57 protein-coding genes and 3 pseudogenes (1 of these 60 running past the window's edge) are annotated in these 57,671 nt (G+C 46.4%); 27 read left to right on the top strand and 33 right to left on the bottom strand.

Annotated elements, in window-relative coordinates; translation table 11 throughout:
* Positions 1 to 387 (top strand): annotated as a pseudogene (locus MJO46_RS08660) (hypothetical protein); the annotation flags it as partial.
* A 384-nt stretch (positions 388 to 771) separates the two neighbouring features.
* Here the strand turns inward: MJO46_RS08660 and MJO46_RS08665 are convergent.
* Entirely contained in the window at positions 772 to 1,932 is a 1,161-nt protein-coding gene (locus MJO46_RS08665) for a PLP-dependent aspartate aminotransferase family protein (protein ID WP_253988971.1), read from the bottom strand.
* 18 nt (positions 1,933 to 1,950) lie between these two features.
* Positions 1,951 to 2,955, bottom strand: a complete 1,005-nt coding sequence (locus MJO46_RS08670) for an isopenicillin N synthase family oxygenase (protein ID WP_253988972.1) — start codon at positions 2,953 to 2,955, stop codon at positions 1,951 to 1,953.
* 734 nt (positions 2,956 to 3,689) lie between these two features.
* Between MJO46_RS08670 and MJO46_RS08675 the strand changes: the two genes are divergently transcribed.
* Positions 3,690 to 4,010, top strand: coding sequence for a hypothetical protein (locus tag MJO46_RS08675; RefSeq protein WP_089066613.1), 321 nt, complete (start codon positions 3,690 to 3,692; stop codon positions 4,008 to 4,010).
* A gap of 278 nt (positions 4,011 to 4,288) precedes the next feature.
* Here the strand turns inward: MJO46_RS08675 and MJO46_RS08680 are convergent, their stop codons facing one another.
* Positions 4,289 to 5,374 (bottom strand): IS91 family transposase, encoded by a 1,086-nt coding sequence (locus MJO46_RS08680; protein WP_253987747.1) that lies wholly within the window; start codon positions 5,372 to 5,374, stop codon positions 4,289 to 4,291.
* Complete coding sequence (locus tag MJO46_RS08685) at positions 5,371 to 6,261, bottom strand: site-specific integrase (RefSeq protein ID WP_253987748.1); 891 nt, start codon at positions 6,259 to 6,261, stop codon at positions 5,371 to 5,373. Before MJO46_RS08685 ends, MJO46_RS08680 begins: the two co-directional genes overlap by 4 nt.
* Before the next feature lie 193 nt (positions 6,262 to 6,454).
* On the opposite strand from MJO46_RS08685, the gene MJO46_RS08690 reads away from it, so the two are divergent.
* Entirely contained in the window at positions 6,455 to 6,964 is a 510-nt protein-coding gene (locus MJO46_RS08690) for a hypothetical protein (protein ID WP_253988973.1), read from the top strand.
* A 242-nt stretch (positions 6,965 to 7,206) separates the two neighbouring features.
* Here MJO46_RS08690 and murA read toward each other — a convergent pair whose 3' ends face one another.
* Genes murA through mlaF form a run of 7 tightly spaced genes read right to left on the bottom strand, consistent with a single transcriptional unit; the run spans position 7,207 to position 11,837 of the window.
* Entirely contained in the window at positions 7,207 to 8,466 is a 1,260-nt protein-coding gene (gene murA / locus MJO46_RS08695) for a UDP-N-acetylglucosamine 1-carboxyvinyltransferase (protein WP_253988974.1), read from the bottom strand.
* Positions 8,467 to 8,475: 9 nt separating this feature from the next.
* Positions 8,476 to 8,733, bottom strand: coding sequence for a BolA family protein (locus MJO46_RS08700; protein WP_007650477.1), 258 nt, complete (start codon positions 8,731 to 8,733; stop codon positions 8,476 to 8,478).
* 18 nt (positions 8,734 to 8,751) lie between these two features.
* Positions 8,752 to 9,036: a lipid asymmetry maintenance protein MlaB gene (locus MJO46_RS08705; protein ID WP_198781128.1), complete on the bottom strand. Its 285-nt coding sequence runs from the start codon at positions 9,034 to 9,036 to the stop codon at positions 8,752 to 8,754.
* A 5-nt stretch (positions 9,037 to 9,041) separates the two neighbouring features.
* Entirely contained in the window at positions 9,042 to 9,695 is a 654-nt protein-coding gene (locus MJO46_RS08710; RefSeq protein ID WP_253988975.1) for a phospholipid-binding protein MlaC, read from the bottom strand.
* Positions 9,696 to 9,706: 11 nt separating this feature from the next.
* The gene (mlaD, locus tag MJO46_RS08715; protein ID WP_253988976.1) at positions 9,707 to 10,180 is read right to left on the bottom strand and encodes an outer membrane lipid asymmetry maintenance protein MlaD; all 474 of its coding nucleotides are present in this window, start codon (positions 10,178 to 10,180) and stop codon (positions 9,707 to 9,709) included.
* Positions 10,181 to 10,236: 56 nt separating this feature from the next.
* Positions 10,237 to 11,022: a lipid asymmetry maintenance ABC transporter permease subunit MlaE gene (gene mlaE / locus MJO46_RS08720; RefSeq protein WP_253988977.1), complete on the bottom strand. Its 786-nt coding sequence runs from the start codon at positions 11,020 to 11,022 to the stop codon at positions 10,237 to 10,239.
* The gene (gene mlaF, locus MJO46_RS08725) at positions 11,019 to 11,837 is read right to left on the bottom strand and encodes a phospholipid ABC transporter ATP-binding protein MlaF (protein ID WP_253988978.1); all 819 of its coding nucleotides are present in this window, start codon (positions 11,835 to 11,837) and stop codon (positions 11,019 to 11,021) included. Before mlaF ends, mlaE begins: the two co-directional genes overlap by 4 nt.
* 458 nt (positions 11,838 to 12,295) lie before the next feature.
* On the opposite strand from mlaF, the gene MJO46_RS08730 reads away from it, so the two are divergent.
* The 11 genes from MJO46_RS08730 (at position 12,296) to mgtE (ending at position 20,693) form a co-directional block, all read left to right on the top strand.
* On the top strand, positions 12,296 to 13,273 hold the full coding sequence (locus MJO46_RS08730; protein WP_198781133.1) for a KpsF/GutQ family sugar-phosphate isomerase: 978 nt from the start codon (positions 12,296 to 12,298) through the stop codon (positions 13,271 to 13,273).
* Positions 13,273 to 13,824, top strand: coding sequence for a 3-deoxy-manno-octulosonate-8-phosphatase KdsC (gene kdsC / locus MJO46_RS08735; protein ID WP_253988979.1), 552 nt, complete (start codon positions 13,273 to 13,275; stop codon positions 13,822 to 13,824). Before MJO46_RS08730 ends, kdsC begins: the two co-directional genes overlap by 1 nt.
* A complete protein-coding gene (lptC, locus tag MJO46_RS08740) occupies positions 13,821 to 14,381 on the top strand; it encodes an LPS export ABC transporter periplasmic protein LptC (RefSeq protein WP_198781135.1) in 561 nt (186 codons plus the stop codon). The genes kdsC and lptC overlap by 4 nt, the downstream gene beginning before the upstream one ends.
* The gene (gene lptA, locus MJO46_RS08745; protein ID WP_253988980.1) at positions 14,368 to 14,925 is read left to right on the top strand and encodes a lipopolysaccharide transport periplasmic protein LptA; all 558 of its coding nucleotides are present in this window, start codon (positions 14,368 to 14,370) and stop codon (positions 14,923 to 14,925) included. Before lptC ends, lptA begins: the two co-directional genes overlap by 14 nt.
* Positions 14,922 to 15,653, top strand: coding sequence for an LPS export ABC transporter ATP-binding protein (gene lptB, locus MJO46_RS08750; RefSeq protein ID WP_198781137.1), 732 nt, complete (start codon positions 14,922 to 14,924; stop codon positions 15,651 to 15,653). Before lptA ends, lptB begins: the two co-directional genes overlap by 4 nt.
* A gap of 107 nt (positions 15,654 to 15,760) precedes the next feature.
* Positions 15,761 to 17,236: an RNA polymerase factor sigma-54 gene (locus MJO46_RS08755; RefSeq protein ID WP_253988981.1), complete on the top strand. Its 1,476-nt coding sequence runs from the start codon at positions 15,761 to 15,763 to the stop codon at positions 17,234 to 17,236.
* A gap of 28 nt (positions 17,237 to 17,264) precedes the next feature.
* A complete protein-coding gene (gene hpf, locus MJO46_RS08760) occupies positions 17,265 to 17,552 on the top strand; it encodes a ribosome hibernation promoting factor (RefSeq protein ID WP_007650503.1) in 288 nt (95 codons plus the stop codon).
* 2 nt (positions 17,553 to 17,554) lie between these two features.
* Positions 17,555 to 17,998, top strand: a complete 444-nt coding sequence (gene ptsN / locus MJO46_RS08765; protein ID WP_198781139.1) for a PTS IIA-like nitrogen regulatory protein PtsN — start codon at positions 17,555 to 17,557, stop codon at positions 17,996 to 17,998.
* Positions 17,995 to 18,849, top strand: a complete 855-nt coding sequence (rapZ, locus tag MJO46_RS08770) for an RNase adapter RapZ (protein ID WP_253988982.1) — start codon at positions 17,995 to 17,997, stop codon at positions 18,847 to 18,849. The genes ptsN and rapZ overlap by 4 nt, the downstream gene beginning before the upstream one ends.
* Positions 18,836 to 19,111 (top strand): HPr family phosphocarrier protein, encoded by a 276-nt coding sequence (locus MJO46_RS08775; RefSeq protein ID WP_253988983.1) that lies wholly within the window; start codon positions 18,836 to 18,838, stop codon positions 19,109 to 19,111. Before rapZ ends, MJO46_RS08775 begins: the two co-directional genes overlap by 14 nt.
* A 217-nt stretch (positions 19,112 to 19,328) precedes the next feature.
* Complete coding sequence (mgtE, locus tag MJO46_RS08780; RefSeq protein WP_253988984.1) at positions 19,329 to 20,693, top strand: magnesium transporter; 1,365 nt, start codon at positions 19,329 to 19,331, stop codon at positions 20,691 to 20,693.
* A gap of 151 nt (positions 20,694 to 20,844) precedes the next feature.
* On the opposite strand, the gene MJO46_RS08785 is transcribed toward mgtE, so the two are convergent.
* Both MJO46_RS08785 and MJO46_RS08790 read right to left on the bottom strand, forming a co-directional pair.
* A complete protein-coding gene (locus MJO46_RS08785; RefSeq protein WP_253988985.1) occupies positions 20,845 to 21,681 on the bottom strand; it encodes a molybdate ABC transporter substrate-binding protein in 837 nt (278 codons plus the stop codon).
* A gap of 267 nt (positions 21,682 to 21,948) precedes the next feature.
* A complete protein-coding gene (locus MJO46_RS08790; protein WP_198783618.1) occupies positions 21,949 to 22,635 on the bottom strand; it encodes an OmpA family protein in 687 nt (228 codons plus the stop codon).
* A gap of 713 nt (positions 22,636 to 23,348) precedes the next feature.
* Here MJO46_RS08790 and MJO46_RS08795 point away from each other — a divergent pair.
* Positions 23,349 to 23,582: a transposase gene (locus MJO46_RS08795; RefSeq protein WP_198781144.1), complete on the top strand. Its 234-nt coding sequence runs from the start codon at positions 23,349 to 23,351 to the stop codon at positions 23,580 to 23,582.
* 434 nt (positions 23,583 to 24,016) lie between these two features.
* On the opposite strand, the gene MJO46_RS08800 is transcribed toward MJO46_RS08795, so the two are convergent.
* The gene (locus MJO46_RS08800; RefSeq protein ID WP_253988986.1) at positions 24,017 to 24,874 is read right to left on the bottom strand and encodes a PA4780 family RIO1-like protein kinase; all 858 of its coding nucleotides are present in this window, start codon (positions 24,872 to 24,874) and stop codon (positions 24,017 to 24,019) included.
* Positions 24,875 to 25,326: 452 nt separating this feature from the next.
* Between MJO46_RS08800 and MJO46_RS08805 the strand changes: the two genes are divergently transcribed.
* Positions 25,327 to 25,875 carry a DUF2799 domain-containing protein gene (locus tag MJO46_RS08805; RefSeq protein WP_253988987.1) on the top strand — a complete coding sequence of 183 codons (549 nt, stop codon included), beginning with the start codon at positions 25,327 to 25,329 and terminating at the stop codon, positions 25,873 to 25,875.
* A gap of 68 nt (positions 25,876 to 25,943) precedes the next feature.
* Here the strand turns inward: MJO46_RS08805 and MJO46_RS08810 are convergent, their stop codons facing one another.
* Complete coding sequence (locus MJO46_RS08810) at positions 25,944 to 26,696, bottom strand: phosphatase PAP2 family protein (protein ID WP_253989014.1); 753 nt, start codon at positions 26,694 to 26,696, stop codon at positions 25,944 to 25,946.
* 211 nt (positions 26,697 to 26,907) lie between these two features.
* Between MJO46_RS08810 and MJO46_RS08815 the strand changes: the two genes are divergently transcribed.
* A complete protein-coding gene (locus MJO46_RS08815; RefSeq protein WP_253988988.1) occupies positions 26,908 to 28,848 on the top strand; it encodes an EAL domain-containing protein in 1,941 nt (646 codons plus the stop codon).
* 157 nt (positions 28,849 to 29,005) lie between these two features.
* Here the strand turns inward: MJO46_RS08815 and MJO46_RS08820 are convergent, their stop codons facing one another.
* From MJO46_RS08820 to MJO46_RS08840, 5 genes are all read right to left on the bottom strand, one after another.
* Positions 29,006 to 29,569: an arsinothricin resistance N-acetyltransferase ArsN1 family B gene (locus tag MJO46_RS08820; protein WP_367880917.1), complete on the bottom strand. Its 564-nt coding sequence runs from the start codon at positions 29,567 to 29,569 to the stop codon at positions 29,006 to 29,008.
* A gap of 442 nt (positions 29,570 to 30,011) precedes the next feature.
* A complete protein-coding gene (locus MJO46_RS08825) occupies positions 30,012 to 30,842 on the bottom strand; it encodes a hypothetical protein (RefSeq protein WP_253988989.1) in 831 nt (276 codons plus the stop codon).
* A 91-nt stretch (positions 30,843 to 30,933) separates the two neighbouring features.
* Entirely contained in the window at positions 30,934 to 31,644 is a 711-nt protein-coding gene (locus MJO46_RS08830; RefSeq protein WP_253988990.1) for a LysE family translocator, read from the bottom strand.
* Positions 31,645 to 31,781: 137 nt separating this feature from the next.
* Positions 31,782 to 32,624: an AraC family transcriptional regulator gene (locus MJO46_RS08835; protein ID WP_253989016.1), complete on the bottom strand. Its 843-nt coding sequence runs from the start codon at positions 32,622 to 32,624 to the stop codon at positions 31,782 to 31,784.
* Between the two features lie 244 nt (positions 32,625 to 32,868).
* Complete coding sequence (locus tag MJO46_RS08840) at positions 32,869 to 33,684, bottom strand: ABC transporter substrate-binding protein (RefSeq protein WP_253988991.1); 816 nt, start codon at positions 33,682 to 33,684, stop codon at positions 32,869 to 32,871.
* A gap of 440 nt (positions 33,685 to 34,124) precedes the next feature.
* Here MJO46_RS08840 and MJO46_RS08845 point away from each other — a divergent pair, with 440 nt between their 5' ends.
* Positions 34,125 to 36,119, top strand: coding sequence for a sensor domain-containing diguanylate cyclase (locus MJO46_RS08845; protein ID WP_253988992.1), 1,995 nt, complete (start codon positions 34,125 to 34,127; stop codon positions 36,117 to 36,119).
* A gap of 3 nt (positions 36,120 to 36,122) precedes the next feature.
* On the opposite strand, the gene MJO46_RS08850 is transcribed toward MJO46_RS08845, so the two are convergent.
* Both MJO46_RS08850 and MJO46_RS08855 read right to left on the bottom strand, forming a co-directional pair.
* Positions 36,123 to 37,073 carry a hypothetical protein gene (locus tag MJO46_RS08850; RefSeq protein ID WP_253988993.1) on the bottom strand — a complete coding sequence of 317 codons (951 nt, stop codon included), beginning with the start codon at positions 37,071 to 37,073 and terminating at the stop codon, positions 36,123 to 36,125.
* Between the two features lies 1 nt (position 37,074).
* A complete protein-coding gene (locus MJO46_RS08855; protein ID WP_253988994.1) occupies positions 37,075 to 37,461 on the bottom strand; it encodes a PadR family transcriptional regulator in 387 nt (128 codons plus the stop codon).
* A gap of 355 nt (positions 37,462 to 37,816) precedes the next feature.
* On the opposite strand from MJO46_RS08855, the gene MJO46_RS08860 reads away from it, so the two are divergent.
* The 3 genes from MJO46_RS08860 to MJO46_RS08870 all read left to right on the top strand — a co-directional run bounded on the left by MJO46_RS08860 (position 37,817) and on the right by MJO46_RS08870 (position 39,085).
* Complete coding sequence (locus MJO46_RS08860) at positions 37,817 to 38,461, top strand: excalibur calcium-binding domain-containing protein (protein ID WP_253988995.1); 645 nt, start codon at positions 37,817 to 37,819, stop codon at positions 38,459 to 38,461.
* Between the two features lie 68 nt (positions 38,462 to 38,529).
* Positions 38,530 to 38,679, top strand: a complete 150-nt coding sequence (locus MJO46_RS08865; RefSeq protein ID WP_198781157.1) for a hypothetical protein — start codon at positions 38,530 to 38,532, stop codon at positions 38,677 to 38,679.
* 61 nt (positions 38,680 to 38,740) lie between these two features.
* Complete coding sequence (locus tag MJO46_RS08870) at positions 38,741 to 39,085, top strand: co-chaperone YbbN (protein ID WP_253989017.1); 345 nt, start codon at positions 38,741 to 38,743, stop codon at positions 39,083 to 39,085.
* 248 nt (positions 39,086 to 39,333) lie between these two features.
* Here MJO46_RS08870 and MJO46_RS08875 read toward each other — a convergent pair whose 3' ends face one another.
* Positions 39,334 to 40,824 carry an ATP-binding cassette domain-containing protein gene (locus MJO46_RS08875; protein WP_253988996.1) on the bottom strand — a complete coding sequence of 497 codons (1,491 nt, stop codon included), beginning with the start codon at positions 40,822 to 40,824 and terminating at the stop codon, positions 39,334 to 39,336.
* Between the two features lie 245 nt (positions 40,825 to 41,069).
* Positions 41,070 to 41,370: pseudogene (locus tag MJO46_RS19985) on the bottom strand (catalase-peroxidase); the annotation flags it as partial.
* 54 nt (positions 41,371 to 41,424) lie between these two features.
* Between MJO46_RS19985 and MJO46_RS08880 the strand changes: the two are divergent.
* Both MJO46_RS08880 and MJO46_RS08885 read left to right on the top strand, forming a co-directional pair.
* On the top strand, positions 41,425 to 41,676 hold the full coding sequence (locus MJO46_RS08880) for a DUF2999 family protein (protein ID WP_007650566.1): 252 nt from the start codon (positions 41,425 to 41,427) through the stop codon (positions 41,674 to 41,676).
* Between the two features lie 198 nt (positions 41,677 to 41,874).
* Positions 41,875 to 42,417: a hypothetical protein gene (locus MJO46_RS08885; RefSeq protein ID WP_253988997.1), complete on the top strand. Its 543-nt coding sequence runs from the start codon at positions 41,875 to 41,877 to the stop codon at positions 42,415 to 42,417.
* A 50-nt stretch (positions 42,418 to 42,467) separates the two neighbouring features.
* Here MJO46_RS08885 and MJO46_RS08890 read toward each other — a convergent pair whose 3' ends face one another.
* Entirely contained in the window at positions 42,468 to 42,866 is a 399-nt protein-coding gene (locus tag MJO46_RS08890; RefSeq protein ID WP_253988998.1) for a carboxymuconolactone decarboxylase family protein, read from the bottom strand.
* Positions 42,867 to 43,343: 477 nt separating this feature from the next.
* Here MJO46_RS08890 and MJO46_RS08895 point away from each other — a divergent pair.
* Positions 43,344 to 43,736, top strand: a pseudogene (locus MJO46_RS08895) (transposase); the annotation flags it as partial.
* A 95-nt stretch (positions 43,737 to 43,831) separates the two neighbouring features.
* On the opposite strand, the gene MJO46_RS08900 reads toward MJO46_RS08895, so the two are convergent.
* The 7 genes from MJO46_RS08900 to MJO46_RS08930 form a co-directional block, all read right to left on the bottom strand.
* On the bottom strand, positions 43,832 to 44,230 hold the full coding sequence (locus tag MJO46_RS08900) for a HEPN domain-containing protein (protein ID WP_253988999.1): 399 nt from the start codon (positions 44,228 to 44,230) through the stop codon (positions 43,832 to 43,834).
* Between the two features lie 26 nt (positions 44,231 to 44,256).
* Complete coding sequence (locus MJO46_RS08905; protein WP_253989000.1) at positions 44,257 to 45,012, bottom strand: hypothetical protein; 756 nt, start codon at positions 45,010 to 45,012, stop codon at positions 44,257 to 44,259.
* 660 nt (positions 45,013 to 45,672) lie between these two features.
* Complete coding sequence (locus MJO46_RS08910; protein WP_253988375.1) at positions 45,673 to 46,707, bottom strand: IS110 family transposase; 1,035 nt, start codon at positions 46,705 to 46,707, stop codon at positions 45,673 to 45,675.
* Positions 46,708 to 47,966: 1,259 nt separating this feature from the next.
* Positions 47,967 to 49,643, bottom strand: a complete 1,677-nt coding sequence (gene ltrA, locus MJO46_RS08915; protein ID WP_253989001.1) for a group II intron reverse transcriptase/maturase — start codon at positions 49,641 to 49,643, stop codon at positions 47,967 to 47,969.
* A 1,159-nt stretch (positions 49,644 to 50,802) separates the two neighbouring features.
* Positions 50,803 to 52,440 carry a chaperonin GroEL gene (groL, locus tag MJO46_RS08920; protein ID WP_253989002.1) on the bottom strand — a complete coding sequence of 546 codons (1,638 nt, stop codon included), beginning with the start codon at positions 52,438 to 52,440 and terminating at the stop codon, positions 50,803 to 50,805.
* 57 nt (positions 52,441 to 52,497) lie between these two features.
* A complete protein-coding gene (locus MJO46_RS08925; protein WP_006086113.1) occupies positions 52,498 to 52,788 on the bottom strand; it encodes a co-chaperone GroES in 291 nt (96 codons plus the stop codon).
* A 20-nt stretch (positions 52,789 to 52,808) separates the two neighbouring features.
* The gene (locus MJO46_RS08930) at positions 52,809 to 53,030 is read right to left on the bottom strand and encodes a hypothetical protein (protein ID WP_253989003.1); all 222 of its coding nucleotides are present in this window, start codon (positions 53,028 to 53,030) and stop codon (positions 52,809 to 52,811) included.
* Between MJO46_RS08930 and MJO46_RS08935 the strand changes: the two genes are divergently transcribed.
* Positions 53,016 to 54,383, top strand: coding sequence for an MATE family efflux transporter (locus MJO46_RS08935; protein WP_253989004.1), 1,368 nt, complete (start codon positions 53,016 to 53,018; stop codon positions 54,381 to 54,383). The genes MJO46_RS08930 and MJO46_RS08935 overlap by 15 nt on opposite strands.
* A 29-nt stretch (positions 54,384 to 54,412) precedes the next feature.
* Here MJO46_RS08935 and MJO46_RS08940 read toward each other — a convergent pair whose 3' ends face one another.
* Entirely contained in the window at positions 54,413 to 55,390 is a 978-nt protein-coding gene (locus tag MJO46_RS08940; protein WP_253989005.1) for a LysR family transcriptional regulator, read from the bottom strand.
* Between the two features lie 127 nt (positions 55,391 to 55,517).
* Between MJO46_RS08940 and MJO46_RS08945 the strand changes: the two genes are divergently transcribed.
* Positions 55,518 to 56,624, top strand: a complete 1,107-nt coding sequence (locus tag MJO46_RS08945) for an efflux RND transporter periplasmic adaptor subunit (protein WP_253989006.1) — start codon at positions 55,518 to 55,520, stop codon at positions 56,622 to 56,624.
* A 3-nt stretch (positions 56,625 to 56,627) separates the two neighbouring features.
* Positions 56,628 to 57,671, top strand: partial view of an efflux RND transporter permease subunit gene (locus MJO46_RS08950; RefSeq protein WP_253989007.1) — the start only. It continues 2,040 nt past the right edge of the window; 1,044 of the gene's 3,084 nt are visible here — the first part of the coding sequence; the start codon lies at positions 56,628 to 56,630; its stop codon lies off the right edge, out of view.

Here is a 57,671-nt window from a genome sequence, read left to right on the forward strand (position 1 = left end):
GCCCTGCTCACTGAGACGTTAGGGTTGTTCCTTGAAAATGGCAGTTATGATTTGCACATGCGTCAACTCAAGCGACTTTATCACTCTCAAATCGAGACCGTCAGAGCATGCATCGCTGAACACTTTCCCATAGGTACTCGTATCAGTCAGCCTCAATGCGGATTTATTCTATGGATAGAACTTCCCAATGCCTTTGACAGTTTATCCTTCTTCCATCAGGCATTAGACGAAAAATTACTGTGTATGCCCGGACCATTATGCTCTGGTAACAAACAACTGAATCACTGTTTACGTCTTGCGGTCTGTTTTGAGCTTGATGAAAAACGTCTTAATGGAATCGCCAAACTTGGACAACTCATTTGTCGATCATTAGCGCCGTATATTTAGGTACTAACAGATTTATACATTACTAAAATTTGGGCTTCTTAAGACCACTAGTTTCAACAGCCTGGCCCCCACTGACTCATAATGGGGCAATACCTTTTTAGCTGAACGAACAGCGAAAGGGTTAGTGAGGATTGGCATTGTTGCACCAGTGACCGTTGGCGACATGGATGTCGCCGTCGAGCCTATATGGATATATTCACGGCGTGTCACTGGGGAAGCAATGACAATTAATGCGTAATGCGCGTAGCTCAACTGTCCTGCTTTGGGGCATTTTCGATTTAGAAATGGCAGCGTACCGGTGTTATCGCCGCCATTTTAGTATGATACTTTAATACACAGGAAGAGACTTTATTGCTCTCCCACAGCGTATCCTATTGGACACCCTTAAAACACTAAGGCTTGTTCAAGATCGTCAATCAAATCTTGAGGATCTTCGACGCCAATGCTCAATCTAATCAGGTTGTCATTCACCCCTGAAGCTAGCCGGCTTGCAGCATCCATAGCGGCATGGGTGGTACTTGCAGGGTGACAGGCAAGGCTTTCTAAGTCACCTAAACTGACCGCTTGCGTAAATAAATTTAAGCGATCTAAAAACTGTGCGGCTTGATTAAAGCCCCCTTCAAGCTCAATACTCACCATACCGCCAAAGGCGTTGATTGTTTCACTCAGAACTTGATGACCTTGATCCTCTGCTAGCCCTGGGTAATAGACTTTTGCAACGCTCGGATGAATTGAAAGAAAAGTGGCGACCTTAGCCGCACCCGCAAGATGTGCATCCATTCTGAGTGCTAAGGTACGTAAACCGCGCTGTAATAAATAGGCTTCCTGTGGCCCAATCGCGGCGCCGATATGTTTAAGTGCTATAGTACGAATAGGTTGCATTAATGCCTTTGGTCCAGCGACAACTCCCGCGATCAAATCGCCATGGCCACTTAAATACTTAGTGGCACTGTGCATCACGATATCAATGCCATGTTCCAGCGGTTTGAATAAATAAGGGGTTAAAAACGTATTATCACAAATGGTTATAGCTCCCACTTTTTCGGCAGCAAGCTTAACCTTACGGTAGTCACTGACTTTTAAAGTAGGATTGGTAATGGGCTCAAATAAAATAATTTTTGTTTCGGCGGTAATCTCTGCCAATAAATAATCATCGTTTTGATAACGGCGCACGGTAATACCCGCGCGAGTTAATGTTTGGATTAAAAATGCCGCAGTGCCACCATATACGGGGTCGATAAATGCGATTTCATCACCTTGACTGGCTAAGGCATAGAAAATACTGCTTATTGCCGCCATTCCACTCGCAACAACGAGTGCGTCATCTGCCCCTTCTAGTTGTGCTAATTGATATTCAAGCGCCTGCACTGTCGGATTCGCCATGCGACTGTAGATAAAGCCCGGTTGCTCACCTGCAAAACGGGCCCGACCATCCTCAGCACTACCGTAGGCGAAGGTGCTACTTTGATAGATAGGAGTTGTAAGAGCGCCCGTCGAGTTATCAGCGGCATGATGGGAGTGAAGTAATTTAGTTTTAAATTGCATAATAGATCCTAATAACCATTAAATAGCATGAGCGAATGAGGCGTAATGCGCTTGAGCAACGTCGGGATGAGAGCGTAAACGCCCTTTTAATACGTTCTGACCCACTTGGTGGAAGAGCGGATTTAATGGATCGCTTGCTGGTCCTTGAGCTTGGTTCGCCAGATGTTTTGGCAAAGGCAACAAAGGGACTGTCGCATTCAACTGCGCTGCCATAAAAAAAGCGCACGAGTAGCGCTCGATCCCTGCAGGCGGGCTAGTCACCCTATGGTTTGTTGCCTTTAAATATCCATTTGAAGCCAACTCAAGTAATTCACCTATATTCACCACAAAGGCGTCTTCTAATGGCGGTATGCTTAACCAACCGTTGTCAGTCTGAACCTCTAAACCGGATTGCTTATCTTGCAGCACTAAGGTCAAATAGCCAGGATCTTTGTGTGCACCTACCCCTTGGCCTGAAGTCTGTCCATCCGCGCTGGGATAGCGAATAAGCTTCATATGTTGATAAGGACCCGCTTCAATCGTGGCATCAAAGGCGCTTTCAGGTTGCTCTAGCGCAACAGCAAAAGCTTTCAAAAGAGTGACACTGATATCCGCTAAATCCTGTTGCCATGCCAATAAAGTCGATTTCATCTGTGGTAATTGTGACGGCCATTGATTAGGTCCCTGTAGCTGCCACCATATAGGCACATCTGACTGCTGAGGGTTAGCCACTTCTTCTTGCATGATATCAAACTGTTCCCGCAAATCCGGTTTCCCTAAGGTTAATTCACCTTGCAAACGGGTATAACCACGAAAATGCGGTGTATTAGCCATTTTCACCGCAAGTTTATCTTCGACGGGCAGCGCAAAGAAATCAGCCGCTAACTGAAGTACTTGCTGCTGTCTAGCAAGCTCAATACCGTGACCTGTGAGATAGAAAAAACCTATTCTTCTGGCGGCATCGGCAAGCTTAGTAATAAAAGCATTACGACGTTGTCCGCCGGCATGCCAATCACTTAAATTCAATATCGGTAATTGTTCCATCAATGACTCCCATTTACGCATTGTCTGAGCCGGATTCTATGTCTTTATGAGTCGATGGATAACGAATTAATAACTATTTAATATATTAAATGGCAATAATAGACTATTTGGATATATAGACATCTAGGTGTCTATACTTCTACTGCTTTGCATCTTGGTAAAAAAGTACAGCTAAATGCACGATGAATTGATATTTCTATACGAATCGCTACTAGTCAAAAGGACCATTCTTGCAAAGAAGAGGGATGGCTTGTTCAGCGGTTTTGATACGAACTTTAAATATTTGCCTTACAAATATTTATCCGAAACCAATGAATTAGAGTAAAAAATCTAACGAGCTTTTGTCCAAAAAACGAGTCACATATCTACTTTAAAACAAACAGGCTACACCGATGTTAAGCAGGTGGAAGCGATACGACCGTCCGCTCCATGGGCAGCATTCAGGGAGGGGCTTGCTGCGTGTCGGAGAGTGAACACCATGGCAAGCCTGAGTTAGTGGATATCAGCGAAGAATATGCGTGGTCAGTGTAAACTAATCTGGTTGCCATAACTTTGCTAATGCTATTACTCATTTTAAGTACATTAAATCTTAACGTCTTTTTTTCAAGAAGTGAGTTTGAAACCGATCAAACGTTATTTTGCTATTACCCTTACGGGCAAACTTTATTGTCTCATTTTGCTCTTACGGGCAAACACTATTGTCACTACACAAGTCTGTTTGGGAACAATAAAGTTTGAAGAAATATTTAGAAAAATTAAATGAACTAGAAATCGCTTGTCATAACAATTTTAAGCATGACTCAGATGAACATTGGGTTGATGAAGAATACGTCCGTATAAGAGTTGATGCTCTCAAGTTGTTAAGTAGCGCAAGCAAAGAGTTAGAAGTGAATGAACTTACTAGTTTTAGATTGAAAATAGTACAGTTCTTTTGTGCCAATATGGGATGTCATTTAGATATTAAAGTGCTTGAATCTGAAGATGCAAATGTACTGTCGCAAAATGAGATCGAATTTATATTGGGAAATTCTCAGTTAGCGCGGTGGAATACGTAAATTTAAGTTTGTTTTCTGCACATAACAAATAAGGATAGGCCGCGCATAGCCGCGACCTTATCCCAAGTGTTGAACAAGCCCGATGCTGGTTGTTGACACTTTATTATGCAAATAGCGGATTGAGAATTTGTGCTGGCGAAGGTCTTATTTTCAAAGAAACTTTTGTGCAGATATGACCCGCCCTTAGCGAACGAGCTAATATTTTTATCGCTTGTTCATCAAACCGTTATCTAGTCCTCATTCAGAGTGATTGACCCGTTATTCTTATACTTCTCGCTTTAAGCGGTGATGTTAGCGCCTGTCGGTCGATGACGCATATGAACGCTCATAAAATGCATAGCTTGATGGCAACAAGGGCAATAGCGCACGGCTAAGGCACGTTTGACCTCTGGTAATGCGGGGAAAGTGGCTCCTGCGACAGCCAACATCAGTTGGATTTGTTGCCGTAGCTTTTTGGCATTGCCTTGCAGTAAGCCATAGTCTCGTACTCGCCGTAATCCTTTGGGTAACACATGTTGTAATATCAACCACAGAAATTCGACCGCGGGCAAGCTGCGTACTTGTTGGCAGCGGCTCTGACTGTCTTGATAGCTAAAACTCACCTGATTATCGACATGACGACAAATACTGCTGTCGGGTAAAACGCCCCGATAAAGGTAGCGCGATAGATATTGCAGTGCAGGTTCGCCTTTACCTACGAACTGACAATCGACCACCCATTTCGACTGGGATTGATGTGGTAGGGTGAGTTGAAGCGTGTCACTCAGATAAGCCAGTAAACGTGCTCGCCACACCTTGGCAAGATTAAAGGCGTTAAATAAGTAATGGGTTTGACACTTACGCCATTGCCGCTTGCCTGAGTGGTAGCTCCCTGCTGGGATAATGAAGTGCAGATGTGGATGGTAGTCTCTGCGTCGACTGTGAGTATGCAGTACGCCGGTGAAGCCGATGTCACCACTGAGCTTAGGGGAGCGTGCGGCAAAGTCTTTGAGTACACTCGCTGCCACGGTAAACATGGCGTGATAGAACGGCTCGGGTTGCGATTTCGCTATGGCTCTTAATTCAAACGGCAAGGTAAAGGTCACCATAAAATAATTCACCGGTAATAACTTAGCTTGTTGTTTACTCAGCCAGTCACATGTGGTGCCGTGTTGACACTGTGGGCAACTGCGATGACCGCAAGAGAGCGGAAACTCAAGCTGTTGCTCGCAGGTTTGACAACCCCAGCAGCTAACCCTCGCCGTGTTGCAACGACAGCTGAGCATGGCATGGATAGCAGCATGTATTTCTGGGGTGATTTGATGGGCATAACGCCGCCGAAAATCCGCCAGATGTTGGCGTAAAATATTGATAAACTGGCTCATAACCCACACTCCCACCTCAAGGCCAAGTCGTTGGTCAGTTGGTTAATTGCCTCACAGGTATTTTTACGGGTGATATCAGTGAGCCGCGTGTAACGGGCGGTGGTATTCAGGCTGTGATGGCCAAGCAGTGTTTGCACTGAGCGCAAATCGAGTCCTTGCTCCAGTAAATGGGTGGCATAACTGTGGCGTAGACTGTGCGGACTGATGGCTTTATGAATGTTGCACTCGGAAATGACTTGCTTCATGGCTTTTTGGAGCCCGCCTCTGTCCATGAGTGAATCAGGTTGATTATCTTTACCCGGAAATAGCCAACGAGGATGACGGTGGGTGCGCCAATAATAGCGTAAGGCTAACAAGGTGCGTTGAGGTAAAGGCACCAGTCTATCCTTGCCACCTTTAGCATCACGGATATGCACCTGCATGAGTCCTGCATCAATATCCCCGACCTGCAATGAAATCGCTTCACCAAGGCGCAATCCCATGCTGTACAGGGTTAAGAAACAAACCTGATAACGCAGTTGACGCGTGAGGCTGATAACTATCGCGACTTCGCAGGGCGTCAGGATATCGGGCAGGTGTTTCACCTGTGGAGGCTTAACAATATTAAGCCACTGCCAAGATTTATTGAGGACGTGAAAGTAGAAAAACTGCAAGCCGTTGCGGTCGAGTTTGACGGTGCTCCATGAATGTGAGGCAATTAAGTCGGCAAAATAGCGCTTTAAATCATCGGAGGTCAGGGTATCGGGGCAGCAGTCAAAATATGCCGCAATACGGCGTATAGCTCGGCTATAGGCATCAATGGTTGCAGGCCGCTTGCCTTGCAAGGTTAAGTTGGTAAGATGTTGTTCATAAAGTAAATCAAAGCGTTGTTGTTCGTGAATGTCCATGATGATACTCCTAGGTTTGCGACCGAAGCAGGTCGCGTCTAGCAAGTATTTAGGATGAGGGGCAAAAGGATGGTTTTATCTTGTTCCTGCCGCAAAGCGGCTTCGTTCAACAACTGGTTCAAGTAGTTCGCTTCGCTCACTCGGGACCGGCTAAAGCCGGCCCCTTAACCAAACGTTATGTTCATGAGGGTATATGGAAAATATTCTAGTTGCACTACTTAGCTCAATTAGTAGCGTTGGCTTAATAGCACTTCTAACTTATCTATGCCGTAATTGGCTGTTAGAAAGACTTAAAGCTTCCGTTAAGCATGAATATGATTTAAAACTTGAGAGTTACAAATCGCAAATCACAAGACGTGAGAAAGCATACGAAGAAATAATTGTGGCCCTATACGACATGATTAAATACTTCAGAGTGCATAAAGAAGATTATGGGCAAGGCACGGGTTTGTCTGAAGATAGAGAACGGGAATTACTTCAAGAGTATATAAGAGCCTCTTCATCATTAAATAAAGCTACTGACATTGGTGCGTTTTATATATCCACAACTGCAGTTACCCTTCTTCAAAAATTAAGAAACCGAGAGCAACTTGATTATTATAATGAGCCTAAATTCGAGTTTTATGAACAAGAGTATGAAGAGCACAAAGAAGCATTAAAGGAGCTTCTTGAAGAGGCAAGGTATGACCTTAAAAGAACATAACAAAACGCTCATACGGACCCAAAATGCTGTCACCTTTTTTGCAAAAAAACGCAAAAAAACTGCCATCACTTTTGGCCCCATAGCTTGGCGTTATCTCCATAGAAACTTTAATCCGAAACTCAATAATTAGAGTTGGGAATCTAACATGCTTTTGTCCCTTTGCTTTTTAGCTGAACAAATTGCGCGCAATAAAAAACCAGCACTTGGCTGGTTTTTTATTAGGAGCTAGTTCTAAGCAAATGTTATTGCACACGCTCTACATGCGCGCCCAATCCTTGGAATTTCTGCTCAATATGCTCGTAACCGCGATCTAAGTGATAGATACGATCGACGATAGTCTTGCCATCGGCCACAAGGCCCGCAATCACTAGACTTGCCGACGCGCGTAAATCGGTGGCCATCACCTGCGCACCGCTTAAAGACTCAATCCCTTGGATAATACAGGTATTGCCTTCAAGCTCCATGGTAGCACCCATACGGATAAGTTCTGGCACATGCATAAAGCGATTTTCGAAGATGGTTTCGGTAATGGTCGCCGTACCTTGTGCTAACGCATTGAGCACGCAGAACTGCGCCTGCATATCGGTTGGAAAACCGGGATAAGGCGCCGTCTTGATATTCACCGCCTTTGGACGCTTGCCTTCCATATCCAGCTCAATCCAATCTTCACCTGTAGTAATCTTAGCGCCCGCATCTTCAAGTTTTGCGATAACGGATTCTAATGAAGCTGGATCGGCTTTTAGGCAGCGAATACGACCACGAGTGACCGCAGCAGCAACCAGGAATGAACCAGTTTCGATACGATCGGGCATCACGCGATACTCACAGCCGTGCAAACGCTCAACCCCTTGAATACGTAAGGTTGCACTGCCTACACCAGTGATTTTTGCGCCCATGGCAATCAAGCAATTAGCGAGATCGATCACTTCAGGTTCGCGGGCCGCGTTTTCAATCACGGTTTCGCCATCGGCCAATGCCGCCGCCATTAGTAAGTTTTCGGTCGCGCCAACACTCACCATGTCCATGAAAATATGGGCGCCCTTTAAGCGACCATCGACACGGGCCTTGATATAACCTTCTTTCACTTCAATCTTGGCGCCCATCATTTCGAGGCCATGTAAGTGTAGGTTCACTGGGCGCGCGCCAATGGCGCAGCCGCCCGGTAATGAAACGTCAGCGGTACCATAACGAGCCAATAACGGCCCTAAGATCAAGATAGAAGCGCGCATGGTTTTCACTAGATCGTAGGGAGCGCAAAACTCATTCAGATTAGTGGTCGAAATGCGGATCTGTCCGTCACCAAGCTCGGTCACTTCGGCGCCCAAGCAGCGTAATAATTTACAGCTAGTGCTCACATCGCGCAGATTCGGCACATTGGAAACTACGAAGTCGGTTTCGGCCAATACGCCCGCCATCAAAATAGGCAGGGCCGCATTTTTGGCGCCAGAAATGATCACATCACCGGCAAGCGGAGGGCTTGCCTGAATTGTTAGTTTATCCACTTTTCCTCACTAGCTAGGCATGTTGAAAACTTTTTCGCGTTTCCATTGAGTCGGCGTGAAAGTTTTGATCGTTAATGCATGTAATTCACCGCTGGCAATGTGTGCCGTTAGCGGTGCATAAATGGCTTGTTGCTGTTTGACTCGGCTCATGCCATCGAAACATTCGCCCACGGCGATCACTTTATAATGGCTGCCATCGGAGCTAGCGTGAACTTCATCAAGCGCTAACGCATCACGTAAAATCTGTTCTATTAAGCTGCATTCCATAAATCTATTACCTTGTTTTCAAAGTGCTTCTTCGGTAAAAAAGCACTGTAAATCGTATAAATCAATTAGTTTTTTAAGCTGCTCCGAGGCGGAGTCAAGTGCCAGGGGCGAGTGATGGGCACGCACTAAGGCCAGCAAAAAAGCCACTCCAGCGCTATCACTATATTCAAGCTCTGACAAAGACAACACTTGCGTCTGTTTTTCAAGCAAACTTTGCCTCTGCGGCCACAGCGCTATCACTTGCGCCTGTGATAGGCGTCCTTTGAGATGACACACTCTGCCCTGCTGCACAAATTCAACCACGGCGATTACTTCCCTGATTTAGATTGTTTAACCACTTTTTCTTTAGTGCGCTCTTCAAGCATCTTAATCACGGGATCAATTCCCTGTTGGCGAATAAGGTTAGAGATTTCAGATTGCTTAGATGACAGCAAACTCACCCCTTCAGCCACTAAATCAAACGCTTTCCATGAGTCATCCTTCAAACGACGCACTTTAAACAATAACTTTATCGGTGGACGACCCGCTTCGATGATCTGCACGTTGACGTCGACAATTTTCTCGTTGCTAAAATCGACACCGGGTGAGAATTCCACTTTCTGATTAGTGTATTCGGTAAATGCCTGTGCGTAGGTAGTGATTAAATATCCTTCGAAGGCGGTGACGAATCGATTGCGTTGATCTTCGGTAGACTCCTTCAAATACTGACCTAATACTTTGTAAGAGGCATATTTATAGTCGACGTATGGCATTAATTCTTCGCGCACAATCACCTTTAGATGATCCGCGTCGGCATCGATTAGAGCCTTATCTTGATGGAAACGATCGAAGGTTTTATTCGCTGCGGCTTTCACCATGGCATAAGGATCCATAGTGTTAATCGTGGCATCGACCGCCATAGTATTGGTCGCGGTAAAAACCATCACTAACGGCAGTAAAAAGCGAGATAAGCTTTTAAACATAGTGGTAACCCCTATTTATCCTTTGAACCCATACTATATAAAAACTGACCAATCAGGTCTTCTAATACTAAGGCTGAGCGAGTATCGTCAATCTTATCGCCATCCTTAAGCATGCCCACATCGTCATCCATAAACCCAGGGGTTAACCCGAGGAATTGCTCTCCAAGTAAACCCGAAGTCAAAATAGCTAAACTACTGGTTTCTGGGAATTTATCGTAACGTTTGTCCATCACAATCGTCACTACAGCCACCAGTTTGACAGGATCAAGGTCAATATTACTCACCCGTCCAACCACAACCCCGCCCACTTTGACCGGAGAGCGCACTTTAAGGCCGCCAATATTAGTGAAATTGGCCGTTAAGGTGTAGCTACTATCACTGGTTTTCACCTCAATATTGGCGACGTTAAACACCAATACCAAGAAGGCGGCTAAACCTGTTAAGAGAAACATACCCACTAATAATTCAATTTTTCGTGTCAACATGCTCAGTTACCACTCTATTAATCCATTTAACCTGTGTCGAAATCCGCAGTGTTCCGTTAGCGGCCAAACATCAGGGCTGTCAGTAAAAAATCCAATGCCAAAACCGCAAGGCTTGATTGCACTACGGTCGATGTCGTTGCCCGGCTAATTCCTTCAGGATTAGGGATCACTTGATAACCACGATAAAGGGCAATCCAAGTGACCACTACGGCAAAAACACCACTCTTGATCAAGCAGTTAACTATATCTTTTTGCCATTCTACCGATGCCTGTAAAATCGACCAGAAGGCACCGTTATCTATCCCTTTCCATTCCACACCCACTAAATGGCCGCCATAGATACCTACAGCGGTAAACATCAAGGCTAACAGCGGCATACTGATCACCCCTGCCCAAAAGCGTGGCGCAATAATCTGTCTTAATGGGTCGATAGCCATCATTTCTAAACTTGAGAGCTGCTCGGTACTCTTCATTAAACCGATTTCTGCGGTTAATGCCGAACCCGCCCGTCCGGCAAATAACAATGCCGTGACCACGGGCCCAAGTTCACGCAACAAACTCAAAGCCACCATAGGCCCTAAGCTTTCCTCCGTCCCAAAACCGACTAAGATGTTGTAGCCTTGCAGCGCCAGCACCATGCCGATAAAGAGGCCCGAGACCACTATAATGACCATAGATTGCACGCCGACCACATAGATCTGACGCACCAATAATGGAAACCCTTTTCTCACCCTAGGCGAGCGGAAAATGGCTCCCCAAAGCATCATGCCTGCACGGCCAAAACCGAGCACTAGCTCAATCGCACCGCGACCTAAGTCGGCAATACTGTCTAATAACTTCACTTGCCAACTCCTTTTGCCATCAATTCTTGCTGATAATCCTTCGCCGGATAATGGAAAGGCACTGGGCCGTCGGGGGCGCCTTGAATAAACTGTTTGAGCTGCGGGTTATCCGCATATTTCAGCTGCTCAGGTGTCCCATGAGCGATAACCTTCTTATCTGCAACGACATAGACATAATCGGCAATCCCTAGCACTTCGTCCACATCGTGGGAAACCACTATCGAGGTGAGGTTTAGCGCATCGGATAATTCACGGATAAGCTTTACTAACACACCCATAGATATAGGATCTTGCCCTGCGAAAGGTTCATCATACATGACCATTTCCGGCTCAAGGGCGATAGCTCTAGCCAATGCTGCACGGCGCTGCATGCCGCCAGATAATTCACTAGGCATCATTTGCGCCGCCCCACGCAGCCCGACCGCCTCGAGTTTCATCAGCACAATAGTGCGAATAATTTCTTCGGGTAGGCCAGAGTGTTCACGCAGAGCGAAGGCCACGTTATCGAAGACATTGATATCGGTAAATAAAGCGCCACTTTGGAACAACATGCTCATGCGCTTACGTAATTCGAATAACTCGTTACGGCTCACGCCATGCACATCGTGACCATCAAACAATACTTGCCCATGGTCGGGGGTGAGCTGGCCACCGATTAACTTTAATAATGTGGTTTTACCAATACCGCTCGGCCCCATGATGGCGGTCACTTTGCCCCTAGGAATAGACAGGCTAATATCTTCATATATGACACGTTGGCCACGGCTAAACCCCAAATGACGGATCTCAACCAACGGCGTTTGTTCTTGAGTCATGCTTGATTCCGATATTTGAAAAGAGGTGATCTGCGCCTTCCCGATGCAGACCAATCGAAGAGCCGCAAATTGTACGTAATTGCGCTTTAACCTACAACCGAATCGACACTATCGTCCTACGATACTTTCAATTTGCCTCATTTCCAGCGAAAATGCGCGCTAAGTTTCCGATCCCTCGGGGTAAAATGTTACTTAATGTTTTCCAGTGGGTTAGAAAATTGGTCATCGCCGTTTAATTCATCGCTAAATAGCACTTTATCCTGACCGGCGGCAAGGGATGCAAAACCTAACCCTAGCGGTCATATTCGAAGAGGCCACGGCAAGGCGACATGCCCTAAACATGATTTCATAGGCATAAAGGGTAAAGACGATGATACTGCTCAAGACATTGAGGCACTAAACAGGCTATTCTGAGCCATCAATGGGGCGACAAAGACAATGCAAGAAGAGAGATAGACATGGTAGACCAATCACAACTACGCCAGTGGGGCTGCAACGTTATCGACATTGAAAAGTCGGCCCTAGACAATCTATATCAGTACGTAGATTCCGCCGAATTTGCACAGGCGTGCGAACTGATCCTCAACTGTACTGGCAAAGTTATTGTTATGGGCATGGGCAAATCCGGCCATATTGGCAATAAAATTTCCGCCACCCTCGCCAGCACGGGGACGCCAGCCTTTTTTGTACATCCAGGGGAAGCCAGCCACGGCGATTTAGGCGTATTGTCCGACAACGATATTATTTTAGCGATTTCCAATTCAGGCGAATCGAGTGAAATCCTCACCTTAATGCCAGTGATCCAGCGCAAGGCCATCCCCGTCATCGCCATGACAGGTAAACCTGATTCCAATATGGCGCGCTTAGCTAAAATTCATTTATGTATTGAAGTGCCGGAAGAAGCCTGCCCACTCGGGCTTGCCCCAACATCGAGTACCACTGCAACCTTAGTGATGGGTGATGCTATCGCTATAGCCCTGCTTCAGGCCAAAGGCTTTACCCGGGAAGATTTTGCCATGTCCCATCCGGGTGGCGCGCTGGGGCGCAAATTGTTGTTAAAAGTCAGCGATGTGATGCACCGTGGTGACGACTTACCACTGGTTAATCACGATATTTGCATCACCGAAGCCCTATATGAAATCTCCAAAAAAGGCCTAGGAATGACGGCGATTATCGATGAACAACAGAAGTTGGTCGGGATTTTCACCGACGGTGATTTACGCCGAGTGATTGATGCACAAGTCAATCTGCGCACCACACCGATTGCCGATGTCATGACCCGAAACTGTGTCACAATTACCGACAACGTACTCGCGGCACAAGCACTGCAAGTGATGGATTCGAAAAATATCAACGGCCTGATAGTGATAGACAAAGACCACCATCCAATCGGTGCACTCAACATGCTCGACATGGTTAAAGCGGGAGTGATTTAATGCCACAACAAGGATTTTACGGCCCCATCAGCGATGATGTTTGGCAAAGGGCACAAAAGATTAAACTGCTCATCTGTGATGTCGATGGCGTGTTTTCCGATGGACGCATTTATTTAAGTAACTCGGGGGAAGAACTCAAAGCCTTTCATACCCGTGATGGTTACGGCGTGCGCTCACTGTTGACCAGCGGTTTCAACATAGCCGTGATCACGGGGCGTCAATCTAAAATTGTTGAAAACCGTATGACAGCGCTGGGCGTTACTCATATTTATCAAGGAGTTGATAATAAACTAGCCCCCTATGAAGAACTGTTATCACTCTATAATATCTCACCTGAAGAAGTTGCCTATATAGGTGATGATATTGTCGATTTGCCAGTGATGAATCTGGTGGGCCTAGCCGTCAGCGTCGCCGATGGTCATCCCTACGTACGTCAACACGCCCATTTTGTCACCAACCTCAATGGCGGTCACGGCGCACTCAGGGAATTAACCGACTTGCTGTTACTTAGCCAGAATAAGTTCACCACGGCACACGGGATGAGTATATGAGTCGTGTGACCCTCGCCATCATCGCCTTTTTTGGCACCGCACTTATCCTCTATTGGCAAGTGCAACAAAAGCGTGGGGGTGATACGGATGGCAGTTTGAGCAACACTGATAGACCCGATTACATTATCGAAGACCTACACAGTGTTGAATTTAACGATCAGGGCCAAGTGAATAGCCGTGTCACGGCGAAGCACATGGAGCACTATGAGCTAAAAAACCAAACCTTCTTCACGCAACCCGTATACCTTGTCTACCCCGACCAAGGTAAAGCACAATGGCAGGTCAGGGCAGATCAAGGCCGGCTCAATAAAAATACTGGCAAGGTTGTATTAGAAAATAATGTTATTATCGATGCCATTAACTCGCAGGAGCCGATACAGACCCTGTCCACCAGTTTTCTGGAACTCGATCTCAATACTATGATAATGACCTCGGACCGTATCATTTATGTCACAGGGAAAGATTTTCACATTCAAGGGCAAGGCCTTTATGCCGACCTAAACGCGCAGGAAGTGCAATTGACCAGTCAGGTAGTAGGAACCTATGAAGCAAAATAACGTATTACTTGCCAGCCTAATGCTAATAATCAGCATGGGCGCCTTCGCAAAAGTGGATGATCTAAAGCAGGAAGTGAAAATCAAGGCTGTGAGCCAAACCGCGGATATTAAAAACAACCAAATCATCTTCTTTGGCCCGGTAGAGGTCACCCAAGGCTCGATTAAAATCAATGCACAACAGCTGCGCGCATTTTCGGCAGAGGGTGAAAACAGTAAAATTTTGGTGGCTACGGGTAATCCTGCAACTTATACCCAAATTTTAGACGATGGTCGCCCCGCCTCCGCCAGCGCGAAAGAAATTCGCTACGAAATGGCGACTCGCACCCTAACGCTGACGGGTTCTGCTTCCCTAGATCAAGCGGGTAGCCAAGTGACGGGAAATCTCATCCGTTACAACATCACCCAGCAAAAACTGATCGCCGAAAGCACGGGCAGCGGCAATGATCGAGTGATCACTATCATCCAGCCCGAAAGCTATCAAGATGATGCCAAGCCAGAAACCCCGGCGGATAAACCTGTGAAGAAACAGCAGGATTCTAAATGACCCAGATCACCCTAAGAGCACAAAATCTGGCGAAGAGCTATAAGAGCCGCCAAGTCGTTAAGGATGTCAGCCTAACGGTCAAAACGGGTCAGGTCGTTGGCCTACTCGGCCCGAATGGTGCCGGCAAAACAACCACTTTCTACATGGTTGTCGGGCTAGTTAAAAGCGATAAGGGCCATATCTTTATCGACGATGACGATTTAACCGCCGACCCAATGCACCTGCGTGCCCGTAAAGGGATTGGTTACCTGCCACAGGAAGCCAGCATCTTTCGTAAACTCACAGTGCACGACAATATCATGGCGGTACTGCAAACCCGTAAAGAGCTAAAAGCTGAGCAGCGCGAGGAAGAATTGGAACACTTGCTCGAAGAGTTCCATATCACCCATATTCGCGATAGCCAGGGCATGTCCTTATCGGGCGGCGAACGTCGCCGCGTCGAAATTGCCCGCGCATTAGCCGCCAACCCTAAGTTTATTTTGCTCGATGAACCCTTTGCCGGCGTAGACCCTATTTCAGTTATCGATATTAAAAAAATTATCGAGCAACTTAAGAGCCGTGGGCTGGGTGTCTTGATCACCGACCACAATGTGCGCGAAACATTAGATGTATGTGAACATGCCTATATCGTGAGTCACGGAAACCTGATCGCCGAAGGCACACCCGCAGAGATCTTAGACAATCAGCAAGTTAGGGCTGTGTACTTAGGTGAACAATTCAGGCTATAGTTACTGAAATGGAGCCAATGACCATTAAATTTAACATCATCCGGCTCCCTTCATAATGATAACAAGCGACCTCATTCTAAAATAATAACCTAGGGATCAGCGGTAACATGAAAGCGTCACTCCAGCTCAAACTGGGTCAACAGTTAACTATGACGCCACAATTACAGCAGGCCATTCGTCTGTTGCAACTGTCGTCATTAGAACTGCAGCAAGAGATCCAGCAAGCCTTAGACTCTAATCCCCTTCTCGAGCTGGAAGAGGAACAATTTGACGCACCTAGCGAACGCAACCAGACCCTAGCCGATACCGATTTCAGCGAGTCCAGCACTCTGCCGCCCGAACAGGATAGCTCCACGGTCGACACGGCGGAATCTTTGACTAAAGAATCTATGCCGGACGAACTCCCCATGGATACCACTTGGGATGAAGTCTTTACCGCTTCACCGAACTCGGGTCCAGGTGGCAGTCGTGAAGACGATATGCCCTTCCAAGGTGAAACCAGCGAAGGCCTATACGAACATTTAGAATGGCAAAAGAACCTCACGCCCTTTTCTGAAACCGATTTAGCGATCGCCACCGCCATTATTGATGCCATCGACGATCAAGGTTATCTCACCCAAAGCACCGAAGATATTCTCGAAGCCATGGGCAATCCAGAAATTGAACTAGATGAAGTAGAGGCCGTGCTTAAACGCATTCAACACTTCGACCCCGTTGGCGTGGCCGCGAGGGATTTAAGCGAATGTCTGCTTATCCAGCTATCCCATTTTTCGCCCGATACACCGCATCTCGAAAATGCCCGCATGTTGATCAGAGATCATTTAGATCTGATCGCCGCCCGTGATTTTAGACTGTTAATGCGTAAGACAAGACTCAAAGAAGATGAATTAAGGGACGGCATTGCCCTGATCCAGACGCTCAACCCTCGTCCGGGTTTATTGATCACCCCAGTGGATGAAGAATATGTCATCCCCGATGTGTCAGTATCAAAGAAAAATGGCCGTTGGGTGGTGGAGCTAAACCCAGACTGCATGCCAAAAATCAATGTCAATCAGCAATATGCAGCTATGGCACGCAGCACTAAGAGCCAAGCCGATAGCCAGTTTATCCGCGGCCATCTGCAAGAGGCTAAATGGTTTATCAAGAGCTTAGAGAGCCGTAACGAGACCCTGCTCAAGGTGGCGAACTGTATCGTCCAATATCAGCAAGGTTTCTTCGAATACGGTGAAGAAGCGATGAAGCCAATGGTACTCAATGATATTGCCGAAGCCGTTGAAATGCATGAGTCCACCATTTCTCGGGTGACCACCCAAAAATACATGCATACCCCTAAGGGACTTTTTGAACTAAAATACTTCTTCTCAAGCCATGTCGGGACTGACGATGGCGGCGAGTGCTCATCCACCGCAATCAGGGCCTTCATCAAGAAACTGGTTGCCGCGGAAAACCAGAAAAAACCATTAAGCGACAGCAAGATGGCACAACTTCTGGCAGAACAGGGGATAAACGTAGCCCGCAGAACCATTGCGAAGTATCGAGAAGCTATGCTTATTCCCCCTTCTAATCAGCGTAAAAGTTTATAGCCTACAGTGGATATCGGAGGACGTTTCTATGCAAATAAACCTAAGTGGACACCATATAGAGATTACTGAATCGTTACGGGCATATGTAGAGGAAAAGTTTTCAAAACTTGAACGTCATTTCGAACAGATCAATAATGTGCACGTTGTGCTCAATGTTGAGAAAATGCAACAAATTGCCGAAGCGAGAATTAACCTCACCGGTGGTGAAGTTTTTGCAACTTCAGAGCATGCAGACATGTATGCTGCCATAGACGTCCTGATAGACAAACTTGACCGTCAGGTTATTAAACACAAAGAGAAGTTAACAAAACACTAACCATGGAACTTTGTACCATACTGCGGCCGGAGTGCACTACCTGCGCCACTCCGGGCAGTAAGAAAAAGGTACTGGAACTCATCAGTGACTTAGCCGCTGCCCAGTACCCTACCCTCTCATCTCAAGAGATATTCGAAAGCCTTGTGGCGCGCGAAAAGATGGGGAGCACAGGTATAGGTAACGGTATCGCCATTCCACATGGTCGATTAACCGATATAACACAACCCATTGCGATACTCGTAAAATGTGAGGAGCCGATAGCCTTCGATGCTATCGATAAGCAACCTGTCGATATTTTATTTGCATTGCTCGTACCTGCGGATCAATGTCAGCAGCATTTAAGCACTTTGTCCTGTATGGCCGAAAAGCTCAGCGACAAACAAGTATTGAAACAATTGCGCAAGACGCATGATGAAACGGAACTCTATCAGGTAATCACTGGATGAAACTGGTCATAGTGTCAGGGCGCTCGGGCTCAGGCAAATCTGTCGCACTAAGAGTGCTTGAAGATCTCGGCTACTATTGTGTTGATAATCTCCCCTTGCCTTTGATTGGCAGCCTGCTTGAACAGCTCAAGGGCAGTAACGATCTCGTCGCCATCAGTGTCGACGTGCGTAACCTGCCTGAGCAAGATAAAGTGCTGGTTAAACAGCTTGCCAATCTTCCCGAGGGCACGGAGCTAACCAGCTTCTTCCTCAATTCTAGCGATAAGATACTGCTTAAACGCTATAGCGAGACCCGCCGCTTACATCCTTTATCTAAGAGCCGTGTTTCACTGCAAGAAGCCATTAAGCTTGAAGGCAAACTGCTCGAACCCCTATCGCAGCAAATGGATCACTACATAGATACATCGAACTTGAATATCTATGAGTTAAGCGATCAGGTCAGGCAGATTTTGCTCGGCAGTGTCGATAAGGAATTAGTGATCAACTTCGAGTCCTTTGGTTTTAAGCACGGCATGCCCACCGAAGCCGACTTTATGTTCGATGTGCGCTTTCTGCCAAATCCCCATTGGGAACCGGAACTGCGCCCCCTCACTGGCTTAGATGAACCCGTCGCCGAGTTTTTAAATCGCCAGCCACTGGTCAATAAATTCATCTGGCAAATCGAGAACTTACTCGAAACTTGGTTACCCCACTTAGAGCGTAATAACCGTAGCTATCTGACCATAGCGATCGGCTGTACGGGTGGACAACACAGGTCGGTTTATGTCGCCGAGCAGCTCGCCAAACGTTTTAGCAATGGCAAACATAAAGTGAATGCGCGTCATCGAGAGTTGAGCCATGCCAAAGCTTGAGCGCCAAGTCACCATTTGCAATAAACTCGGTTTACACGCCCGCGCCGCCACTAAATTGGTGGTGCTGGCATCGGAGTTTGATGCGACTATCACGTTAATCCAAGGTGATAAACAGGCCTCAGCCGCCAGTGTACTGGGTTTATTGATGCTCGAAACCGGTAAGGGCAAAACCATTAAGCTGATTGCCGAAGGCCCAGATGCCGCGCCCGCCCTCGATGCCATTTGTGCGCTCATTGACGCTAAGTTTGACGAAGCTTGCTAACCCTAGAATTTAGGGGTTACTAGTAATATCTTAGCTTACATTTCATTTTTTATTTCAATGAGTTGAAATCAATTCTCACCAACTTCATTTGTCACTCGACCTTATCCATCCCGCTCAATTACAATATGATACTTTTGTTCTTTTACCAGATATCTGCTCAACATGGTTGAAGTTCCAAAACTGGTAGGCCACAGGTTCACAATGCAATGGAGGATAAATGCCCGTAGAAGCTTCTGACAGCCATCAAGTAGGGCAACGCCTCGACCAACTGAGTCAAGCTCTGAGTAGCGGTATGTTTGTCCATGTGCGGCAAATGCTGCAAAACATGGCCCCTTCCGATATCGCCCTTATCCTCGAATCTTCGCCCCCAAAGGCGAGGCAAGTGCTGTGGCAACTGATTGACCAAGAACTGTTAGGCGATATTCTCGATGAGTTGAGCGAAGAACTAAAAGATCCCTTGATCAGCGCCATGAGCCCAGAACGAGTCGCTAAGGCGACCGCCAGCATGGACACTGACGATCTCGCCTATATTCTGCGCAGTTTGCCAGACACTGTGTATAAGCAAGTGTTGCAATCCATGAGCCAGCAAAATCGTCAGCGTGTTGAACAAGCACTGTCTTACCCGGATGAAACCGCGGGCAGCCTAATGAACACAGATACTGTGACGCTCAGGCCCGATGTCAATATCGACGTTGTACTGCGTTATCTGCGCCAACGTGGCAGTCTGCCCGATACCACAGATACCTTATATGTCGTCAATAAACAGGACAAAGTGCTCGGCGGTGTTAGGCTTGCCGATCTGCTTACCTGCGATCCCAACACCCATATCAGCAGCATTATCGACACGGATATCGAGAGTATTCCCGTTAACATGCCCGACAGTGAAGTCGCGCAGTTGTTCGAACGCCATGACTGGGTTTCTGCGCCCGTGGTGGATAGCGAGGGCAAGTTACTCGGGCGTATCACTATTGACGACGTGGTCGATGTGATCCGTGAAGATGCCGAGCATTCCATGATGGGAATGGCGGGGATGGACGACGACGAGGACACCTTCGCCCCAGTGCTTAAAAGTACCTTTCGCCGCTCACTCTGGTTGACGATTAATCTGTTCGCCGCCCTGCTCGCCGCTTCGGTCAGTAATATGTTTGAGGGAACAATCGAGCAATTTGCCACCATCGCGATTTTAATGACCATAGTTCCAAGCATGGGTGGTGTGGCAGGCAATCAAACCCTCGCACTCGTTATCCGCGGTATTGCCCTTGGGCATATAGGCCAAAGTAACGCCCGCTGGCTGATCGGCAAAGAACTCGCCATTGGTTTCCTCAATGGTTTGATGTGGTCGATTCTGGTATTTATCGCGGTACTCTTCTGGAAGGATGACTTAGCACTCGCCAGCCTGATCGGTGGTGCCATGCTGATCAATATGACCATTGCTGGGCTTGCAGGCGCGAGTATTCCATTAATATTAAAACGACTTAAAATCGATCCTGCACTCGCTGGCGGCATGGTACTCACCACAGTCACCGATGTGATCGGCTTATTCGCCTTCCTCGGTTTAGCAACGCTGTACCTGATGAATTGATGCACTAATGCACTAATGCACTAATGCACTGATGCACTGATGCACTGATGCACTGATGCACTGATGCACTGATGCACTGACAATTTGAACTAATAACAAAAACGGCACCCTTTCGGTGCCGTTTTTTATCCCGCCGAAAACCGAAATAAAACTATTTTTTAGGGGGCTGAAAACCATAGCTGCTTAGAATCGCTTGACCTTTTGCGGAGAGAATAAACTCAGCTAACGGCGTAGCGGCAGTATTAGCACCTTGCAAAACCACTAATCCATAGTCGGCACCTACGGCGAGTTCCACCGGTAAGTCAATGATTTTTAGACTTGGTACTTCTTTTTTCGCCAACACGGCATTAGTGCAATAGGTTAAAAACACATCCGCTTGCTTGTTTTCCATCACCCAGCCATAGGGATTGCGATCCTTCGGTGGCTTAGCACTCTCAGGGCCGCCAGTCAGTTGTAATGCTTTAGTCTCTAACGCAGCTTTCGCATTGGGCTTTACCGCCTCAGCCTTAGCAAAAACGGCCCAGACATAGTCGCCCGCGGGATCGGCTTTCGGCGTTGAGGTGCCGACTTTGACCTTAGGATCTAACAAGGTATCGAGTAGCGTCGCACTCGTCACTTGAATATTGTCCTGGGCAATGGCGCAGAGTTGATTGCGGGCAAACATTTGCACCTTTTGCCCCTGACCCGAATCCACTAACGCCTGCGGATGTTTCATATTCGCCGAGGCAAAGATATCGACTTTTTCGCCCTCTTTAATTCGTGTTAACAGTAAGCCAGAAGGCGCATATTGCGCGGCAACACTCACCTGTGACTCGGCTTGATAAGCAGCAATAATATCCTTCATCGCCGCCTTTAAGCTGCCAGCGGCGCGCAGTTCAATAGGTGCGACTCCTGTGGTCACTTCGGTTTTCATCTGTGCTCCTTGCACTGCAGCAGCCATAATTACTGGGCTTAAACTCAAAGCTACTAACACATTTTTGCTTATCATAGGCATATTCTCCTCTGGACGGTAAATATCATTCGTGTGACTTATCCCCATACAGAACGTGAAATCGATAAAGGGATCAAGCTGAACTCACCCCAAGGCAAATCGCTGTGGTGTGATTGTGGTGTAGATCACCCAGAACACAGGTTAGAGAGGACAAATTGTCTAGCTAAAATCTGCGGGACACTTATGGCTAAAATCCCTAACACGGAAACAAAAAAGTCGCCCGCAGGCGACTTTTAGCAATAAGCATGATGATTAACAGGCTTACTAACCCGTTGGCGTTAATACGATTTCAACACGACGGTTTTGTGCACGGCCTTCGGCGCTCGCATTAGAGGCGATAGGGCTCGCTTCACCCATACCCTGCGACTTCACTCGAGCCGAAGCTACGCCTTTACCCATCAAGTAATTACCCACTTCACTCGCACGTACCTGCGACAGACGCAAGTTGTAAGAGTCCGAGCCACTGCTATCGGTATAACCTAATACGTTAAGTTGGGTCTTACTGTATTCCTTTGCCACCACGGCAACAGAATTTAGCACACGCTTAGCGCCATCACTTAGCTCGGTTTGATCTACACCAAAGGTCACTTCGTTGGGCATATTAAGAATAATATTGTCACCATTGCGGGTTACGCTTACGCCTGTTGATGCGAGTTGTTGGCGCAATTTCGTTTCTTGTACATCCATATAGTAACCAATGCCACCGCCAACGGCCGCACCAGATGCAGCGCCAATTAAGGCACCTTTGCCGCGGTCGCTCTTGCTAGAAGAAGCGACACCTACGGCCGCTCCGGCAACGGCGCCAATTAAGGCTCCTGTCGTCGCCTTAGCGGTTTGTTGTTCATTAGTATAGGGATTCACTGTTGTACAACCGGATACCAATAATCCACCGATAAGCGCCGCTATAGTGAGCTTAGTTGGTGTAAATGAACTGGCTTGAAAACGCTTCATCATTAATGACCTCATAACATGATTGATGACTGTGAATGTCCACAAAGAAGGTAAAAATTCACGACGAATGGCATAGATAAGCAATCACTGAACATTCAAAAAACGTAGTATATACCCAAGCGACCTGAAGATACGAGTTTCAGGTTGTTTGGGTATATAGGCATTCTCCTTAGAGACAATCATTAATCTCAGCCTGTAGCCGCTAATCGGTAATTTAGTCAGCAAAGATACAGGGATAACTCATAAAAGCCTCCATAAGCCGCACTGCCCCCTCCGCTTTGCTAAGCCCTGAAATAGTGCACTTTGCACCGTTTTTGACAAGCGCATAAAATAAAGCAGTTTTAAACAACATTACAAACAATTGATTTTTATGAATAAATAAAAAATTAGAATATTGGCACGAATTTTACATACTACTAAATAGGTAAGAGGAAGCGATAACCCTATCGCAGTTGTCTAGCGGTACGCTTAAATATGTTAATCAAGGAAAAATACCTCAGGTCTTAGGTTTAAATCTTAGATTTAGGTAATAGGTGTTGAGGAGGAAAGATGAAAAGCATGATGAAATTGATTGAACTGTGTCGCCATGAATGGATTTATCTACGCCACGTTGGCTATAGCCAGTGGGATTTAGAGCAGCGTCGTTAGTCACTAGGGAAACATCAACGCCATTAGATCGAATATCGTTAGAACGCAGTAAAGAGGGACAGCACATGGGAATTATCGACAATAGTCTCAAGCTCAATGTCATTTCCGAAGTGAAAGTGAAGGGACGTTTACTTTCGGATGTGGCTCGCCAATATGGAATTTCGGCTAAAGCCGTGTACCAGTGGGTAAGGGAAAGCGACTTACAACCACAGCAAAGAGAATGTGCTCTCATGGGTGAGATAGCCCAGCTGCAGAAAAAAATTAAACAGCTTAACAATGAATTACGCACCATAGGCTAATGTTTACATTCCTATGGGAGCCCAAATAGACAAGGCCGGACGCCGGACAGGATGGCATATCGCCCTGCTGATAACGCTAACGATATAAAAGATGTGCTAACAACAATAATAACAGCGCCCTTTTTCGTCCGGCCTTGTCATCCACATTAATTGCTAACCCAACCAAGGTTGGGAAGTCATTTAAGTGTTAATACGTTAAGTGTCGATACAAAGAGAGAAAGCCAAGGTTTTGGCAAGGCTTTAGAGGGAGTTATCTCCCCCAAGATCAAATATGTGAATTGTGCTCCCCCAAGTCACTAGCATATTACCCTCTTGGGTCTTGCCCTTTTATTCACGGGATCAATGAAGATCTAGCGCTATAGTGAGTGTGGCGCGCCAAGGAAGGCTGTGATTGGTGTTAATGGGAACAACCTATTTCAGTAAGATCCGAACGGCTAATAATCTTCATTCGCTTCTTGGATACGCATCTTGCGTTCCTGTGCTTCTTCATAAGCCGCTTGGATCTCTTCTAACACTGAACTGACATCCGCTTCGGCAAGCACCTCAGTAAACTCACCCTTGAGCAGGGTATCGGGTTTTAATTCACCCGCTTCAAACAGGGCCCACATCTCCTTGGCATACTGCGTCTTTAATAATTCGGGGGCGTACTGACCATAATACTGAGTCATATTATTGATATCTCTAGCTAACATCCATTTAGCATGATTATTAGCCGCCGCGTCGACCGCTTGGGGTAAATCGATGATCACCGGGCCTTCACTATCGACTAAGACGTTAAACTCAGACAAGTCACCGTGCACTAAACCCGCACAGAGCATACGTTTGACATAGGTCATCACAAGCGTGTGGTCGCGAACCGCTTTTTCGGCAGACAGGGTCACATCATTTAAACGGGGGGCCACATTGCCTTCGGCATCGGTGACTAACTCCATTAAGAGGACACCATCAAAACAGCCATAGGGTGTCGGCACCCGGACGCCTGCGTTAGCGAGCCGATATAGTGCATCGACCTCGGCGCTTTGCCAGGCTTCTTCCATTTGATCGCGACCAAATTTAGAGCCTTTTTCCATCGCACGGGCACGACGACTGTTACGGACTTTACGGCCTTCTTGATAAAGCACCGCCTGCTTAAAACTGCGTTTGTCCGCTTCTTTATAAACCTTGGCGCAGCGAATATCCTCGCCACTGCGTACCACGTACACAGTTGCCTCTTTACCGCTCATTAACTGGCTGATGACCTCATCGACCAGTCCTTCATCAACCAGAGGTTGGATTCGTTTCGGAGTTTTCATAGCGCCCTTATACCTTACTTAGGCTTGAGATGGAATACTGCGGACAAATCTTCATAAAAAAGCGGACTCCTAGCGAAAATAGGAAAAAATGATTAATTAAATTTAAGTAAAAACTAAAGCACCTAGAGCAACAACACAATAGCAGATTTATCTTGGTTTGAAGTCAACAAACATGCTGAAAATTAACCTTAAATTCTCCCATGCTTGCTTATAATTGACATAATCAAGTAGAAGTTCCCTCGATTCTCCAGTACCACCCCAAACACAGTCGTTAGACTAACAAAACCAACGCGAACGGGGCAATGGGGCTTACCGCCATAGCACGCATAGGGAATATACCGCACCTTATAATCACCTTGATGACGGACACTTACCTCGGCTCTGCTTTCATCGCTTGGCTTCACCTTCCCGAAGCATTATTCTGATCGCCTTTTATCCCTTGAGAGTATTGAATGCGTTATTTACAGTTGGCCCTGGCATTATCCGCCCTATCTTTAACCCAATGCACGAGTCTCTCACTCGAAGAATGTCGTAATAGTGATTGGTACACCCTCGGACTTGCGGACGGTAATCGTGGGGCTACGGCGACGCAGCTCAATCAATACCAAAAGGATTGCCACGAATTTAATCTCAAAGTGGATGCAACCCAGTGGCAACGGGGATACCAGCAAGGGCTCATTAATTATTGTCTCCCCGAAAATGGTTATCGCGTAGGGTTAGCGGGGGAACATTACTATGGGGTCTGTAGCAATAATCAATTTGTAGAACGCTATAACCAAGGGTATGAGCAATATTTAGTGAATAAACGCTTGGCCGAAATCGCCGAACGCTTATATGCCATCGACAGTGAAATCGGCAGTATTGATAACAAATTGAATAATCTCACCGACAAAGCCGCACTCTTAAAACAAAAAAATGTGCTGCTCAATGAAAAAAATCATCTGTTGGATGAAAAATTGCGCTTACGCCAAGGGGATATTCGCTTCGATTTTAGATTTTGAGTCTTAAAGCAGCCACAGCCAAACTCATCTATCTCACAAGGGCCCGCTCAGTTATACGGCGGGCATAACTAGGTTCGACTATTTAGCTTAGCATTAATCATACTGAGACTATGGACAAAATTAACGCTCTGCGCCTTAGTCGCGCGCAGGAAAAAGCCGTAATACAATAGGCTTGCACAGGTCCAAGCAACCGCGAGACTCCATAAATCATGGCTTAAAAAATGGGCGCCGCGCAGCTCCTGTGCCATCCCAAAAACCACCCCCAGTAGCAACCCAAACACTAACCCCACTTTGGCATAACGGGGGTGATATTGTTTCAATACATAATAGGTCGCAACCCAAGCAAAACCGCCACTCGAATGACCACCGGGAAAACATTGCCCAAACTCAGCCCCTTCGGGTAAACGGGCAAATAGGGAGAAGTGCATCAGCCGACCACCAAACTCCACCACATCCCATGGGCAGGTCATATGGGTTAGGTTCTTGCCGATACGCACTAATAATACGCTGGCAAGCACACTACAGAATAAATAGATCAATCCCTTGCGATAGGGGCGAATAGCATCGCGACGGAAACTAAAAACAATCCCTAACACTACAACTAGGGCCAGTAAGATCACTAAGTTACGTCCCGCTACATGCAGAAGATTTTCCATTATCCAATCGCCTCTTAATGGCCAAGAATCGACACCACCCTGCCACTGAAACAACATGCTCGCCATTTTTATATCGGCGTGAGTCCATTCAAGCCCAAAAATGATCACCGCAAAAACCAGAAGTGGGGTAAATAAATAGCCCTTAGCAAAGCGAAAAAACGTAATTTCACTATTATTTTTCAAATGGTTAATCACTACAAAACCCTATTATCTGAACATCTAGTACTAGGGTAATAGTGAATTCTTATCGAAAACTTAAGGCGTTTTACCATGTCAGCCCGACATCTGAGCCAACTTAATTTAGGTAAAAAATTCGAATCACTGACAAAAAGGCTATAGTTTATAAATAACATTGCGCCTCTAGGATTGAGCACCCATGCCTTACCATATCGCCCTTCAGCAATCTCAAAAAAAACGGATATTCGCCGACATTGCTATCGATACCGACGGAATCATAGTACCGCCAGCAATGCTCGAGAACTGGCAGCAAACCTTAGATTTACTCTCAGAAATAGTCGATACCCCCGCGGCACTTATCATGCGGGTACATCAATCCGATATAGAAGTCTTTGCCTCCAGCCATAGCCTAGGTAACCCCTATAAACCACATGATAAAGACAGTCTAGGCCATGGGCTCTACTGTGAAACAGTGATGAAAGAATGCAGAGAACTGCATATTCCTAATGCACTTAAAGATAAAAATTGGGATAAAAACCCTGATATTAAACTCGGCATGATCGCCTATTGTGGCCTGCCATTACGATGGCCCGACAACACCGCCTTTGGCACTATCTGCATGTTAGACAGCAAGGAGCATCACTACAGTAAACAGTTCCGTAGTTTGCTCAGCCGTTTTCAAAATGGGATTGAAGCTAACTTAGTCACGCTATTTCAACAGGCTAAACTACAAACCCATAATCAACAGCTCGAACATGTCGTCCAACAACGCACCCATGAACTGGCAGAGCTTAGCGTTAAACTTATCCGTGAAATCGAAACCCGTACTTCCACCGAAAGCTCCTTGGAATACCATAAAAGTTACGATCCACTGACGGGTCTACCAAACCGTATCACCTTGATTAATAACCTCTCGCTTATGCTTGAAGAAACTTATTCCAAGGAAAATATTTCTGTCCTCTACGTAGGATTACGCAATTTCAAATCGATCAACGACAGTTATGGCTACTTGATTGGCGATAAAATTCTCACCATTCTCAGCCAGCGTTTACAGCATTATGCCGATGAAAATACCTTTGTATCCCGCATCGCCGGCGCCGAATTTGTAATAGTTCAGTCCCACGCTTCACCACATACTGAGGTCAACAAACTGATCAATCAGATCATGAACTGCTGTAACACCCCTTTTGGCGTCGCAGATTTTGTGATCACTATCCCTTCAAGCATTGGCATAGCGCAGGCCCCCAGTGATGGGATAGATGCCGTGGTGTTATTGCAAAAAGCGGGGGCGGCGATGACAATCAGCAAAGCTGAAGGTTCTGCCTATAATTTTTTCAATCAAGATGTTCAATCGGCACTGCGCCAACGTTATCAACTCGAGTCGCACTTAATCGACGCCCTGAACAAAAATGAATTAAGCCTACATTATCAACCTTTTATCAATTTAAAGACCAAGACTGTGATCGGTGCCGAAGCCCTGCTGCGCTGGCATAATCCCATCCTTGGCAATGTCGCCCCCGACAGATTTATTGCCCTAGCAGAACGTAATGGCCAGATTATCGATATTGGCAACTTTGTACTACACACGGCCCTCTCCCAAGCCGCCAAATGGTGCAGAGCCCTCCAGCACGACTTTAAAATTGCCATTAACATCTCACCCATTCAGATGCGTAATCCCCGCTTTGTCGAGCATATCGCCGATCTGTTAGCACTGTATCAAATGCCCCCCACAGCCCTAGAGCTTGAAATCACCGAAGGCATGCTAATGCAGGACGAACACTTAGCCCACAATGCCATTCAAAAACTTCAAGCACTCGGTATCCGCATCTCCCTAGATGACTTTGGCACTGGCTATTCCTCCTTAAGTTATCTACAAAAATACTCCTTCGACACCTTAAAAATCGATCGCTGCTTTATCAATAAACTCGAAGAAAACGAACAAGATAGGGAGTTAACTAAGGCGATTATCGCCATTGGCAAGAAATTGAATTTAGAAGTAATAGCCGAAGGGGTAGAAACCCTAGAACAAGATGCCTTTATTCGTAATGAAGAATGCGATTTAGGCCAAGGCTACCTCTATGGAAAGCCCATTACCGCAAGACAGTTTGAACAGGAATTTATCCATAAAACTGAACATTAAAACGCGACTAAGCAATGTCGCATAAACAACCATTTCCACAGACTTTTATAACTCAAATGGGGAAATTAAAAGTGAGTTAGATTTTTAGCTCTAATCCTTGAGTTTCAGATTAAGATATCTATGGAGTAACGTTCGCCATAACTGGCATGGTTGGACATCACGGCGTACCCTGCCAATAGCCGACATCGATCCATTTTCCGAACTTGAAGCCAACTTCCTTGAAATGGGCCACTTGTGTCATTCCGAATTTTTCGTGGAGTGCGATGCTAGCTGGATTTGGTAATGCGATGCCACCAATGACCACGTGAAGTTTCTTGTTTCTGAGTTCCGAAAATAAAGCGGTGTAGAGGCCAGTGCCAAGCCCGGAACCGACGAAACTTGGAGCAAGATAGACGGTGCATTCGACGGAAAAGCGGTAGGCGCAGCGCCCCTTCCATTTCGTGGCGTAGGCATAGCCGACAACCTTTCCATCTTGCTCTGCAACCAGCCAAGGCAAAGAGGAGCTAACGACCTCGCCAATGCGGTCTGACATCTCCTTCGCGGAAACGACTTCTTCCTCAAAGGTGATCACGGTGTTCTGAATGTAGTAATTGTAAATGCCAACGATGGACTCAGCATCGTCTTCGGTCACGTGTCGTATCAAAGGACTCTCCATGATGTCCAACGTTTGATTAGTGCGCATGCGCATTTTGTCGAGATAATAGGAACCTATTATTCCCATGGTGCTCAATCCAACACATTGATACTAATTGCAAAAAATATATCACTCAAGAGTAAACGCGGAAAAGGTGATTGGGATTTCACAAATAAAGCAATAATGCGTTATATAAACACAGTTTCGTGGTGATTTGTATGCCGAGTCAGAATCTGGTCTTAGGGAAAATGTAACACTGCCATTCAGCATCAATAATGAGCCCCTCTAAATATCTGAGTGACGACAATGATAATCATGGGAGGGTATTGGGCTAAATGGCCGAGGTCACCAATTGAGCTTATTCAAACTCACAATGGGGTATTAGTTTTTTAGGACGCTTTATATATTAAGAACTTATCTAAATTTGGCATTGTTGCATCTGTGATCTTCTAAAACATGGATGATTAAAGCAGCGATCATCAACCTAGGTCGCTGCTTTACATCTCACTATAGGGATAGGGAAACGAGACTAGTCTGCTTTGATGACAGCTTGTGTCAGTATTTCTTGGTCATTTTTAAACACCACTAGCTCGCCTAGAGGACTATCGCTGCCGCCTAAGACGGTGACATAACAGTGATACTGGTATGGGCCGCTGCGAAATTGGAATGAATGATTCCCACCGCTACCGTCGAATACAAGTTTACCCTTGTTCAGCACTAGATCAGGCTTTTCGCTCAATGACTTACCCTTTGCCCAAGCGGCATAACGATATTGGTTGTTGCCCATATTATCGACACGAATAGTAAATTTAGCGGTCTGCCATGCTAACTCAGGGCTAACAAACTCACTCACACTCGCATGTAATGCCGTTTGTTGCTTGGCAATAAGCTCAGCTTTAAGTTTTGTCTCTACCGGTGTTTGAGCATTAATGCCAATAATCTTGCCATCAAAATCCAGCCACACCACTCCGCTGCCGAGCATAATCCCGCGCCAACCCATAGTCTGCCAATCGACGTCAGCCTTAGAATTGGCAATCTGCTCAAGCAGTTGTGAATCGAAGACTTGGTTGAAACGTGCAACCATTTCCTGCATATTTTGAATCGCGGAGATCGGATATTCACGTTTAAGTGGGTAAGCCACTCGCTTAGCAATGGCTTCTGGATCATTTGCCTTAGCCGCATCGATAATACCTTGTACCAGAGGAATATATTCCTGTGGCAATGCCTCATCGGCCGCGCGGACATGACTACTTAACCCCATAAAACCGGCTATTAAGGCCGCATAAAACGCCATTTTAATCAGCTTAATTTTATCTAAACTCGCTGATTTTATTCCCTTTACTGATAAGACAACTGACATCTTTATCCCTTTTATCCAAACGTTTCTGCTGAAATCAAAGGCCAAGAATAACATAGGTACACAGGACTCAAACCTTAAGATCTGCGCCAGACTAAGCCGTTAGCAAGAGATTGGAGTAAATCGCCAGCGCCACTGACATAAAGATAACGCCAATCGTCGCATCGATAATAGGTGTCAGTCGCTGCAATTTAAGTTGCACCTGCGCCTTAGATAACATCACAGCCACAAAGCCAAACCATGCTAGCGACAGCGATAACAACAAGATAGCGGCGGCGATTTTAGTGCTAATAGTAACGCTTGGGGTTATCAAAGCCGAAAACAGAGTTAAGAAAAACACTAATGCTTTGGGATTCAATAGATTAGTATAAAGCCCAGTCAAAAATCCTTGCCTGCGCGACATAGTGCCAGCTAAGCCACCAGCAACAGGTATAACACCTTCAGCCTCGGTAGTTTCAATAGCATTAATATTTGTCCCTACATGGGGTTTAACGCTTACTTTATGTTTAGCGAGTATTGCAAGACCGGCACGCAGGGCGCCAAAGCCCATCCAAGCTAAATAAGTTGCCCCCACAATTTGCACTAAGAGGTACAGAGTGTGCGAGCTCTTAATAAGCAGACTCACTCCCGTTAGGCTCAAAATCGTGTGGGCTAAAATGGCCACTGAAATCCCCACGGCCGCAGCAATCGCCGTGCTTCTGGGCTGCTGAGTGGCAATCTTCACCATAATGGCGAAATCGGGTCCGGGGCTGATCAAGGCAACCGTGTGGATCACGGCCAAGGTGAGTAATAAGGATAAATCCATAGAGATGCGGCTCCGCAAAAAGGGTTATTAACGATAACAGAGGCTGCCAGTATGGCCATGTGTCGCCGGGCTGAATTGTAATAAATTGCACAACTCTGTTTTATTCAAATCACCAGTCGTCGAAAAAACGGCGGAAGCTAGAGCATGCGCCGCTGAAATTGCACCGGCGATAATAGGTATGCCTGCTTAAAGGCTTTATTTAAATGGCTCTGATCGAAAAATCCGAATTGCTGCGCCACATCCGCCACTAACGCACCATGACTTAAGGACTTTTTCGCCAACTCTAAACGCACCCGCTTGAGATACGCATGGGGTGTCATCCCTGTTGCCTGTTTAAATTGCCGTAAAAACTGAAACTTACTTAAGTTCACGTCATTGGCTAAGGTTTCAAGTTGAGTATTATGCCAAGGTTCATCGTGAATTCGCTGTTTCACTAAGCTCACCTGCAACTGAGATAACCCCTGCGGTTGATTCGGTTTAGATATGCCAGATAAAACGCCGCTAGGGTAACGCTGCAGTAACAGATGAATAAAGTTCAATAGATGGGACTCACCCGCAAGTGCACTGCATTGGCCTTGAATTAATAACTCGTGTAGCTGAATAAAATATTGATAAAGCGTCGGATCATCCACCATAGGCGCGCTGAAAAAGTGCTCCTTGATACCCAGTTCTTGGCTGACTCCATTCATGTATTCCACGGGGATAGACATGACTTTCACCCGATAACCGTCGGCATCACGGCTCTGGCCATCGTGGGTTTCGTCGGGATTTAAGGTCGATAAACTGTGCTGACCGAGCTGATAACGGCTGCCCTTATTCACAAACTGCTGGGCACCTTGGGTAACGACACCTAAGTGATAATCCAGATGCACATGTTTATCGAAGCTGAAATGTGTGAATTCCGCCTGACTCAGTTCTATGCCTGATAAGCTGGGATGACGCCAATAGTTAATATTTTCAATGGGTACAATACTGCTCATCTGCTCAATTTGGGCCTTTATCATCCGCGAGTTTGCATTTCAGAATGATCATTCTAGCCGCCACAGCAAGGGCGAGAATAGTAAATAATTGCAGATAGGCCATTTAACCAACTTCGGCATTGAATACGGCTCAAAAAACAAAGCGCCCAGGGAGTTGGGCGCTTATTAGGTACAGATTTTTGCTCGGCAAGACCCCGAATAGCCTTAGGTTGAAGTAGCATGATTGCACCAAACTTGGCAGCATCTATTCTCCTTCCACAGTTAAACCATAGGAGAGGTAAATCTGCTTAATACGACCAGAGGCAACCATCTCAAGTAATGCCTTATTAAGTGCATCAAAAATGGCCAAATGGGGGGATTTATTGGACATACCAAAGTAATGCTCAATCCGATTCTGCTGCCTAAAATCGGCATAACTAAAACGCTCATATTCTAGCTTAGTGAGGACGCTCTCAATGGCGTCGCGATCGAGCACGGCCATAGTATCGAAACGCCCCATGATAAACATGCGAGCCATATTTTCATCATCGACTGACTCCACTTTATTCAGCGCCTGATCCCCATCAAAGCGCTCGAAATAAACCGTTCGCCGCTTAACCCCCACGGTAACCTTATATAAATCCTCATAGGATTTAATCCGCGCCTCTTCCCCAGTTTTTACAAGGAACAGAATATCCCGCTCCTGTATCGAAATAGGGCCAAGAAAATGAATAAATGCCTCTCGCTCTGGGGTCCGTATCGTGCGGGGCACTATATCGACCGTTCCCACCTGTAACTCATACAGACTGCGGGCAAAGGGGCGCGCGGCCCATTCGATGCGATATCCAATCTTAGCCGCCGCTTCTTCGAGAATATCCTTAACTGGCCCCGTCATCCGATTGTGTTGCTCGTCTAGCACCATTTCGGGCGGTCTATGCCGAAAATCGGCGCGCAGCACCTTAGGTAAGGGAGCCGAGAGTGCCTCCACCACAAAGAGTATGCTGACTAAACAGCCACAAACTAAGGTATGCCACAAAGGATTAATTGGGTGCACTAATTTAATGAACCTCTTATAAAACATACTGATACCACCTAAGTCTAGCATTGCTTTTAGCATAGTTCAGAACGCTTACATCAACACTCACCCACGGATTAAATCTATCTTATTGCGGATATTTAAGCTCAGAGCCAGACTCCCAGCACAGTATTAGGTTATCCCGCTCATACGACAATCATTCCAATGCCAAGCCCCACTATGGCTATAATCTATAGCTATACTGGATGGGATTAACTTAACCATATTTAGTGTTGATTAAAGAATCTATAGGGACTTTGATTCCATCGACAATAATCCCATTTAAGAACAAAAACATACTAGGCTTTAGTATGTTAAAAAAATAATCAATCTAAGGAACAGATGAAAATCCCCAAAGCTCTCTATGGCCACGGCCAACGCAGCTTATCTCCCACTCAATTGCCCCCTTGGACATGGCGGCAATGCTTAAATTACGGGGAGTCAGCATGAAAACCAAGTTTGCGCGCAACTTAGAGATCCTACGACAAAGAGCCCGTTCAACCGTTGCTAAGGTATTATTAATCATAGGGATGTTTGTTGGGATCTGCATCATTTTAGTCACCCTAGTATATCTTCAAGGTAATATTTTTGATGGTGTACGCACCTATGTCCGCGGTGAAGGACTATGGGCCAAGGCACAAAAAGATGCCATCTTCTACCTCACACATTATTCCCACGATAAAAACGAAGTGGACTATCAACGCTACCTCGCCGCCACTGACGTTATCATGGGCGATAGTCAGGCCCGCCAGGCCTTACGCTCAGTCCCCATCGATGAACAAGCCGCAAAACTCGGGTTTATCCAAGGCGGCAATGATGAGCGAGATACCGAGTCGCTGATCTGGTTTTTCCGCCACTTCCACTCCACCCCCCATATGCAAGAAGCCGTTAACGTGTGGCTCTTAGCCGACGAACGTTTCGAGTCCGTTATGGAACTCGCTGAAAATATACGTGATGAAATCAATCAGTTTGGTGGCAGGCCCGAAATCCTAAATCAGTATAGACAACAGCTGATTGAGGCCAATGAAGAGTTACTCCAACTCGAAATCACCTTCTCTGCGATCCTCAGCGAAGGTGCGCGCTGGGTAAAGCAAATGACCTGGTTGATTGGCCTTGGCGCGCTCTTGCTATTTATCGGCATGGTTATCTTCGCCAGTCGACAGATCATCCACAATATTGCTAAATCTGAACAACTGTTGTTTATGAGTGAATCTCGTTTTAACAGCCTTAAAAACTCTAACACTATTGGCATTGTTTCATGGCAGCTCGATGGCACCATTCAGGATGCTAATGATCACTTCCTCCAGATGCTCGATTTTGACCGTACGGACTTAACCTCAGGCTTAATCAATTGGCGCTCACTCACTCCGCCGGAATATGAAGCAAGAGATGCCATCGCCCTTGCCGAGTTGGCGCGATATGGCCACTGCCAACAGTATGAAAAGCAACTGTTCCGCAAGAGCGGCGCCTTAATCCCTGTGATGCTAGGGGCCAGTTTTTTAAATGGGAGTCAACAGGAAGGCGTGGCATATTTCATGGATTTAAGTGCCAGTAAACAGGCCGAAGATAAACTCAGGCTCGCAGCAACCGTATTCAATGCCAGTACCGATGGCATTATTATTACCGATCCACAGTTAAATATTATCTCGACCAATCAAGCTTTTACCGATATCACAGGCTTTACCCCACAACATCTACAGGGGGATGCAACGCGCTTTATCAATAGCGGACATGAAAATGAAGACGCTTATCAAGCTATGCTGAACCTGCTACAACAGGGCGAACAATGGCAAGGTGAAATCCTCAAGAAAACCCTATTGGGCGACAAACTTGCACTCAGTTTACGGATAAATACAGTACGTAATGATCAGCACCTGCTCACTCATTTTGTTATCGTCATTACCGATATTTCCGAGCGTAAGGCGGAGGAAGAATACCTGCGCCATATCGCCCACCACGACGCCCTCACCAATCTGCCCAATCGTGTCCTGTTCCACACTAAGCTCGAACAAGCCATAGTGCATGTCCAACGAACAAAAGGGATTTTTGCGGTGCTATTTTTGGACTTAGATAACTTTAAGCCAATAAATGATCAATTTGGTCACGATGTCGGCGACAGACTGCTACAGGAAGTGGCGAAACGGCTCTCCTCTGCCATTCGGCAAATTGATACCATCACCCGCCTCGGCGGTGATGAGTTTGTGATCCTCTTAGAACATTTACCCCATGCCGAAAACGTGCAGATATTACAGGAAAAAATTGTCCATGCAGTCACCAAGCCATACACCATTAGCGGCCACTTAATACATATAGGTGCCAGCATAGGCTCGGCGGTTTATCCTGAGGATGGCACAGATGTAAAAAGCCTGATCAATCATGCAGATCAGGCCATGTACTCGATGAAAAAAGCCAATAAAACACACCTGCAGAGCCTAGGTTAGGCCTTACTTGTGTGCGAGTTTGCGCCAACGCAGCCCATCGCGGATCACCTCATAGCCAGGGAACATAGCACTGATCACTAAGCCATAACTTAGCCATTGCTCTAACTGCAATACTGTAAACCGCCCCTGTAATTCAGTACCTTGGCTTTGTAATAGTGGTGAGCTAAAGGCCAGAAAGACTAAGAACGAGGCATAAGCAAAATTGATCCCCATATTTGCCAGTAACAATTCACTGGTCCACACTCGGCGGCGTAACTGCCACAGACTATTACCCATAGACAGCAGAATAATAGGGCTAAACCATTGCAGCCATTGCTGAGCATTGGCACTAAAAATCACAGTGCGTGCGGCTAATTGCTCGCTACTCATCCACACAGAACACCATATCACCAGCAGGAGGAAGAGATAGGTCGCCAGATCGGTAAATACATCACTTAAACTAATATGCTGCCAACCTGGGCCGACCTTTGGCAAATTCTGCGGCTGCCATTTTTGGCAATTACTGCCGGATAGCGGTTTTCCCTGTGCCGAAAAGCTCCAAAAAGACAAGCCAATCGCGGTAAAGGCAAGGCAGGCATCGCCGATAAAACCACTGGCGAGATGTTGGATAAATCTAAATAGGCTACCCTCTGCCGAGCCCAGCCATTGCGTCGTACCGCCCACCACCTGCAGCACAAACAACACGCCAAGCACCATAAACAGGGTATGTTTAAACAGCGGAATATCCTCAGAGGCGATAATAGGCACTGATGGAACAAATTGCTGTGCGACCTTACAGGGATGGCCCATTTGCTTTAGCACGGCGGCAACTTGTGACTCAGTTAATTCACCTTGTTCAGACAGTGCATCCAATTGATCACAGATATTGGCTTTTAATTCACGGCCAATTTCCTGACGTTTGTTCTCGGGCAATTCACGCTGCACCGCGGCGATATAGCGATCGACTAATTCCATATCAAATATCCTCTGCATTCTCGTCTAGGCTGTTTATATCTGAGCCATTAGTGTCAGCGCTTTGCTCTAACAAAAAAGCCAAGGCGCCATTAAGTTGCTGCCATTCATCGGTCAGTTGACTGAGCAACTCAGCCCCCAACGATGACAATTGGTAATAACGACGCTCACGCCCTTCGGCCTGGCGCCACTCACTATCCAACAATCCTTGATCGGCTAGGCGGCGTACTAAGGGATACAGCGTCCCTTCGTCAATATCGATACCGCCTTCCTGCAACTGTTTGCGGAGCGAATAACCGTAATGGGGTTGTTTTAATAATCCCAGTACCGCCAACACTAATACTCCACGGCGCAACTCGAGTCGCATTTTGACTAGCTGTGAACTTGTCATGGTCGAATTCCTATTCTTAACACTGTGTCACACACACTGTGCGCCACACAGCAAATACTATGCAGCACACAGTAAAATTGCAAGTTTTAATGCGCATTTTTTATTCAATTTGTTTAAAATAGATACAAATCATTGTTTGTATTGAATTTATTAAAATGCCAATATCTGCCACACACAACTCAAGTCGCCACGCCGTCATACACCCAAAGTAAATGACTTATAGGTAAGCAAAACTAAGATAAAAAATTGCAAAACTTCCTATGCTTGAGTAACTTAGCAGCCACTATTGAATTGCTGACTTATTAGCCTAAGATCGGCTGTATCTGTAAAACGGCATACATTAAGGACATAGAAAATGCTTATGGATAGAGGCGTGCTGGTACGCTGGAACGATGAAAAGGGATTTGGCTTTATTCAGCCCGATAAAAACACTGACCAAGATGTGTTTATCCATATTTCAGTGTTAAAAAAGATGGCGCGAAAGCCGAAAGTGGGCGACAGCATTTTGTACCAAATGGAAGTGCAACATGACGGTAAAAGAAAAGCCGTTATCGCCTCGATTGAAGGGGTGGCCGTCCTTGCCGCAAGTCCTATTTCACATCAAGAGTCACACCAAGATTCCCGCACTCACTCCCGCGAACGCTTTAATAATAAAGATAAAAACCATCAACATAGCTCACGAACATCCGCGATTAACACAATAGTCCCGCTGCTGATTATCATAGCAATAGGTGTTTTTGGCTTTAAAAAATACCAAGCATTTAATGAGGCCCCTGTCGTAAATGAAGCCCCAGTTCTCACCTATGATGAGATTGAACAGAGCCCCGTTTACCAAGAGAAGATTCCAGCCACACCTCAATTCCAATGTGAAACGGGCAAAACCCATTGCAGCCATATGCGCTCCTGCGCCGAAGCAACTTTTTACATTCAAAATTGCCCAAATACACAAATGGATGGTAACGGCGATGGCATTCCCTGCGAGCGTCAGTGGTGCGGTTAGCGATGCGACATATATCGATGAGCAGGTAGCAGGTAGCAGGTAGCAGGTAGCAGGTAGCAGGTAGCGAAATGATAAATAATCTAAAACAATGGCTAGGTCGTCTTACAGGCATACAGCAAATCGGAGTGATTGCTGCCAGTATCGGGCTTCTCATGCTTGGCTTATTTTATCTTGGTCAATTTATCGGTAGTAGCGTGGTAAAAATGGGCTGGCTTTAACCCTAAAAACACGCAAACTAACCCATGAATTTATATCCATAGCAACTTCAAAATGGCAACCATGCAAACTGATATCATCGAAATGAATTCACCTAAGATGCTTGAATCCTTGTTAACCGAGCATGCTGCGGTACTGTTGTTATTTGGCGCGCCGGACTGCGGTGTGTGCCAAACACTCAAACCGAGAATTGCTGAGATGATAGCGCAAGAGTTCCCGCAGATGCGGATGGCGTATGTCGATTGCCAAGCCCAAGCTGAGATAGCCGCAAGCCACAATGTCTTTACCCTACCCGTGGTGGAATGTGTGTTTTATGGCAAAATCTTTGGCCGGTTTTCGAAGGTATTTTCGCTAACAGATCTCAAAGAGGCGATTGCCCGCCCCTATGAATTAATAGATTCAGAATAACGCCATGACTATTTTGATACTCTAAAACCACTGTATGCTATGGGTTTACCTAAGGTTAAGCTTTGTGGCGCTTGAGTCAGGCTCAACAAGGTTTGGTTTGCCTTATCCTTACCACCACAATACTGGTCTTCTTGGCGCGAATGGCCTCTAACAAGGCTTTTTTATCTTGGCAATTGCCGCCGAGGGCATCATCACAGTTCTACTCATAGGGTTTTAAGGGGTTCGCACCATTTGACCGAACTCACCTATCACACTGTGCGATAACTCACCTCAACCGAATAGCCGTTATCTTGCTTGATAAAATCGACGAAGTTGTTAATGGCAGGCAAGGCATCTTCCCTATGGTGGGAAACATAAAGCAATTGACTCAGATGATGCTCGGCAATCATCTCCAAGGCCCGCATCACTAAGGTGCGATTGATAAAATCTAAGCCCTGATACGGCTCGTCTAAAACCAACAGTAAGGGCTGTTTAATCAGAGCTCTACCTATCAGTAATAACCGCTGCTGGCCGTAATCCAATTGCTTAAAACCCGTACTGGCAAACTCACTCATATGTAAAATTGCCAGCCATTCCTTCGCCAAATCGACCTGAGGTTTAGTGGGTTTATGGTAAAGGCCAATGGAATCATAAAACCCCGATAGCAACACATCGAGCGCCGAACAACTGACGCGGTATTGTAAATGCAATGCCGATGACACTATGCCAATCCGTTGTTTAATCTGCCAAATACTCTCACCACTGCCACGTGGCCGGCCAAAGAGGGTGATGTCGTTGCTATAGCACTGGGGATGATCCCCCAAAATCAGCCCGAGCAAGGTACTCTTACCGCAGCCATTTGGCCCACGCACTTGCCAATGTTGACCCGCGCTAATTCGCCAATTCACGCTTTTAAAAATCAAGCCGCTGACATACTCCACCTTGCCATTTTTAATCTCGACTAAGGGATCAAAGGCTTCGGCATTGTGGCGTTGGCGCTCCATTAGCGCTAACAACTCGTCGCTGCGCGTGGCCGAAAGCGCATTGAGCTGCGCCATCACAGGGTGGTTGTGCCATTGCTCAATCGACATAGGCGGGCTGAGCTTATGCACATGCTGGCCAGATTTATGCATCTCACTATTAAACAACGCCACATGGCTAATGCACGGCGGTAATTCTTCTTGGCGTGAGGTGATAACAAGCAGCTGGCTATGGGCGGCGACTTCGCTTAATAGCTTAGATAAACTCCCTTGATGCTCGGCATCAAGCCCTGCATAAGGGTCATCTAAAATCAGCAGTTGCGGTAATCCCGCTAGCGCACGTGCCAGCATCACTCGACGCGTTTCCCCCGTGGATAACTGCCGAAAACCCCGCTGCCGCAAAGGCTCAAGTCCCACCTTTTGCAATAAAGTAGGGAGTTGTTCGCTATCTTGACAGCATTCGAGCACTAAGGCCTCGACCGTCGAACCGTAATCCAGTTCATCCTTTGCTAACTCGCGTTCAAGCAATGCCTGTTGTAAGCCGAGTGACACCCAACCGATTCGTGATGGCAAGCCGGATATCACGCCCTCATCGGGCTGAATATCCCCCGCTAACATCCGCCCAAGGAGTGAGCCGCTATAACTGTCTGTGGCAAAAATCGCCCAATGCTGCCTTGGTATTAACTGCCAATCGTCGACTACCAGCAGCTCATTGCCACGGCCATAACGTAATCCCTTCACGGCAATCACCTTGTCCCCGTGTGTCACACTATTCCCCATTCCACGTCCTTAGGTATTCACCCCGATTAACATTGATTCGACCGATAGACATAAAAATCATGGCATTGAAACTCAGTAGAAAATGATTGCAGAAAAGCAGTTCACACAAGATAACAAAAAGCCCGTCCATGTAGAAACACATGAACTGGCTTAAGGTGCAAGCTCAAATAGGCTATTGAGTTTAAAGACAGCGAGCTTAAATACCAAGCTTAGATATCGAAGCGATCGACGTTCACCACTTTGTTCTAGGCTTTTACACAGTCTTGGGCGAATCTGTCTTTACCATCTTGCGCGCCATAGACTTCTGACACGGCGCGTAGATGCCCTCTTGCTTTTCCGACTTGCTCCACTTAGTCGACATATAGAGTAAGTTGACGAAGACATCATTACTCAGCGCGCCAGCGCTTATCGGTAAACATTGTGCTTAACGCCAGCACAGTTTGCATCCAACGCACGAAAACCACCGACCAATACAATATCTGTGAGGCGAGTATTGAGGGTGATAGTCAATAAAATCATGGACCATTTGCCCATCCACTACTCAGCGCTATCTGTGATAAAATGACGGCAGTTTTCCGTTAACTTCGACAAGGTAAAGTAATGAATCCCATTATTGCCATCTTAAAAGAACACAATGTCACCGATGCAAAAATTAATGAGCTTTTTCAAGCTTTAACCGATAACCCATTGATGGCGATGGGCATTATTGGCCAACTCGGGATCCCACCTGAAAAACTGCAACAACTGATGGCGCTGGTGATGCAAAACCCTGCCCTGATTAAAGAAGCCGTGCTGGAACTAGGTTTAGATTTTGCTAAGGTTGAAGCGGCCAAAGCGCAACTGCAAAAATAAGCCTTATTTATCCCGCGCCCTACGGTAAGGGCTGCATAACTTGCCCTTACCGCTCATCCATAAAATCGATACCCATTCAAACACTCATCGGTAAAATCGGCATATTTGATTACCAAAGAGACATAAACCTTGTCGCGCCTAAGCAAACTGTTCTGTTACAGTGGGTATATTACGCATTGCTACATAAAGGAACCCTGTATGCGCACCATCACAATGCTCTGTCTGTCATTCTTGCTAACGCTATGTTTAATCGGTTGCAATGAACAAACGCCAGCACAACCACCACAATCGGCAGTAACAGAAAGCGACGCAACGACTAGGCCCCAAAATATTGACGACTCAGCCGCACAAAATACCCCAGCCATCGCCGCCAAAGCCGTCGGCACAGAAACGCCCCAGCCACAGGTTGAACAAGATAAAACCCGCGCTCAAATCGCCTTAACCAATCCGGCCTCAGATAAAACCAACATTATCGCTAAAGGGGAAGGCATCATGCTTCAAGGCACTGTGAGATATATGAATTTAGAAGGTGGATTTTGGGGCATAGTGGCGGATAACGGACAAAAAATACTGCCTAAAAATCTTCCCGCAGAATACCGAAAAGATGGCCTGCGCTTAAGCTTTAGCGCACAGGAAATCACAGGCATGATGACAATCCAGCAATGGGGAACACTCTCCAGCTTGAGTGAGATTAGTGTGATAGGCCAAGTCGATAGCCAATCCAGCGATCCACGACTTTAACATTATGATTAATAAGGCCTTAACCTAACACTAAGGCCTTAACCAAAATGTTAACTTGAGGCTTGCGCCTGCTCAGCCTGCCACTCTTCAATGACTTCCTTTGCCGCCCGAAATGCTTCGATGCCCGATGGCATACCGCAATAAACGGTGGAATGTAATAGTACTTCTTGTATTTCTTCCACGGTGCAGCCATTACGCAACGCGCCGCGAACATGGCCTTTTAATTCCGCCGGAGCCTTTAATGCCGCAAGGGTTGCTATGGTGATCAGGCTACGGGTTTGTCGCGACAATCCCTCACGCGCCCACACTTCACCCCAACAGTTTGCCGTCACTAACTCCTGCAATGGCCGAGTAAACTCTGTAGCACTGCTTAGGGCCTTCTCCACAAAACCGTCGCCCATAACAGCCCGACGCACCTCAAGCCCCTTTTGGTATTGCTCATCGTTCATCGATGCATCCTTTTTCCTTATGTGATTAAGCTCTGTGATTAGGCCTATTGAACCGCCGCCAAAGACACAGCCCATCAAAAACATAACATAGGATTATTAGATTTCGATGCTTATTTGCGGCCTAACGGCCGAGGTGAATCAAGATCGTGGGGCTTCACCCCACACCCGACCAAGGAGGACTGCTCGTCCTATCCTCCTTGGATGCTCCAAGACGCCCCTAGCGAAGTTACATGCATTAGTTACTGGTCTCATACTCCAATAAAAATTGCCTAACGGCTCAGATGGGATATCCCTGTCCCCCCGAGCCTGCGCCATCATCCATGATGTCGCCACGGCATTTTTATCTGCGTATTTCGACAACTTCGCAGGGGAAGGTGTATCTCTTTTATATTTGGTGTTGCTTGCGAGTCATGCAAAGCAAGCAGAATTATGCCCACCATCCTTTAACAATGGGTGGCCCATTAAATTCATTTGCCAAAGCATCAAAAGGCCTTGATGACGGATTTAAAGTACATTTATAAGGCGACGAACTTGAATGCGGCAGAGATGGCCCAGGATGAACTGGAGACTATATGGGGTGATAAATACCCTGTGATGATTAAATAATAGCGTAACAAATGGGTGCGACTATCGATGTATTTCAAATACCTTGACTACGTTCGCACGGCCATTTACAAGACCAATGTGGTTGAAGCGTTACATCTACAATTCAGGAAATTGACCAAAACGAAGGGCGGTTTTGTTAACGAGAACATTTTACTCAAGCTGCTATACGCGGGTATATTGAAGGTTTGTGAGCGCTAGACCCACCCCATCCAAAATTAGAATTTGACGCTATTACAGCTTTCAATTCATTTTGATGGGCGCTAACAAACCCATGTCGACAAGTGAAATTAACCTGACACAGAATGATGAACAGCTTCCGTGGTGGTGATAGAGAAAAGAGCTTAACTAATTAGATAATACTAACTAGCTTTAGCAGGCTTCAAAATTGCATCCACGGTATCAAAAAATTTTTTCGCAGTTGCAATAGAGAATTCTGCTGTTGATTTGTCAACACTACTTTGAATATGGTAATCAGCAATCACTCTGTTACTTTTAGCTTGTTGAAGAGCATATCCAATTTTTTTACTGGAAATCTTATCTATGTTTTCTCCACCAACCGCAGCAAGTTCAGTGAAATATTTACATAAATCATTATGAGTTCCGCCGATACCTTCATACTGGTAACCTGAAACACTGTCTAATATTTTATGAAACATAGCATAATAGCAACGCCCAACCGCCATCCGGTAACCAATCTCGCTACCCAATGCTAAATTATGTTCTGCAACATCTAAAAAATGATTGTGGCATACACTCATGATTCAATAATATCCATTTATTAACGTTATGATATTCCTAGCATAAATGAAACGATTATATCTGAGTTTAAATCGTGCTCGATGACTGAATCTATGAACTCCTCGTTAGCTTTCAGAGCGGCCATTGAGCTTTCGTGACTCAAATCATCTAGATAATAAACTACTCTAACCTTGTTATCTTCAACGTCTTTTGAAAAGGACATTCCAGAAACATTTAGGTAATTATAACGTTTAAGCAATGCGGAGATGGTATTTCCATACGCTAAGAAATGTTCAAGCTCGGGCAGACCATAACTCTTATTATCTTCATAAAATTCATAGAATCCGCCTACTTCTGGAGTTGATTCATGCATTTTGCTTATCCTTTTTGCTGCTTCATCAGCAAGTTGGTAATCTAATAAAATGCTAGATAATCTGAATAAAAATTGATACGTGTCCACGCTGAAAATCACTGGCATCGCTTCATAAGCTATGTCACGAGCCGCAGAATAGTCATTCAGTTTAAGTAGGCTTGAAATAAAATTATGGTAAACAACTTCCGTATTTGCACCTATTGACACATACCTAGTTGACTCATGAAAGTAATGCTTACATTTATCTAGGTTTTTTTGGTTGCACTCTAATATAGCACGAACCATAAATCTTTCGGCAGGATCGTTTAACTCATTGATATTTTTAATTAATAAATGCTTTTCAAATTCACTAATGACTTCGCTACGTTCATCATGAGCAATAATTCTGTCAACAAGCTCTTTTGACTTCGATGCTGGCTGTAATGCCATATAGTTAGAATCCTTTTCAAGCGATTTGTTCAGATTTTGGGCACCGCATTATACGGGGAAAATCTTCAAAGACAACATTCCTGTTGTTATTGTTGTATCCGAAATGAGAGCAAAGCACAACAAGAAAGATGAATGCAGAATCAATGGATTGATAAAAATTAGTAAATACAAGTAACTATCACATTAGTGCCAGTCATGACTTGTGTTTTATGAAATTATTGATATGTGGGTCAATCATAAAATTTAATGAGCAAAAAAATTTAATGAGCCACCCCTTGTTAAATTTTCTAAAAGGTATTGTGGTCAATGAAAGATGGGTAATAAAGATAGGACATATATGGTCACCTCGGTGTTAGCAAGGCCAATGTCCCATTTTATTCAAACTACATTTACGTTAATCGATAATTTACCTTTCACAACGGGGTATCGGTCGTTAATGATTAGCGGTCTTGCGACATATATCCGGCGTCTGTTGCGCCCTAATGAGATCCAAATTGACGTCTTACCCTCCTTGGCATCCACATGACCTCGAAGGCCACTGTCCCGATCAGGTTTTGGGTAAGACAAACCGTTTAACTCATTAATACCATTACCGCTGTTGTGCTTTGATGGACATTTATCTATTTACATTTTGAGTCTATTTACGCAAAAAACGCTGTATTACGCCGCAACTTTACATGCCTTATCCATATCAAATGCTTGCCCGCGGCTCATCACCACAAACACCATCCGCGCCATCTTATTCGCCAAGGCGACCGCCACTTTGCAAACGTGTTGGCGTTGTTTAAGTCGTTGTAGCCACAGGCTTAGTGAGTCGTCTTTCTTATCGCACCAGTTCACCACGGTTCTTGCGCCATGGATAAGTAACCGCCTGAGCGTTTGATTGCCGCGCTTGGTTATCTTGCCGAGCCGATTTGTCGTACCGCTACTGTACTGTGAAGGGGTTAGCCCTAGCCATGCTGCTAATTGCCGGCCATTTTTAAAATCATTCACTTCATTAATGCTGGCTAATAGGGTTGATGCCACGATAGGACCGACACCGGGGATGGTTAGCAGTAGGGAGTACAGCGGCATCGCTTGGGCAAGGGCTAATATTTCCTGTGCAATCTGGTCGATTTGTTCATTTAAATACAACTGAAACTCATAGAGTCGTTGAATAAACCCTCTGGCAACCGTGGATAACTCGTTGTCAGCATCTTCAAGAATGAGCGGAATGGCTAACATCAACTGGCGGCGAGTCTTTGCGATAATCAGGCCGTATTCCGCAAGGAAACCACGCAGTTGATTGCAGTTAGCGGTACGATTCTCCACCAAGCGCTCACGAATGCGCAGCAAAGATTGAATGTCCTGCTGCTCGACCGTTTTTGGACGAAGTAGACTCACTTTAGGACGGCCAGCGGTTTCTCCGATGGCAACCGCATCATTGGCGTCATTTTTATTACCGACTAGCATGGCTTTTACCATTCTGGCGGGGATAAGCTTGACGGTATGGCCGAGCTTTTCGATAGCCCGCCCCCAGTAATTAGCACTGTAACAGGCTTCCATCACCACTAATGTCGGTTCACATTGCCTAAGGGTATTGAGCAATGCAGAACGGTTGATTTTACGATTAAAAGCAATGGTATTGTCATGATTGAAGGCAGCCACTTGGAAGACAGTTTTTGCCAAATCAATGCTGATGAGTTTATAGTTCATATCGGTCACCTCGCGTCAGATTTTGTGCACCTAAATCATGGCACATTGCGATGCCGAGACCGAGGTGACCATCCCAGCATCCATAACTCTTTTGGGTTTAACAGCCGACACCGAGATTACAGAAGTTCACCATTCCCTCGGAGTTGCCGCAGGGCATTTGCGTTCGTTGCGTGATCGAGGCATGGATGCCGAGATAGCGTCAGTCGAATCAGGGACGAGCGTCTGACGCGATAGCATAAGGACGCTAAATGCCCAAGGGGCTTTCAACTCCGTTGGGGGCGTCTTGGAGAATCCAAGGAGGATAGGACGAGCAGTCCTCCTTGGTCGGGTGTGGGGTGAAGCCCCACGACTTTGATTTTGGCTTTTAAAAGTAATCAAGAATGATAAGACCATCTAACCACCAGCAAAAGTATACGATGTTACACTTTTAGCAACAATTTCAGTGCTTAAACTCCAAAAAGTGTAGCTAAGTACACCTAGCTTGAAAAACGCCGCTTCCCCAAGTTACCAGACCAAAAACAAAACCCCGACTCAGTTACCCGAGTCGGGGTTTTCATTTTTCTCTTACAAGAATTTGGGTTTTAAGCGATTAAGCTAAAGACCGCAGATGTTTTTGCGCAGGATAAATCGTGTTAGTACAAGGCGCTGTGAGCGTAGCATACGTTGTTTGTATGTGAGCGAGCAGCAACGCCGTAATCACCGATTTAAACCAGCAAAAATGTCGGGTAAGGAACAAGCATTACTGCTTGTCCCTCCCCTAAGAACCGTACGTGCGAGTTTCCCCGCATACGGCTCAAGCCTTTATAAGTCAGTAGTAAATACTGACCAGCAACTAAAATCGTACAACAAACAAATAAATTCGGTAGTACCTAGGCTGCAAAAGCAGCCTAGGATTTGGTTTTAGAGATATCCGTAGAATTTCGCTACAAATGTCATCAATCCGGTTACGGCATAGATAATTTGAGCTACATCCACTTTTACCTCAATTTTCAGATCAATTTTCATAGCTGATGCTCTGATATGATCTGGGGCCCCAGATGTTAAATATCTGGCGTATTTATACTGCCCTAGCCTAGGACAGTTCGTGGTTCACATAACCGGTTTAGCAACCACGCTTCGAGCCATAAAGAATATCCTTTCACCTCTATTACAAGCGCAGCCAGCAATAAATTGTCCCCAGGACAGTGTCCAAATATTCTATCTAACCCATCAGCGATTCCTGCCGGAGTCACCGGCGGCTTGCATGCCGCATGAACACACTACCGAACCTGATTTAAGTTGTCACGATTTATTGAATGTAACTGTCGATGACAATTTGGGTGCAACAACACTAAGTTATCCATTTCATCACTGCCACCTTTCACTCTTTCCACAATATGATGAATATTCCATCCTGTTTCTTTAGTGATCTTGTGACGGCAAATAGGACAACATTTCTGTTGTCTGAGCCAAAGTATCAGCAGTCTCCTTTGACCTTGCATTGAGTCACGCCAAGCTCGCTCTAGGCGCTGCTCAAAGTATTCCTCAAATGCCAAGTCATAGGGATTAGCTTCTCCTTTGATCTTAGTGTGTCGCTTTATCGCAGTATCATTGGTGTATACCAGCCGTTTAGTAAAGCCATCGACTGTCATACCTGAAAACACCCAATTTCGTGGACCTGCTGTTTTAAAGTATTTAGCTTTAATCCAGCGTTTTTGACGATTTTGATGTCGTCTACGGCACCACTGCCAGAGTAGTTTCCAAACCCGATAATCCACGTAGTTAAAAGTCTCCTTCGCCACAATGTGACTATGGTAGTTAGCCCATCCTCGAAGGACAGGATTAAGCAGGCTTATCAGCGTTACCACCTTTACCGTCTTATTACTTTTAACAATATCGCGAACCTTCTGGAGCACGTTACGCAAGTTCTTACGGCTCGGCTTTATCAGCAATTTGCCATTGTATTTACGTACGTTTTGCCCCAGAAAATCAAACCCTTCATCAATATGCGTTATCACCGTTTTTTCTGGCGACAGCATTAACCCGCGCTCAGCCATAAAGGCTTCTACGACAGGTTTGACTTCGTTGACCAACAGCTCTTCCGAGATGCCAGTAATAATGAAATCATCCGCATAGCGCACATAATTGACTTTGGTCTTGTAACTGGCTTTAGTGTTCTTCCTCCCAAAATGGGATTCAAGCACCGCTTCCAATCCATCAAGTGCCATATTGGCCAATACAGGAGAAATAATTCCTCCTTGAGGCGTTCCCGCATCGGTTGGGTTTAATCTACCGGACTCCATAAAACCTGCTTTCAACCATCTACTGAGCACTTGTTTGTCCAAAGGTATATTGGCAAGTAACCAGTCATGGCTGATGTTATCGAAGCACCCCTTGATATCGCCTTCGAGCACCCACTCCGAGGAGTTTTTACGACTCAGATTGACAAAACATTGTTCAATCGCATCGTGGGTTGAACGCATAGGACGAAATCCGTAGCTATTTCGATCAGCAGTCGTTTCCGACACAGGCTCCAAAGCTAGCAGGTATAGTGCCTGCATAGCCCTGTCGAGCATGGTTGGAATTCCTAAAGGCCGACGTTTACCGTTAGCTTTAGGAATGTATATCCGCCTTAACGGTTTTGGCTTGTAGCCTTGCCGTTTCAATCGAAATACCGCCTGCCACTTAGATTCAGGTGTACTCCATAACTCCCCATCGACACCGGGCGTCCTTTTGCCTCGGTTCTCAGTTACTCGTTTGACTGCCATAACTTTGCCAGCAAACGAGCGCACCAACATTCGTTGCAAAGCCTTAACCTTGCGCCATTGTTGTTGCTTAGTCGCCTTCGCGATCCGTACTTGTAGCTCTCGCACCTGACGTTCAACGGCATACCAATCAATGGTGTGCCAGCTGTTCGCTGGGTGGGAGAACGCAGGTACAACTAATGCTGTACTCATCTTGCTTTTCTCCTTGATAGTTAACAACAACTCCCAGATCGAAAAGCAGATAGATCTCCCCTGACGGGAGAGTTCTTCTGCTCCCATCAGGGGTCGGGCAAAATATAAAATTTTGCCCTTTAGTTACTATGCGTGAGCGCTTTACAAGCTTTCACACGATTAAAGACCAGTTGGACGTGGGCTTCGTTTCCGACGGAGGAACATTTAACCCCCTATCCTCTCCATTACAGAAAGGCATTCGCTTTTTCCAACCTCCTACACCCACACCTTCAACAATTCCCCTTACGGGTCATCTGCCCTCATAACATTAATTATGTAGGGCGAAGGGATGGGGTTGCCGAGTTCCATGCCGATGACACGAATCACTTAGGTCCTACCAATACACCGAAGGCTGTGTGGCAACGTATCTCCAGATGTAAGAGAGATAACCAGCCTTGCACCATTTTGGTTAAAGCGCGTCAGTAGCTTGCGCTTTTTGCGGTTGACGGTGCTTGTTAGTAGTTCACATAAGTTGACCATATGATCCAGCCTAGTCTCTCATCCGCCTGCTACTGGCGAAATCTTTGGTATACCTCACGGTAAAACCAAACCCAATGAATGGGGAATACATTGTCAGGAAGCTTCACACCCCACCATTACTGGTGGCGCACTATCCCTAGGCTACTGCTGGCTGCACAACAGGTTCGCTACTTCATTGAAGGAAGCCGAACAATCATCAGACACAGCTTCACACCGGCAGGTGCTATAGCTGCTCAATAGTTATCCCTGAAAAATTCACGTATTTGTGACTTCTTCAGAGTGAATATCGCTTTGGCGAGAGACACAGGATTTCCCATATGCCCTGTTATATAAAGCCGAGATGAAGACCTCGGACAGTAAATAGGATAGATGCTTTTCTCAAATCTTTGGCAGAGTATCGAATGCATCTATCTCAACATCATAACTGGGTATTGGTCTTGGCCAATACCTAGAAGATAGACTTTATAGTCTATTATCCGGGTTTTGGCAACCCGGATAACGGGTGAAACAACTATTTATACTGGATTAAAAGGGGGCTCGTTGATATTCAACATGCCCCCCGGCGTTATTTCCACAATTTTTGTGGAATGCCAAAGGTAGTTCCAGTCAGGCTAGCTACACCTGCTCGACTCTCGTCGCACTACATCATGCCGCCCATTCCGCCCATCCCACCCATACCGCCCATATCTGGCGCATCAGCCTTTGGTACTTCAGCAACCATAGCTTCTGTGGTGATCATCAGGCCAGCGATAGACGCGGCGAACTGTAACGCGCTACGGGTTACTTTAGTTGGGTCAAGGATACCCATTTCTAACATATCGCCGTAGGTGTCGTTACCGGCGTTGTAACCAAAGTTACCAGTGCCGTTTTTCACTGTGTTAGCCACAACTGACGCTTCTTCACCCGCGTTAGTGGCGATTTGACGCAGTGGCGCTTCCATCGCGCGCAGTGCGATAACTACACCGTGCTTTTGGTCTTCGTTTAATACTTCAACATCAGCGATCTTAGACGCTACACGTACCAGAGCAACACCGCCGCCAGGAACCACGCCTTCTTCTACCGCAGCACGGGTTGCATGCAGAGCATCTTCAACACGGGCTTTTTTCTCTTTCATTTCAACTTCAGTTGCTGCGCCAACTTTGATAACCGCAACACCGCCAGCTAATTTAGCCATACGCTCTTGCAGTTTTTCTTTGTCGTAGTCTGAAGTTGATTCTTCAACTTGTTGTTTAATTTGGCTTACACGGGCAGCAATTTGTGCTTGCTCGCCGTTACCATCGATGATGGTGGTGTTGTCTTTGGTGATGACCACACGTTTAGCCGTACCTAAATCTTCCAGTGTCGCTTTTTCAAGCTCTAGGCCGATTTCTTCAGCGATAACAGTACCGCCAGTTAAAATCGCCACGTCTTGTAGCATAGCTTTACGACGGTCACCAAAGCCTGGGGCTTTAACCGCAGCCACTTTCACAATACCGCGCATGTTGTTAACAACTAGGGTTGCTAATGCTTCGCCTTCAACGTCTTCGGCAACGATCAGTAATGGCTTACCGGTTTTTGCCAGACCTTCAAGGATTGGTAACAGTTCGCGAATGTTAGAGATTTTCTTGTCTACTAACAGGACAAATGGGTGATCTAATTCAACGCTGCCGGTTTCTGGCTTGTTGATGAAGTAGGGAGACAGGTAACCACGGTCGAACTGCATACCTTCGACTACGTCCAGTTCGTTTTCAAGCGCTTGGCCTTCTTCGACTGTGATCACGCCTTCTTTACCGACTTTTTCCATTGCTGTGGCAATGATTTGGCCGATTGACTCGTCAGAGTTTGCAGAGATAGTACCGACTTGAGCGATCGCTTTTGAGTCAGCGCAATCTTGAGAAAGGTTTTTCAGTTCGGCAACGGCAGCGATAACTGCTTTGTCGATACCGCGCTTAAGATCCATTGGGTTCATACCCGCTGCAACGGCTTTTAAGCCTTCAACAACAATGGCTTGAGCCAATACAGTTGCAGTAGTAGTACCGTCACCGGCGGCGTCGTTGGCTTTAGAAGCAACTTCTTTCACCATTTGCGCGCCCATGTTTTCGAATTTGTCGGTCAGTTCGATTTCTTTGGCAACAGACACACCGTCTTTAGTGATCAGTGGTGAGCCAAAGCTCTTGTCTAACACTACGTTACGGCCTTTAGGACCTAAGGTCACTTTCACTGCGTTCGCGAGAATATTTACGCCAGCCAGCATTTTTACGCGAGCGTCGTTACCAAATACAACTTCTTTAGCTGCCATTTTGAATTTCCTTTACATTTTTAATGATTAATTGGAATGTCGAATTGATGCGAAGGATTAACCTACTACTGCCATCAGGTCAGCTTCCGACAGGATCAAGACTTCTTGACCGTCGATTTTTTCTTTCTTAACGCCGTAACCTTCATTGAAGATCACTACATCACCCACTTTCACATCCAGTGGTTTAACTGTGCCGTTTTCCAAAATACGGCCATTGCCCACTGCAAGGATTTCACCGCGGGTTGATTTTTCAGCGGCGCTACCAGTTAAAACGATGCCACCCGCTGAAGTTGACTCAACTTCTAGACGCTTAACGATTACGCGGTCATGTAATGGACGAATATTCATCTATGAACTCTCCTAATGATTTAATGCCCAACAATCGAGGCGATTTGTGATGAAAAAGAGGAGGCACGTCCGCCTTCCCCTTTGATGTCTGTGATATGGGGTTTAAGCCCCCCAGATCCAAGTGCCTTTTCAAAAAAAAGTTTCATTTTTTTGATGTCAGTTTTTTCAAGTGGGCACAATCCTGCTAGAATCTCGCCTCCGCTCGCAAACAAGGCATTATTTCCCCCATGAAAGACAGACACGGGCTGCTTAGCGCGCCAATTGGTCGTGTACTGCTCAACATGAGCCTCCCCAACTTGATTGGCATTATGACCATTCTCGGGTTTAGCCTCGCTGACACTTTTTTTATCAGTCAGTTAGGGACAGAAGCCCTAGCGGCGATCAGTTTTACCTTTCCCGTGACCTTAGTGATTTCAAGCATTGCCATCGGTATTGGCGCCGGGGTATCGACCAATTTAGGGCGACTGATAGGTTCGGGAAATGCCCCAAGGGCGAAGGTCTTTTTACACGACGCCCTACTGCTCACCTTTGTATTAACTGCCAGTTTAGCCGCCCTTGGCAGCATCTTTATTACACCGCTCTTTAGTTTACTCGGCGCCAATGAGAGCAGTTTGCCGTTAATCCACGACTATATGATTTACTGGTATTTAGCGGCGCCGTTATTGGTCGTGCTGATGGTGGGCAATCAGGGTTTACGCTCCACGGGCGATACCCGTTCCCCGGCGATGATTATGGCGCTGGCGGCGATTATTAACCTTATCCTCGATCCTTTACTGATCTTCGGTATTGGGCCGTTTCCCCGTTTAGAGATCCAAGGTGCGGCGATTGCGACGCTTATCGCTTGGGTTGTGGCCCTATCATTATCTAGTTATCTATTGATTATTAAGCGTAAAATGCTGGAGTGGGCCGCCTTCGATATCGATAGAATGCGCGCCAACTGGAGTCAATTGGCCCATATTGCTCAGCCTGCGGCATTAATGAATTTAATCAATCCGTTAGCGAATGCTGTGATTATGGCGATGCTGGCCCATATCGACCATAGCGCTGTGGCGGCTTTTGGTGCCGGCACTCGGCTCGAGTCATTACTCTTGATTGTGGTCATGGCGTTATCCTCGAGCCTGATGCCCTTTATCGCGCAAAACTTAGGCGCAGGACAACCCCAAAGGGCTAAGCAGGCTTTGCTGTTATCCCTTAAATTTATCTTAGTATTCCAGACCTTACTCTATATTCCGCTGGCGTTTTTAGCTCAACCTATCGCCCATTTATTCAGTACCGATCCGCAGGTGTTAGAGTGGCTAAGTTTTTATATTCTGGTTTTACCCTGCGCCTATGGCCCATTAGGCATAGTGATTATTTTTGCCACGGCGCTGAATGCTTACCACAGACCCATGAGTTCCTTAGTAATTAACCTCTGCCGCTTAGTGCTACTGATGCTGCCGCTGGCGGCGCTGGGCTCTTATATCGATGGGGTGAAAGGTTTATTGCTCGCGCTCCCCATCACTAATCTGCTGATGGGGATTGCCTGTTACTCTTTAGCCCAGCGGATCTGTGAACCTGCAAAGGTCGTCACCGCCGATGCCAATCTTGAAGGCTGATAGCGCTTTGCAGTGCGCTTAGCTGTGAGTTACCGTCGAAAACGCAGATCATCGTTGGGGAACGCTTCCTTCGAGGCTTTACATACTCTGCGCGGACTCACTTCGCTCATATTGGTCGGCATACCGTTGGGGGCGAGTTCTTGCATAATAAAATCGATAAAACGACGACTGGCCAAGCTGACATAACGCCTCGATGGATAAGCTAAATAGCATTCTCCTTGGTGGGCTTCGATTTCAGGCAGCAGGCTAATTAGCTCCCCAGCCTCCACAAAATCGACCACGACTTCAGCTGGGGCATACACTATTCCTCGCCCCTGCAGGGCAAACTCCACCGCCACTTCGACACTGTTGGAGCAAAAATTCCCTCGAACTCTCACTTCCTGCTCGGCACCTATCCAAAGTTCATTGAAGATTTTGCCGTTTGATAACCGAAATAGGGACACATTGTGGGATTCGATCTCCTGGGGCGTTTTCGGGGTGCCATGTTTCGCTAAATATTCGGGGCTGGCATAGAAACGCAGATCCGTCGTAAACACGGGCCGCACGACCAAGTCTAAGGTGTCTAATGCGGGTTCAACCACAAAGGCGACATCGAGATTATTTTTAACCATATCAATGGATTCGGCGCTGCTAATCACTTCGACGGTTAATCTAGGGTGCAAGTCCATAAAACGGAAAATAGCCCGCATCAGCACATTCATACTGTGGATAGGGAACATTTGGATCCGCAGGTGACCACTTATTTCGGCATCGTCATTGGTCATTTCGAACAGGGTTTCATCGAGCTGGGCCAAGATCTTTTGCGAACGCTGGTAAAAATGGCTACCCGCCGAAGTGAGGGTCATTGAACGGCTCTGGCGATGGAAGAGTTTGATGTTCAGTTCATCTTCCAATGCCTGTAAACGACGGCTGACCGTTGACTTAGGTAAGTTAAGTAAATCAGCGGCTTCGATCAAACTGCCCGTTTCTGCTATTCGGTGGAATAGCGCTAAATCCTCTGTCTTCATATTCACCCTAAATTCAATCTCAATAAGTAGGACTGATAATCCCAAACTATCCCGTTTATTGCAACTGGTTTAACTGTTATCTTCGCCGCCACAAATGCTGACAAATTGTTACAAAGGATACTCCACCATGCCATCATATCGACGTTTGCCCTTAGCTATGCTGCTTTCGGTCCTGCCGCTTTCTGTCCTGCTAAGCGGCTGTTCGCCGGCTGAAAGTTCTGTACAAACGCCACCAATTCGTCCGGTCAAATTATTCGAGGTGGCGCAGCTCGAAGGGGGAGATTTTAGAACTTTCCCTGCCAGAGTCGCCGCCAATAGCCGCGCCGAATTATCGTTTCGAATTTCAGGGCAATTAACCGAACTGGCATTGGTGGAGGGGCAAACCGTTACCGAGGGGAGCTTGCTGGCAAAGCTCGACGACAGAGACGCCTACAATAATCTGATGACCCGCGAGGCGGAGCATGAACTCTTAGCCGCCGACTTTAAACGTAAGGTCGAGCTGCTCAATCGCAAGCTGATTTCACAATCTGAATTTGATAGCGCCCAGGCGCAATTGAAATCCGCTAAGGCGGCCCTAGCGGCGGCGCGCGATCAACTCAGTTACACCCGCTTAACCGCGCCCTTTAGCGGCACTATTGCGAAACGGTTAGTGGATAATCACCAGATAGTGCAGGCCAATCAAGGCGTACTAACCTTGCAAAACAATAACTTGCTCGATGTAAGCATCCAAGTGCCCGAGGCCATGGCCGCCAGCTTAAACGAGTATATCAAGCAGCCAAACTTTAGCGCTAAGGTGCGTTTTAGCGCGTTAGAAGGCATCGCATTTGACGCCAGATTTAAAGAGTACTCGACCCAAGTCACCCCAGGTACTCAGGCCTATGAAGTCGTGTTTTCATTACCACAACCTAAAGATATTCAATTACTTCCGGGTATGAGCGCCGAGTTAACTTTGGCCTTAGTCAAGGCCACAGAACACAGCAAAACTCCCGCGGCCGCCATAGTCCCTGTGACAGCTATCGATAAGAGCGACCAAGATGGCAAAGTGCAGGTTTGGCTATATCAAGCCCAGTCCGGTGAGGTCACCCCCACTGAGGTCACGCTCGGGCGAGTGACTAACCAAGGGATTGAAATCTTGGGCGGTATTAAAAAGGGCGATTTAATTGTGAGTGCTGGTGTTTCCCAATTATCTAATGGCATGAAAGTTAAGCCGCTACGCTGGCAGCGTGGAGTATAACGAATGAATATTGCTGAGTATTCCATCCGCCATAAAGTCATTAGCTGGATGTTTGTGTTGCTACTCCTCGTGGGTGGCGGCGTCAGTTTTACTGGTTTAGGGCAACTCGAATTCCCCGAATTTACCATTAAAGAAGCGCTCGTGATCACCGCCTATCCCGGCGCATCACCGGAGCAAGTCGAAGAGGAAGTCACCCTACCGCTTGAAAATGCGCTGCAACAACTGGATGCCGTTAAGCATGTCACTTCGATAAACAGTGCTGGCCTGTCGCAAATCAAGATTGAAATCAAAGAAAGCTATGACAAAACCAGCCTGCCACAGGTATGGGATGAAGTGCGCCGTAAGGTTAACGATACCGCAGGACAACTGCCCCCCGGCAGCACCTCGCCCAAGGTCTATGACGACTTTGGCGATGTCTACGGCATTTTGTTTAATCTTTCTGGCCCGGATTATAGCAACCGCGAATTAACCAACTATGCCGACTACCTGCGCCGCGAGCTAGTGCTAGTGCCTGGGGTCAAAAAAGTCTCAGTTGCGGGCAGTGTAACCGAACAGGTCGTGATTGAAATCTCCCAGCAAAAACTCTCGGCGCTGGGGCTAGATCAAAGCTATATCTATGGCCTAGTCAATAATCAAAACGTGGTCTCCAATGCGGGCAGTCTCGTCATTGGCGACAACCGTATTCGCATCCATCCCACGGGCGAATTTGGTAGCGTTCAGGATCTCGCCCGTCTGATCGTCAGCCCACCCGGCAGTACTGAACTGATTTACCTCGGCGATATTGCCCATATTGAAAAAGACTACGATGAAACCCCCGATGTGCTGTACCACAACCGTGGAGAAGCGGCGCTATCACTAGGCATATCCTTCTCAAGCGGTGTCAACGTGGTGGAAGTCGGCCAGAGGGTGAGCGATCGCCTAAGCGAACTCGAATCCCAACGTCCGATAGGCATGAGCTTAGACACTGTCTATAACCAGAGTCTGGCGGTCGATCAAACAGTCAACGGCTTCTTGATCAACTTACTCGAATCGATTGCCATCGTTATC

Source organism: Shewanella sp. KJ2020 (genome assembly GCF_024197625.1).
GTDB lineage: Bacteria > Pseudomonadota > Gammaproteobacteria > Enterobacterales > Shewanellaceae > Shewanella.

Bases quoted from the DNA above. Each gene is read 5' to 3' on its own strand.
- MJO46_RS08805 (WP_253988987.1), top strand. From the start codon at position 25,327: ATGCGTTATTTACAGTTGGCCCTGGCATTATCCGCCCTATCTTTAACC.
- MJO46_RS08890 (WP_253988998.1), bottom strand. From the start codon at position 42,866: ATGAACGATGAGCAATACCAAAAGGGGCTTGAGGTGCGTCGGGCTGTT.
- MJO46_RS08800 (WP_253988986.1), bottom strand. From the start codon at position 24,874: ATGAAAACTCCGAAACGAATCCAACCTCTGGTTGATGAAGGACTGGTC.
- MJO46_RS08905 (WP_253989000.1), bottom strand. From the start codon at position 45,012: ATGGCATTACAGCCAGCATCGAAGTCAAAAGAGCTTGTTGACAGAATT.
- MJO46_RS08940 (WP_253989005.1), bottom strand. From the start codon at position 55,390: ATGAAGACAGAGGATTTAGCGCTATTCCACCGAATAGCAGAAACGGGC.
- MJO46_RS08820 (WP_367880917.1), bottom strand. From the start codon at position 29,569: ATGGGAATAATAGGTTCCTATTATCTCGACAAAATGCGCATGCGCACT.
- MJO46_RS08700 (WP_007650477.1), bottom strand. From the start codon at position 8,733: ATGGAATGCAGCTTAATAGAACAGATTTTACGTGATGCGTTAGCGCTT.
- MJO46_RS08845 (WP_253988992.1), top strand. From the start codon at position 34,125: ATGAAAACCAAGTTTGCGCGCAACTTAGAGATCCTACGACAAAGAGCC.
- MJO46_RS08850 (WP_253988993.1), bottom strand. From the start codon at position 37,073: ATGGAATTAGTCGATCGCTATATCGCCGCGGTGCAGCGTGAATTGCCC.
- lptC (WP_198781135.1), top strand. From the start codon at position 13,821: ATGAGTCGTGTGACCCTCGCCATCATCGCCTTTTTTGGCACCGCACTT.
- MJO46_RS08680 (WP_253987747.1), bottom strand. From the start codon at position 5,374: ATGAGCCAGTTTATCAATATTTTACGCCAACATCTGGCGGATTTTCGG.
- MJO46_RS08885 (WP_253988997.1), top strand. From the start codon at position 41,875: ATGCGCACCATCACAATGCTCTGTCTGTCATTCTTGCTAACGCTATGT.
- MJO46_RS08710 (WP_253988975.1), bottom strand. From the start codon at position 9,695: ATGTTTAAAAGCTTATCTCGCTTTTTACTGCCGTTAGTGATGGTTTTT.
- MJO46_RS08840 (WP_253988991.1), bottom strand. From the start codon at position 33,684: ATGTTTTATAAGAGGTTCATTAAATTAGTGCACCCAATTAATCCTTTG.
- groL (WP_253989002.1), bottom strand. From the start codon at position 52,440: ATGGCAGCTAAAGAAGTTGTATTTGGTAACGACGCTCGCGTAAAAATG.
- mgtE (WP_253988984.1), top strand. From the start codon at position 19,329: ATGCCCGTAGAAGCTTCTGACAGCCATCAAGTAGGGCAACGCCTCGAC.
- MJO46_RS08755 (WP_253988981.1), top strand. From the start codon at position 15,761: ATGAAAGCGTCACTCCAGCTCAAACTGGGTCAACAGTTAACTATGACG.
- mlaD (WP_253988976.1), bottom strand. From the start codon at position 10,180: ATGTTGACACGAAAAATTGAATTATTAGTGGGTATGTTTCTCTTAACA.
- ptsN (WP_198781139.1), top strand. From the start codon at position 17,555: ATGGAACTTTGTACCATACTGCGGCCGGAGTGCACTACCTGCGCCACT.
- MJO46_RS08825 (WP_253988989.1), bottom strand. From the start codon at position 30,842: ATGTCAGTTGTCTTATCAGTAAAGGGAATAAAATCAGCGAGTTTAGAT.
- MJO46_RS08875 (WP_253988996.1), bottom strand. From the start codon at position 40,824: ATGGGGAATAGTGTGACACACGGGGACAAGGTGATTGCCGTGAAGGGA.
- lptA (WP_253988980.1), top strand. From the start codon at position 14,368: ATGAAGCAAAATAACGTATTACTTGCCAGCCTAATGCTAATAATCAGC.
- hpf (WP_007650503.1), top strand. From the start codon at position 17,265: ATGCAAATAAACCTAAGTGGACACCATATAGAGATTACTGAATCGTTA.
- MJO46_RS08835 (WP_253989016.1), bottom strand. From the start codon at position 32,624: ATGAGCAGTATTGTACCCATTGAAAATATTAACTATTGGCGTCATCCC.
- MJO46_RS08900 (WP_253988999.1), bottom strand. From the start codon at position 44,230: ATGAGTGTATGCCACAATCATTTTTTAGATGTTGCAGAACATAATTTA.
- MJO46_RS08790 (WP_198783618.1), bottom strand. From the start codon at position 22,635: ATGAAGCGTTTTCAAGCCAGTTCATTTACACCAACTAAGCTCACTATA.
- MJO46_RS08945 (WP_253989006.1), top strand. From the start codon at position 55,518: ATGCCATCATATCGACGTTTGCCCTTAGCTATGCTGCTTTCGGTCCTG.
- MJO46_RS08880 (WP_007650566.1), top strand. From the start codon at position 41,425: ATGAATCCCATTATTGCCATCTTAAAAGAACACAATGTCACCGATGCA.
- lptB (WP_198781137.1), top strand. From the start codon at position 14,922: ATGACCCAGATCACCCTAAGAGCACAAAATCTGGCGAAGAGCTATAAG.
- MJO46_RS08795 (WP_198781144.1), top strand. From the start codon at position 23,349: ATGGGAATTATCGACAATAGTCTCAAGCTCAATGTCATTTCCGAAGTG.
- MJO46_RS08665 (WP_253988971.1), bottom strand. From the start codon at position 1,932: ATGCAATTTAAAACTAAATTACTTCACTCCCATCATGCCGCTGATAAC.
- MJO46_RS08855 (WP_253988994.1), bottom strand. From the start codon at position 37,461: ATGACAAGTTCACAGCTAGTCAAAATGCGACTCGAGTTGCGCCGTGGA.
- MJO46_RS08670 (WP_253988972.1), bottom strand. From the start codon at position 2,955: ATGGAACAATTACCGATATTGAATTTAAGTGATTGGCATGCCGGCGGA.
- rapZ (WP_253988982.1), top strand. From the start codon at position 17,995: ATGAAACTGGTCATAGTGTCAGGGCGCTCGGGCTCAGGCAAATCTGTC.
- MJO46_RS08860 (WP_253988995.1), top strand. From the start codon at position 37,817: ATGCTTATGGATAGAGGCGTGCTGGTACGCTGGAACGATGAAAAGGGA.
- MJO46_RS08730 (WP_198781133.1), top strand. From the start codon at position 12,296: ATGGTAGACCAATCACAACTACGCCAGTGGGGCTGCAACGTTATCGAC.
- MJO46_RS08830 (WP_253988990.1), bottom strand. From the start codon at position 31,644: ATGGATTTATCCTTATTACTCACCTTGGCCGTGATCCACACGGTTGCC.
- MJO46_RS08685 (WP_253987748.1), bottom strand. From the start codon at position 6,261: ATGGACATTCACGAACAACAACGCTTTGATTTACTTTATGAACAACAT.
- MJO46_RS08865 (WP_198781157.1), top strand. From the start codon at position 38,530: ATGATAAATAATCTAAAACAATGGCTAGGTCGTCTTACAGGCATACAG.
- MJO46_RS08690 (WP_253988973.1), top strand. From the start codon at position 6,455: ATGGAAAATATTCTAGTTGCACTACTTAGCTCAATTAGTAGCGTTGGC.
- ltrA (WP_253989001.1), bottom strand. From the start codon at position 49,643: ATGAGTACAGCATTAGTTGTACCTGCGTTCTCCCACCCAGCGAACAGC.
- MJO46_RS08775 (WP_253988983.1), top strand. From the start codon at position 18,836: ATGCCAAAGCTTGAGCGCCAAGTCACCATTTGCAATAAACTCGGTTTA.
- mlaF (WP_253988978.1), bottom strand. From the start codon at position 11,837: ATGACTCAAGAACAAACGCCGTTGGTTGAGATCCGTCATTTGGGGTTT.
- MJO46_RS08815 (WP_253988988.1), top strand. From the start codon at position 26,908: ATGCCTTACCATATCGCCCTTCAGCAATCTCAAAAAAAACGGATATTC.
- MJO46_RS08870 (WP_253989017.1), top strand. From the start codon at position 38,741: ATGCAAACTGATATCATCGAAATGAATTCACCTAAGATGCTTGAATCC.
- MJO46_RS08925 (WP_006086113.1), bottom strand. From the start codon at position 52,788: ATGAATATTCGTCCATTACATGACCGCGTAATCGTTAAGCGTCTAGAA.
- MJO46_RS08935 (WP_253989004.1), top strand. From the start codon at position 53,016: ATGAAAGACAGACACGGGCTGCTTAGCGCGCCAATTGGTCGTGTACTG.
- kdsC (WP_253988979.1), top strand. From the start codon at position 13,273: ATGCCACAACAAGGATTTTACGGCCCCATCAGCGATGATGTTTGGCAA.
- MJO46_RS08910 (WP_253988375.1), bottom strand. From the start codon at position 46,707: ATGAACTATAAACTCATCAGCATTGATTTGGCAAAAACTGTCTTCCAA.
- MJO46_RS08785 (WP_253988985.1), bottom strand. From the start codon at position 21,681: ATGATAAGCAAAAATGTGTTAGTAGCTTTGAGTTTAAGCCCAGTAATT.